The sequence below is a fragment of the Endozoicomonas sp. ALC020 genome (assembly GCF_049275935.1).
Lineage (GTDB): Bacteria > Pseudomonadota > Gammaproteobacteria > Pseudomonadales > Endozoicomonadaceae > Endozoicomonas_A.
The window spans coordinates 6,732,963-6,790,633 of record NZ_CP184830.1 but is presented as its reverse complement, the minus strand read 5'-3'; the positions used below and the strand labels follow the sequence as shown (position 1 = coordinate 6,790,633).

Annotated in this window: 11 protein-coding genes (2 of these 11 cut by a window edge); all 11 read right to left on the bottom strand. The window is 48.0% G+C overall.

The features are described from left to right. Positions 1-4,038, bottom strand: partial view of a hypothetical protein gene (locus ACOJUO_RS25140; RefSeq protein WP_422138539.1) — the 5' portion only. Its footprint begins 1,293 nt before the window's first position; the window shows 4,038 of its 5,331 coding nt (coding positions 1-4,038); the start codon lies at positions 4,036-4,038; the stop codon falls past the left edge of the window. Positions 4,039-4,286: 248 nt separating this feature from the next. After that, a complete protein-coding gene (locus ACOJUO_RS25135; protein WP_422138538.1) occupies positions 4,287-10,895 on the bottom strand; it encodes a hypothetical protein in 6,609 nt (2,202 codons plus the stop codon). 87 nt (positions 10,896-10,982) lie between these two features. Beyond that, complete coding sequence (locus ACOJUO_RS25130) at positions 10,983-16,256, bottom strand: hypothetical protein (RefSeq protein WP_422138537.1); 5,274 nt, start codon at positions 16,254-16,256, stop codon at positions 10,983-10,985. Positions 16,257-16,344: 88 nt separating this feature from the next. After that, a complete protein-coding gene (locus tag ACOJUO_RS25125; protein ID WP_422138536.1) occupies positions 16,345-22,263 on the bottom strand; it encodes a hypothetical protein in 5,919 nt (1,972 codons plus the stop codon). A 96-nt stretch (positions 22,264-22,359) separates the two neighbouring features. Then, positions 22,360-28,575 (bottom strand): hypothetical protein, encoded by a 6,216-nt coding sequence (locus ACOJUO_RS25120; RefSeq protein WP_422138535.1) that lies wholly within the window; start codon positions 28,573-28,575, stop codon positions 22,360-22,362. Between the two features lie 290 nt (positions 28,576-28,865). Continuing rightward, entirely contained in the window at positions 28,866-35,762 is a 6,897-nt protein-coding gene (locus tag ACOJUO_RS25115) for a hypothetical protein (RefSeq protein ID WP_422138534.1), read from the bottom strand. Between the two features lie 71 nt (positions 35,763-35,833). After that, entirely contained in the window at positions 35,834-40,714 is a 4,881-nt protein-coding gene (locus ACOJUO_RS25110; RefSeq protein ID WP_422138533.1) for a hypothetical protein, read from the bottom strand. A gap of 180 nt (positions 40,715-40,894) precedes the next feature. Beyond that, a complete protein-coding gene (locus ACOJUO_RS25105) occupies positions 40,895-41,275 on the bottom strand; it encodes a hypothetical protein (RefSeq protein ID WP_422134608.1) in 381 nt (126 codons plus the stop codon). 121 nt (positions 41,276-41,396) lie between these two features. After that, a complete protein-coding gene (locus ACOJUO_RS25100) occupies positions 41,397-49,871 on the bottom strand; it encodes a hypothetical protein (RefSeq protein ID WP_422138532.1) in 8,475 nt (2,824 codons plus the stop codon). A gap of 324 nt (positions 49,872-50,195) precedes the next feature. Continuing rightward, positions 50,196-55,958, bottom strand: a complete 5,763-nt coding sequence (locus tag ACOJUO_RS25095; protein ID WP_422138531.1) for a hypothetical protein — start codon at positions 55,956-55,958, stop codon at positions 50,196-50,198. Between the two features lie 152 nt (positions 55,959-56,110). Then, a protein-coding gene (locus ACOJUO_RS25090; RefSeq protein WP_422138530.1) for a hypothetical protein crosses the window boundary here: on the bottom strand, positions 56,111-57,671 show its final stretch. Its footprint extends 6,320 nt past the window's final position; 1,561 of the gene's 7,881 nt are visible here — the last part of the coding sequence; the start codon falls outside the window, past its right edge; the stop codon is at positions 56,111-56,113.

The window sequence follows — 57,671 nt, the reverse complement described above, 5'->3', positions numbered from 1 at the left end:
CTCTTTCATAGCTGCCGGGTCGGTCGCAGTCACGGTCACAGGAGTAAAGGCACTCTGCATGAATTCCTCAGCTCCCTTGTCGGACAGCATCCGGACAGCACTCTTGAAGTGAGGCACATTGACACCCTGTTTGTAGCCAAGAAAGTGCTCAAATTCATCCACTGTCTGATAACCGTCGACACCTCTGACGGCCTTCATGTAGTTCCCAAGTTCAGCCTTGCTGATCAGTCCTTCACGCAGCAAAGCGATGATCTTGTTGCCACTGGCAGAATGGCTGGCGAAGTATTCCGGGAAGCTTTTCAGAACGCCTCGCAGATGCTCGACAAAGTCAATGCCTGCTGAGCCCATGCTGCGAATTCTGTTGTCGTATTCTTTTGCCCCTCTTCCTATCCCGTGACTGGCCCAGCAAGTCAGCCGCAGGACTTTATAAGTGACACTCAGAGGCAGATGATTTTCCGGAGGCTCGAAAGGAGGTTCAGGAAAGGTCGTTTTCAGATTTTTGAAAACTTCCACAACCCAACTGGCCTGTGCAAACGTCAGCTTGTCCCCGACCATTGCTCGCAAGCCAATGGGGGCAAATTCGTCGTCAAAATCGATAATTGGAAAGTAGGGTATTTCCTTACCGTTTTCTAATGCTAATTCTGCCAGGCCATTTGCGACTTGCAGAGCCAGTTGTTTGAGAGGGTGCTGTTGCGCGAATATGTGAAGATCGTTGAGAGTTTCTGCCTGTATCGGCGTGTACTGGAAGGGACCGCCATCATCTTCGACGGCTTTTTCGGCAGCCTTCAGGGCTGTTTTCATTTTCTTAATGTCTGCTTTACTGCCTTCATCCTGAGCCTCAGGACTGACCTGTTCCTTAGCCGCCAACAGTTCACTTTCAGCTTCTTTTATTTTTCGCCTGGCTATGGCTACCTCACGGTCAAGAGCGTATCGGGGCTTAGGTTTCGGGAGCAGAGCCATGTACCTGTCAAGCTCATTTTCAATAGCTGTGATACGCTCATTAACGGTAGAGCTGCCCGCCTTGAAAACTTCTTCATCCAGCTGCAGGAGTTTTGCTTCAATCAAACTGTTCTGGTCGCGGATAGTGGCATCTTCTTTGTAATCCTTAATAGCGAGCTGACAGGCCATTTCATTGTTCCTGGCTCTTTTGATACTTTCATCCTGATAGACTTCGTTAAGTTCATCAATTAATTCCCAAATTTTGCCTGTCAGGGCATCCTTCTGTTCAAGCAGGAAGGCATCTTCTTCAAATGCGACATCCAGATCACTGGCCAGTCTGGCAGTGAAGGCCTTGCCCCTTTTGTTGGCAGCATGGCTTTCACAACGGAAGAAGATATTCAGCTCATGCTCTATGGCTGCAAGCAGTTTTTTCTGTTGTTCATTGCTATGTATATCCAGATACCAATCTTCAACTTTATAGGCCAGACTCGCACCGAGCTTCCTGAGTTTGAGAGCCCTCTCGTCCAGCACTGCGCTGTCTTGTTTCCAGAGGGTTTGATCTATCAGATCCAGAGTCTCCTCTGAGGGATCACCGCCCTCAAGTATGCTATGAACCAGAGCCACTCTTGCTGCTCTGCCGTGCCCTTCATTCAATGTGAGGGTCAGTATTGATTCTACAGCTTCCAGCAGCTGGATCTGTTGCTCTGTGGCTAGCTTATTCGGAGCCGGGGCTTCGATTTTATAATGAAGATGTGCAAGGACTCTTCTGAGTTTGATATCCCTCTCGTCACGAGCTTTGCCATTGTACGTCCAAAGGCTAATGTCTATATCATTCAGAATGTCATCTGAGTGATTTTCGGTGTCAAGTTTCCTGAAAACCCTGATGAATCTTGCCATTTTGTCATCGTCTTTGTTGACGTTGAGGTTGAGTGTTTGTTCTGCGAATTCCAGTAGATCCAGGGCTTCTTTCTCTGCCTGATATCTGGCTTTTCTGATAAGTCTGTCCATGTCTTGAGAAATATCACTGCGACGGAGATAGATATCGAACTCTTTTTTATTACAGGGGAAAGCTATCTCTAATTCCAGAGCTTCTTCCACGTCACTCACTGTCTTCAGGACCAGGGCTTCACGCATGGCTTTGGGATGGCCTGTTCCTGCTTGGGCAGCCGCTGTGCCGATTTCATGAATTTTCTGTCTAATGAGTCTGAATTGTTCTTCTGTTGGCTGGTCATCATCCCGGTTATCAATACCAAGATCTTCTGCCAGTTGAGCGTTGTAAGCTTTTCTGGCGTTTTCTCCGGCATCAATAACTTCTTGCTCCAGCTCTGAAATTCGTGCAAGTTCCCGCTGAAGTTTCTGTGACTGGTCTTGCAGTGTTTTCGTCATTGTACGCATCTGGGCAATCTCATCCTCAAACCGTTGTTTGAGTTGAAGGCTATCGGTATAAGCTCTCTCGACTTTGAGCTTTAACTGGTCTCGAACCTCAATGAGTTTGCCTTCTGTTGCCAGATTGAGCTTTAACTGGTCTCGAACCTCAATGAGTTTGCCTTCTGTTGCCAGATGCTTTTCCAGCAGGAGCTCCCTTTCAACCAACTGCCCGGCCATGTCGCTCAGAATTTTGGCCATAAACGGGTCATCGTGAAACATTTTGGTCAGTGGTTCAGCGAGATTGGGTACAAGATTCAGCATACCCTGAACATAAAGCTGTTTAGTCAGAAAATGTCTCAGTACGGGTTTGAAACTGAAGTGTTTTGCCAGCTGAATCTGCTGCCAGGTTGGCGTGATGGCGTACGAAGCGACTCTGATGTGTTCCAGTGTGAGTTCAAATGTATCGCTTCCATACATTTCATCAGGAGTAGCACTGGCCAATGCCTGCATGAGATATTCATAGTATGAAAGCGCATGCATCTCCCGTCTATCTTTGTCTGCCAGTATCGTTGATGGGTATTTGCTGGTGCCAGGGTACCTCACAATAAGCCCCTCCAGCACTGTCATCTGTTTGCTTCGAAGGACGTACTGGTAGCTTTTGACTTTATGTTTCATAACCTTTGTTGTTGCTGCCGCTGCCGCCGCCGGCGTGGGGTTATTAAGCTCAGCTTCTTTCCAGAGGTTATGGAGGCTTTCTACAAAAACGACATCTTGCGGATCCTGCATCTGACCATGAAAAACAATAACCTCTCCAGGAGTTTCTTTAACTTCCAGCCTTGAATAACCCGGAGGCACATGAAAAATCTGTTTGTCATCCTCGACGTGGACAACAAACCCGACGGGTTTGCTGAGTGCCAAGAGTTCATTAAGCGCCTGCTGTTGTAACTCCTCTCCCAGGACATGAACCCGGATATAGGCAGAGGTGGCTGCTGCCAGGAGAACATCATCATTGACAAAGACTGTTTGACCCAGACGTTGCAAGTCAGGGGGCTGGTCGCCTGCAGCGATAAGACGCATGAAGGTACGTCCTTCCACTGCAACTTTTTCTACTTCAACGGTGGCAAGGGGAACATAGTGATCACTTTCGCCGAGCTGTCCTTTCAGGGTATCGACACTGTTCAGCACCTCAGCCAGTTCTCTGGAGCTGGCGATTTTCGTCAGCGGTTCTAATGACAGGCTGCAAGATGATTGACTGCGAACCACCTCAATGGAATCCTGATCGGTCATTCTGCTTCTGACTTCAATGACCAGTTTCTCTTGTTTAAGGTCATGGGTGAACCTGAAGAGTCCCTCATCACCCACTTTCAGGACTTTGGTGTATTTTCGGGCAACACTATTTTTGCCTGTTTCAAACACATCAATAATGGAAACGTCACCATCGGCATCAGCAAGAGCTTCCGAAAAGCCCACAGAATTAAAGTGATGGCTCAGCCTGTCACGAGGCTGAGCAGGGTAGGTGGTCGTGAAGGATTTGGGTACGGGTTGCTGATCATTCCCCAATGTTGGCTGGACGTTGACCTCACTCAGGGTAATCTCCACATGTCCATTACCCGGAATATCGGCAGCTTTTATCTGCAACTTGCGATCGGCTAGTGCCTGAGCACCAATAAGGGTAGAGCTGATTGCAACAGCCACTGCGAGGCTTAATGCATTGGGACGGGCATTTGTCATTCTACTGCCTCAGAGCTGGGTAGAAAGCCTGATTAAGGGGTTTTCTCTTATAAGTACCTAACCAGTTGGTTTCGCATATTCTGGACGGCGGCTTTTTCCATCCTTCTGCGTTCCAACTCTGGTTGCGTAGCTATGGCTACGCGCCCGCCGTTGCGCCTTGAAGGATGAAAAAATCCACTCGCCAGAATATGCGAAACCAACTGGCCAGGTACTTAGTGACTCTTAACTTTTCCATTGTCGCTCATTTGTTATTTGTAGAAGGCTCCCAGAGTGTAGGAGTAAGGAATGCTTTCTGCATGGGAAAACGACCATTTCGGCACATTTTCCCTGAAGTATTTCTCCCAGCTATTCTCAAATAGTTTCATGGTGCGATCACGACGTTCACGAAACTGCAGATAATGTTCGTGTCGAGTCCAGCCATAGATTGTGTTGTTTGCCTTAACACGGCTTGAGTAGTCTTCATCGTTTTCACTGAAACCTTGAGGTGTGGCAATAGTCGTACGTTTTAGATATTCATCTTGCTTTTCACCCGCACCAATCCAGCGATTCATCTTGTCAAGATTACGACCCAGAGGCCCACCCAGCCATTGAGTGAGCAGCTTGTTGTCGTTCATGAAGAAGTCGAAAGTGAGACCCGATGCCAGAGCGAATCCGAAGCTTTGGGCATAGGTAAACCCAGATATAAGGCCATGGGCGTATGCTCCGGCGGTGGCTACCGGACCCAGCACCAGACCGGCTGTGGCCGAGGCCAGCGTTTTCACTTTTTGTGGTGTCGCCCGGTGCAGCAGCGGTACCTGAATCCCTTGCCCGGAACCCATGGATTTCACCATTTCGGGCAGCAGACGGGAAATGCTGCGATACATCTGAGGATTGGCGTTGTACTGTCTGGCAAACAACATGCAGCCGGTTCTCAGCAGAATGACGGAGGAAGCGGCTTTACCCAATGGCATGGCCAGCCCGCCCACTTCAGAAACTTTTTCAATTCCCCTGTGGTAGGCATATTGCCGGGTTCGGTCAGGATCAGGACCAAAGCGTTCCAGCCAGTGCTGGAAAGGTGTGAGCATTCTGTGTAGATAATCACCCCTGTTGGTCAGATCCAGGAGATAGAGAAATGACATGTTGGTGAGGGAAAGCCCGGCAGCCTGTGCGGCGGTATGGGTCGTCAGCAGAGGTTTGTAACTGGAGAAGTACCAGGTGACAGCCTGTGCCAGAAAGGCTGAAGGCTTGACCCAGTATGCATTGAGCTGATACTCAACCACTGCAGCATGAGCCTGCATCAATGTGCCATGGATAGCCCTGATCAGTTCTGATTCAGAGAGTCCGGCAGCGACGGTATAAGGTGTCAGGGTATCCTGAACATTGGTCAGAAAGGCTGCCGTCCTGTGGCCATTGTCAAAGGCAATATCGTCAAGAACGAAGTTGGCAATGACCGCAGCTCCATACTCTTTCATGCCGACAATGGACTCCTTCATAGCTGTCGGGCCAGTTGCAGTCACGGACACTGGTGCAAAGGCACTCTGGATGAATTCCTCAACACCCTTGTCAGACAGCATCCTTACAACAGCTTTGAAATGAGGCACATTGACGCCGTGTTTGTAGCCAAGGAAATGTTCAAATTGATCTACTGTCTGATAACCGTCGACATCTCTGAAGACTTTTATGTAATTCTCAAGTTCAATCTTGCTGACCAGATCTTCACGCAGCAAAGCGATGATCTTGTTACCACTGGCAGAACGGCTAGCGAAGTATTCCGGGAAGCTTTTCAGGTCCCTCGATTCAAGCTCGACGAAGTGCATGGCTGTTTTGCCCATGCTGAGAATTTCGTCGTCGTATTGAAGTGCCCCTTTTTTCATCTCATTCCTGGCCTTGTGCACAAGCCTGAGGATTTTTTTCAGGTTGCTCCGAGGCAGACCTTCTGGAGGCTCGAAAGGGGGTTCCGGGAAGGTCTTTCTGAGTCTCTTGAAAACCTCCACAACCGGACTGGCCTGTTTAAACGTCAGTGTGTCTCCGACCATTGCCTGCATGCGAATCGATGCAAATTCATCGTCAAAATCCAAACCCGGAAGGCAGGAGATTGTGTTACCGCTTTCTACTGCCAATTCTGCCAGACCCAGCGTGACTTCCAGAGCTTGTTTTTTGAGAGAGTGCTGCTGAACGAAGGCGACCATCTCTTCCCTGACTATTGCCTGTCTCGGTGTGTACTGGAAGGGACCTCCGTCATTTTTTACAGCTTGCTCTGCAGCATCCAGGACCAGCTTTATCCTCTCAATGCCTGCTTCCCTGGTTTCAATTTCACCTTCCAGTCGGGTCCGCTCCTGAAGCAGTTGCTGGATCTTGCCGCCATTACCATCATCCCCGCCGAGGCTGGTCTGACACTCTTCCATTACCTCATTGAGAGCCGTGCCCTGTTCATCCGGGCTATGTTGGAGGTCAGCGCGTCTTTCCGTAAACAACAAGTGTTGGCCTTGAAGCCTATTCAGTTTGCGATGAAAACCTGTCAGCTCACTTTCAGCTTCTGCCAATGCTTGTCTGGCCCTGGCCAGCTCACGATCAAGAACGTATCGGGGTTTAGGTCCCAGGCGTGCCAGTAGCTTGTCCAGCTCATTCTCAATGACTGCAATATGCTCACTAACGTCAGGCTGATCCGTATTGAAAACTTCTTCATCAGCAGTAGAGCTTTCGCTCATGCCAATGTTCAGCTTGTGCCTTACAAATTTTAGCACCGCTTTTTGTTGTTCTATGGCTCGCTCATCTACATCTTCGACGTAAAAAGTTAGACGCTCCTGAAGCCTCTCAAGTTTTAATTCCCTACTTTCGTACGTAGGTGAGATATCATGTTTCCAGAGGCAATAGTCTATATCATGCAGCATTTTTTCGGTGACATCATCGCCCTCAAGTTTGCTACGAACCCTGTCAAGTCTTTCTGCGTTGCCATCACCTTCATTGACCTTGATCTTGATTATTTCTTCTACGGTTTGCAACATATGCAGCGCTTCTTCCTCTTCATTCAGCCTCACTTCTGTGATGTATATTTGAATTCTTTCAGAAGTTGCGTGACGAAGGTAATACACGTCGTCCTCTCTATAAATATCGTCCATCCTCTTACAGCGGTAGTGTTTTTGCATCTTGTGATAGAGGTAGAGGTTAAACATCTTCAGGGCTTTTTCCACGGCAGCCAGTCTTTGAAGCACCACAGGCATGGCTTTGGGGTGGCCGGGTGTTCTGATGTCTTCCAGTAATTCTTTCAAATCTGCAAGACGGTCGTTTTGCTGAACGTCAGTGTCTGCTTTCCTGTCTTCAATCTCACCTTCTAGACGGTACTTTTCCTGAATCAGTGGCTGGACCTTGCCGCCAGTATCATCATGACTGCCCATTTGTAACTGTCTGTTTCTCAGGGCATCAACCCGTTGTTCATCAGTGTCGGTGGGTTCTGGCTTCAGATCCGCAGCTTTTTTTGGTCCCAGGGGTGCCATTTGCCTGTCAAGCTCATCCTCGATGGCTTGGATACGCCCACTAACATCAAGCTGGCCTGCTTTGTAAATCTCAGAACCGACCCGTATGAGTTTATCTATAAGTAGACGGACCTGTTCGTCAATAGTGGCATCATTCTGATAGCCCTCAATTTTGAATCGACGGGCTATTTCATTGTTTATTTCTCTTTTGATACTTTCATCTTCATAGGTTCCGCGTACTACAGCCAATAATTCCCAGGCTACGGTTTTCAGAATTTGCTGCTTCTCAGACAGGCTGATATCTTTTTCAAACTCTACCTGCAGATCATTGGCCAGTTCAGTAGTAAAAGCTTTGCTTTTTTCTATAGCGGCAAGGCTTCTACGAGGGTCGATCTCCAGCTCCCATTCTACGTTCGCAAGATAAGATGACTGTAATTCCTTGACTCGCTCTTCCGATACCTCAACCAGAGACCTGAGGCGCGGATGGATCGATTTGAGTCTGAAATCCCTTCCTCTCTGGTCATCCCGGGTTGTGCCGTAATCCCCCCAGAGGATCTTCTCCATCTCATCCAGGTCGTAAGCTGAGATATCATCGCCATCAAGTCTTTTATGAATCCTCTCAAGTCTTGCTGCTTTGCCATCACCTTCATTGCTGTCGATGTTGAATAATTTTTCTGAGGCTTCCAGTACCATCAGCGCGTTTTCCTCCAGGCGTTCTCTGGCTGCTATGATGTATTTCTGAATGCCTTCGGAGATGATCTGGCGATGAAGACAAACGTCGTCCTCCTCATTGAGGCGGTCGTCCTCAAGGACTCTTTCCACTTTTTTCAGTAAGCTGAGTATTTCTGGCCTGGTTTTGGGAGCCAGTGTTCGATCCATTATTTTTTTCAGCCTTGTAAGCTCGTAAAGCGTCATATTTATTGCCAGTTCCATGGCGTCGAGCTCTTCAGCTGTGGTGTTATCATTCAGCTCAACACCAAGAGTAGCTACCAGAACATCTTCATCGCCAGAGTTATAGATGTTGCGATGATCGCTGCTTCTCTGAACTCTCTGAGGCGGCTGTTCCTGCTGAGCATTCATTGTCTCAAGTTGTTGACGCAGACGTGCTTTTTCATCATTCATCGTCTTGATTTTTTGAATCAGGCTTTCATGTTGAACGAAAACATCCGCATCCTTGTCAAAATCCTGAATGTGTAAACGTGCGGCAATGATCCCATGCTGGGATTTGATTTCAGCTTCTTTTGTAGTATCTGTTCTGAAGCTTCGTTGCTGAAAATTTTGTTGGGCGACCTGAGCTTCTTCTTCCGCAGGGTGTTGTTGAATGGCTTGGTCAGGGGCTTCCAGATCAGCTTCGTTGACGGGGTCCTGACTGATCTGTTCAGCTCTGTGCTGGTCCAACACAGCGGATGATTCTGCTTTTTCTTGCAGATGCTTTTGAATGGACTTAAAGCGGTCAAACAGATCGTTTTCATTGACCGGAGTAATACCGAGCTGGTCTTCAATGGTGGTCAGTTTTGCTTTTACGACGTCTATATTTGACTCTTCTCTTGTCCCGGATGACGTTACCACTGCCTGCAGCAGTTCATAAAATTCTTTTACGTTGACTCTGGCTTTTTCTCCTTCTGTTTTGGCAACATCAACCTCTTGTTTCAGCCATATAACTTGACTGACTTCACGCCGAATTATCTGATTCTGATTTTCCAGATGTTTCAGCCGTATTCTGAGCAGTTCAAGCCTGTCGTCAAAACGGTGCTTTTCTCTCAGCTTTTCCTGACCATTATGAACAGCAATAGCCATTGTTTCTTTGACTTGTTCATTTGCGCGAAGTAATTTTTCATTTAGCTCGCCGAGTTTAGCCTCTTTTGCCCGCAGCTTCGCCAGATTGTTGTAAAACTCAAGCAGCTGTCTGGTCATCATATCGCTCATGACTTTGGAAGCAAACTTTTCGTTTCCCTCAGAAGTATCGATCTGCGCCTGGTTGATATTGCTGATAGTGGGTATCACATTATGAATGTTCTGCATAAATTGCGCGTTAATCAGAAGGTTCCTGAATACGGGTTGGAAACCGAAGTTTTTTACCAGTTGATTATGCATCCAGGTCGGCGTGATGACTGACGAAACGATTCTGATGTGTTTCAGGGTGAACTCAACTTCGTCTGTTCCATGTGCTCTATTTGTAATGACAGTGTTCAATGCCTGTTGCAGAGATTCATAATATAAAAGCGCAAACGTCGACATTTTATCTTCAATTGAAATGGTCGTCGGTTGATCCGTGTTAACGCCGGAATCGAGCCGCGCAATAAACTTCTCCAGCAGTTCCATCTGCCTGCTTCGAATGATGTACAGGTAGCTTTTGAAATTATCTTTTTTAACTTGTGTTGTTAATGCCGGGGCGGGGCTCTTAATTTCTAACCAGCGTTTATGGAGGCTCTCTACAAAAGCAATATCATGGGGATTCTGCACCTGACCATAGAAAACAATAATCTCTCCCGGAGCTTCCTTTACTTTCAGCATTGGATAACCCGCAGGCACAGGATAAACCTGTTTGTTATCCTCGACATTGACAACATATCCGACGGGTTTGCTGTATGCCAATAGCTCATTAAGAGCCTGCTGTTGTACATCTTGTCCCAGGATATGAACCTGAATATAGGCAGAGGTGGCTGCTGCCAGGAGAGCCTCATCATTGACAAAGAGTGATTGACCCAGACGTTGCAGTTCAGGGGGCTGTTCGCTTGAAGCGATAAGGCTCATGAAGGTACGTCCATTCACTTCAACTTTTTCTATTTCAATGGTGGCAAGGGCTACATAGTGATCACTTGTTCCGAGGTTTCCTGCTCTGTTACTGGCAGCTTTCAGTACTCCAGCCAGTTGTCGGGGGCTGGCGACTTTCGTTAACGGTTCCAGTGATTGAATGCCAACTAATTGATCACGAACAGCCGCAACTGAATCCTGATCGGTCATTCCGCCTCTGATTTCAATGACCAGTTCCTTTTCTTCAAGGTTATGAGTGAACCTGAAAACACCCTCATCTGCCACCTTCAGGACTTTGGTGTATTTCACAGCAACGTCCTTCTCACCTGTTTCAAACAGCTCAACACTGGAAACGCCACCATCAACACCAGCAAGAGCGTTAGTAAAGCCCCTGGTATGAGCGAAAGAACTCATTTTGACTGTCTGATCAGGGTAGGTGGTTGTAAAGGAATTGGGTACTGGCTGCTGGTCATCGCCTAACGTTGGCTGAACTATGACTTCACTCTGGGTAAATTCCACTTGTCCACTGCAACGAATATCGATAGATTTTGTCTGCAGTTTGCGATCTGTCACAGCCTGTGTGCCAAGGATGGAAGAGCAGATTGCAACGGCCACCGCAAGGCGTAATGCATTCGGGCGAGCATTTGTCATTCTACTACCTCAGAGCTGAGTACTTTTATGACTATGAAAAGCGATGGCCACACCCGGCGGGAAGCAGCTTTTAATTACTTATGGCTGTCAGTGGGTCATGGTTGCAGATTGAAATCCTGATTGAGGGGCATTGCTCTTATCAGGACCGTGAACTTTCTGATTATCGCCCTGTTGCAACTTATAAAAGGCACCCAGAGTGTAGGAGTAAGGAATACTTTTTGCGTGGGAAAACGACCATTTCGGTACATTTTCCCTGAAGTATTTCTCCCAGCCATTCTCAAACAGTTTCATAGTGCGATCCCGGCGTTCACGGAACTGCAGATAATGTTCGTGTCGAGTCCAGCCATACATCGTGTTGTTTGCTTTAACACGGCTTGAGTAGTCTTCATCGTTTTCACTGAAGCGTTGAGGTGTGGCAACAGTTGTACGTTTCACATATTCATCTTGCGTTTCACCCACACCAATCCAGCGATTAATCTTGTCAAGACTGCGACCCAGAGGCCCACCCAACCACTGAGTAAGCAGTTTGTTGTCGTTCATGAAAAAGTCGAAAGTGAGGCTGGATGCCAGAGCGAATCCGAAGGTTTGAGCGTAGGTAAACCCTGATATAAGACCATGAGCGTATGCTCCGACAGTGGCTACCGGACCCAGCACCAGACCGGCTGTGGCCGAGGCCAGAGTTTTCACTTTTTGTGGTGTTACCCTGTGCAGCAGCGGTACCTGAACCCCCTGCCCGGAACCCATGGATTTCACTATTTCGGGCACCAGGCGGGAAATGCTGCGATACATCTGAGGATTGGCGTGGTACTGTCTGGCAAACAACATGGAGCCGGTTCTGAGTAGAATGACTGCAGAAGCGGCCTTGCCCAATGGCATGGTCAGCCCGCCCACTTCAGAGATTTGTTCAATGCCAGTGTGGTAGGTATATTGCCCGGTTCTGTCAGGATCATCACCGCAGTTTTCCAGCCAGTGCCGGAAAGGTGTGAGTATTCTGTGCAGGTAATCACCCCGGTTGGTCAGATCCAGAAGATAGAGAAACGCCATGTTTGACAGGGACAGATCGGCAGCCTGCCAGGCGCTGTGGGTCGCCAGCAGGGGTTTGTAACTGGAGTAGTACCAGGTGACAGCCTGTACCAGGAAGGCTGAAGGTTTGACCCAGTGATCATTGAGCTGCTGCTCAACCGCTGCGATATGAGCCTGCATTAATGTGTTATGGATAGCCTTGATCAGGTCTGATTCAGACAGGCCGACAGCATTGGCATAAGGCGTCAGGGTATCCTGGAGATGGGTCAGGAAGGCTGCCGTCCTGTGGCCATTGTCAAAGGCAATATCGTCAAGAACATAGTTGGCGATGACAGCGGCAGCGTACTCTTTCATGCCGTCAACAGATTCTTTCATGGCTGTCGGGCCAGACGCGGTGACGGTCACAGGCGTAAAGGCACTTTGCATGAATTCCTCAACACCCTTCTCGGACAGCATCCGGACATCGGCTTTGAAGTCAGGCACATTGACCCCGTGTTTGTAGCCAAGAAAGTGTTCAAAGTCAGCCACTGTCTGATGACCATCGACGTCTCTGACGGCCTTCATGTAGTTCTCAAGTTCAACCTTGCTGATCAATCCTTCACGCAGCAGAGTTATGATCTTGTTACCAGTGGCAGAATGGCTGGCGAAGTATTCCGAGAAGCTTTTCAGGTCCTCTGTCTCATACTCGACGAAGTGAATGGCTGTTTTGCCCATGCTGTGAATGGCTTCGTCGTATTGTTGAGCCCCGGTTTGCAGCTCACCCCTGACCCAGTTCACCAGCAGCTGAACTTCTGCCAGGGCAATCATAGGCATTAATTTTATTCGCCCGGGAGACAGGTGCGCGCAGTTCGTCATCAGGCTCTTGAAGACTTTCACTATCCGACTGGCCCGGGCAAACGTCAGGCCGTCTCCGACCATTGCCCTCAGGCGAATCGGTGCAAATTCATTGTCAAAATCGAAATCCACAAGCGAGGGGCTTGCCTTACCGTTTTCCAGGGCTAATTCTGTCAGACCTATTGCAGCTTCCAGAGCTTGTTTATTGACAGAGTGATGTTTCATGTAGTTTTGCATATCGCTCAGAAGTTTTACCTGCTTCGGCGTGTACTGGAAGGGGCCGCCGTCATTTTCGACGGCTTTCTCTGCAGTCTTCAGGACTTCCTTCATTCTTTCAATGTCGACTTTCCTGTTTGCTATCTCAGCTGTCAGTTGGACCCTTTCCCGATTCAGTTGCTGGATCTTGCCGCCAGTTCCATCATGTCCGCCCAGTTGTACCTGTCTGTTTCTCAGGGCATTAATCCGGTCTTCACAGGTCTGAGTAGAGTCAGGTGTAAGCCCCTCAGCTTCTTCAGTGGCATCAAGATCCGCTGCCACTTGTTTGTTACTAATAGCATTCAGTCTTTGATTAGCAGTCTTGAGCTCACTTTCAGCTTTTTGTATTGCCTGTCTGGCCTGAGCCACCTCACGATCAAGAACGTATCGGGGCCTGGGCCCCAGGCGAGCCATTTGCCGGTCAAGCTCATTCTCGATGGCTGCAATACGCTCATTAGCGTCAGGCTGACCGACATTGAAAACTTCTTTATCCAGCTTTTGGAGTTTTTTTCCAATCAGACGGTTCTGGTCGTCGATAGTGGCGTCTTCTTTATAATCCCGGATGTTGAGTTGATGAGCTATTTCATTGTTCCAGGCTCTTCTGGCAGCTTCATCATCATAGAGTGCCGCTACTTTTTCGATTAATTCCTGAATTTTGGTTCTCAGGGTAGCCTTCTGATCAGACAGGTCGTCATCCTGATCAAAGGCGACATCAAGCTCTTTGGCCAGTTTAACAGTGAAAGCCTTGCCTCTTTCTTTAGCCGCATCGTTGTCATCAGGGTAGATGCTCAGCTCGTTCTCTATAGCTCCAAGCAAACCTGTCTGTTGTTTTCTGATTTGCATATCCAGGTACGAATCGTCGATTTTATAGTTGAGAATCGCACGAATCTTGGTGAGTTTGAGACTGCTCTCGTCCAGAATTGTGCTGTCTTCTTTACAGAGGGTTTGATGTATCTGATCCAGGGTATTTTCATAGCTATCATCGCCGTCAAGTGTTGTATAAACCCGGGCAAGTCTTGCTGCTTTGTCATTCTCTTTATAGACCCACCCCCCCCAGGCCCACGAGATGTCACTTATCCCATTCTCTATCTCATCCAGTATCTCATCTGAGAGAAGATCACTGTTAAGTATTATAAAAACTCTGTTGAGTCTTGTTGCTTTGTCATCCTCTTCGCTGACTTTGAGGTTGAGTTCTTTTTCTACGACTTCCAGTATGTCCCGGGCCCTTTTCTCAGCCAGCCGTCTGGTATTTCTGATGTATTCCTGTATGCCTTTAGAAATGTCCTGGCGACGGAGATACACATCGTCGTCTTGATCAGGGTCACCCCGGTGAAGGACTTTTTCTAAGGCACTCAGCTTCTCAAGTACTTCAGGCCAGGCTTTGGGGTGGCCTGGTGTTCTGATGTCTTCCAGTGCTTCTTCCAGTGCCTTGAGCCTGAAGTGTTTGGTATATAACATTGCTTCCAGGGCAGTGTCATCGGGTGTGCCTGGTGGGCTGTATTCGCTCAGCTCAGTGCCAAGGACCGTAGTGAGAGCGCTGGTTTTGACCCTGGTGTAAGAATCCTCAGCAAACTCTTGATCGTGCATTGTCTGAACTTCCTGAAGCAGGCGTTGCTTTTGAGCATTCAATGTATTGATTTCTTCAAGCAGGCTTTCTTGCTGAGCATCAACATCTGCATTGCTATCAAAATTCTGAATGTTTAAATGTGCGGCAATGGTTGCATAGTGGGCTTTGATTTTTGCCTGCAGCTCTGCCTGCGTGTTGTCCAACTCAAGGTCCTTACGGACCATGTTAGCAATGACTTTTTTAACTAAGTTTGTGTCTTCGACAAGGGCAAAGCCCCTCATCAGCAGTTCGTTGAGAATGTCTGTACCTCTTTGAACATTGATAAAAAAATGCCGACTGTTCAGGAGGTCTCTGAGTAGGGGTTTAAAGCTGAAGATTTTTTCGAGTTGAACCAGCATCCAGCCCGGCGTGATGACCGATGTCGTGACTACGATCTGTCCTGCTGTCAATTCGAATTCATCGGTTGCATCCTGACTAACAATGGTTAATACCTGCTGTATAGATTCATAGTATGCAAGTATCGCAAGTTTATCCTGGTCCACTTCAGCATCCTGTTGTACAGCTAAATTGTCAGCAAACTCCTCCAGCAGCGCCATCTGCGTACTTCGAATGACGTACTGGTAGCTTTTGACCTTGTCTTTTTTAACCCGTGCAATCTTGTCATTGTCATTAGCGTCAGATTGTTCAAAGAGGTTATAGAGACATTCCACAAAAGCGACATCGGCCGGATTTTGCTTCTGACCACGGAAAACAATCCTGTCCGCCGTAGCTTCAGTCACCTCCAGTTTCAGATAACCCTCAGGCACAGAGTATACCTGTGTGTTGTCCTCAGCGTGGACAACATAGCCGACGGGCTGCTGGTATGACAGCAAATCCTCCAGAATATCCTGCTGTAAATGTTCCCCAAGAATATGAACCTGGATATAGGCAGAGGTGGCTGCAGCTAAAAGAACCTCATCATTGACAAAGATCGACTGCCCCAGGCGCTGCAGTTCCGGAGGTTGATCGCCTGCAGCGATAAGACGCATGAAGGTGCGCCCGTTCACTTCAAATTCGTCCACATCAATGGTGACCAGGTCAACATAGTGATCAGCCTCGCCAAGGTTGCCTGCTCTTTCGTACGCACCCTTGAGCACTCCGGCCAGGTGTGAGGGGCTGGCGATTTTTGTTAACGGTTCCAATGATGGGAGGTCATCTGATTGAGCACGAACAGCCGTAATTGAATCCTGATGAGTCATTCCCTCCCTTACCTCAATGACCAGTTTCTCTTCTGCAAGGTTATGGGTGAACCTGAAGACCCCTTCATCACCGACCTTCAGGACTTTGGTGTATTTCTGAGCAGCGTTGTTGTTGTCTGTTGTAAACAGGTCAACGCTGGAAACGCCACCGCTGATACCTGAGAGAACATCTGTGAAGCCTTCGGAAGGAACCTTATAGCCCCTTCTGATCTGAGTCTGATCAGGGTAGGTGGTTGTAAAGGATTTGGGTAATGGCTGCTGGTCATGACCTAAAGTTGGCTTAACGATGACCTCGCTCTGGACGAACTCCACCTGTTCATTGCCCGGAATATCGATAGATTTTATCTGCAGCCTGCGATCGGCCAGTGCGTCCGTGACAGAGATGGAAGAGCTGATTGCAGCGGCCACTGTCAGGCTCAAGGCATTGGGGCGGACTCTTGTCATTCTACTACCTCAGAGCAGAGTACTTTATTACCCTGAAAAAGTGATGGCTACGCCGGACAGGGAAGCAGCTTTTAATGACCCATAGCCTTCAGTGGCTCATGGTTACAGATAGAGATTTTGATTGGGGGGCATTGCTCTTATCATGACCCTGAATTTTTGGATCATCGCCCTGTCGCAACTCATAGAAGGCTCCCAGAGTGTAGGAGTAAGGAATACTTTCTGCATGGGAAAACGACCATTTAGGTACATTTTCTCTGAAGTATTTCTCCCAGCCATTCTCGAATAGTTTCATGGTGCGATCCCGGCGTTCACGGAACTGCAGATAGTTTTCGTGTCGAGTCCAGCCATACAGGGCGTTGTTTGCTTTAACTCGTTTTGCGTAGGCTTCATCGTTTTCATTGAAGCGCTGAGGTGAGGCAATAGCCGACCTTTTTATATATTCATCGTCCGTTTCACCCACGCTCAGCCAGCGATTAATCCTGTCAAGACTTCGACCCAGAGGGCCACCCAGCCATTGAGTGAGGATTTTGTTGTCGTTCATAAAAAAGTCGAAAGTGAGACTCGACGCCAGAGCGAATCCGAAGGTCTGGCCATAAGTGAATCCGGATATAAGGCCATAGGCGTATGCTCCGACCGTGGCTACCGGGCCCAGCACCAGTCCCGCTGTGGCAGAGGCCAGAGTTTTCACTTTTTGTGGTGTCACCCTGGGCAGCAGCGGCACCTGAATCCCTGGTTCGGTAATCATGGATTTGATTATTTCGAATGTTTGGGCATGGGTAAACCTGGATAAAAGGCCGTGGGCTTGCATTCCCAAGGTGGCTGCCGGGCCGAGCACCAGGCCGGCTGTTGAGGCCAGAGTTTTCACTGCTTGTGGTGTCACCCTGTGCAGCTGCGGCAACTGAATCCTTTGTCCGGAACTCATGGATTTGACCATTTCTGGCAACAGACGGGAAATGCTGCGATACATTTGCGGGTTAGCGTTGTACTGTCTGGCAAAGAGCATGGAGCCGGTTCTCAGCAGAATGACTGAAGAAGCGGCCTTACCCAATGGCATGGCCAGCCCGCCCACTTCAGAAACTTTTTCAATTCCGCTGTGGTAGGCATATTGCACGGTTCGGTCAGAATCAACACCGACGCGTTCCAGCCAGTGCTGGAAAGGTATGAGCATCCGGTGCAGATAATCACCCCGGTTGGTCAGATCCAGAAGATAGAGGAATGACATGTTCAAGAGAGACTGCTCGGCAGCCTGCACTGTGGTATGGGTCACCAGCAGAGGTTTGAAGCTGGAGTAGTACCAGGTGACGGCCTGTACCAGAAAGGCTGAAGGTTTGCCCCAGTACTTGTTGAGCTGATACTCAACCGCTGCGGCATGAGCCTCCTTCAATGTGCCATGGATAGCCTTGATCAATTCGGTTTCAGAGAGTCCGGCAGCATTGGCATAAGGAGTCAGGGTATCCTGAACATTGGTCAGAAAGGCTGCCGTTCTGCGGCCATTGTCAAAGGCAATATCGTCAAGAACATAGTTGGCGATGACAGCAGCGGCATACTCTTTCATGCCGTCAACAGATTCTTTAATGCCCGTCGGGGCAGTCCTGGTCACGGTCACAGGGGTCAAGACGCTTTGCATGAATTCCTCTGCACCCTTGTCGGACAGCATATGGACAATGCTGTTGAACAGAGGCAAATTGACACGGTGTCTGTAGTAAAGGAAGAATTCAAACTCAGCCACTCTCTGAAAACCTTCGAAACCTCTGCCGGCCTCCATATCAATACTTCTGACGGCCTTTACGTAGTTTTCAAGTTCAACCTTGCTGATCAAACCTTCACGCAGCAGAGTTATGACCTTGTTACAATTGGCGGAATGGGCAGCCAGGTATTGCGAAAAGTCTTTCAGGTCACCTGGTATGTGCTCGACATAGTGAATGGCTCTTTGGCCCATGCCGAGCACTTCGTCGTCGTATTCCTGGGCCCCTTTTCCCAACTGATTCCTGACCACGTAAACAAGTGCGTGGATTTGTTCCACGATATTCAGAGGCCGATCTTCTTCAGACCAGAAAGGGGGGTCCGGGAAGCTCGTCTTCAGGCTCTTGAAGACTTCTACAATCCGACTGGCCTGATTAAAAGACAGATTGTCACCAACCAGCATCCGCAAATGGACGGGTGCCAGTTCATCGTCAAAATCGAAAGTCGAAATCCAGGGGATTTCATTATCGCTCTCCACTGCCAGTTCTGCCAAACCCAGCGCGGCTTCCAGAGCTTGTTGTTTGAGAGCGTTATGCTGCGTGAAGTCGTCTATGGCGGTCCGTACACTTGCCTGTTCCGGCGTGAACTGGAAGGGACCGCCGTCATTTTCGACGGCTGTCTCTGCCGTCTTCAGGGCTTTCTTCATTGACTCAATCTCAGCTTTCCTGGTTTCAATCTGAGCTTCCAGATGGTCTCTTTCCTGAACCAGTTGCCCAATCTTGCCGCCAGTACCATCATTCCCGCCCAGTTTTAGCTGCCTGTTTCTCAGGGCATCAACCCGGTCTTGACAGGTGTCAGTGGAGTCTGGTGTCAGACCCATGGCTTCTTCAGCGGCTTCAAGAAGCGCCTCATGCTCCGGGTCTTGTTTTACATTGGCTACATCTTTACTTTTCCTGTCATGCTCACGCAGGAATTCTGTGACATGATTATAATTTTTCCTTGCCAGAGGCAGTTCACCCTGTGTTCCCTCGGTGATATCGCTTTCGTCCAGACCCTTAATCGCCTGATTGAGGACCCTGTTGTCATCCTCCGAGGTATGCTGGAGGTCAGCACGGTTCCCCGCAAATGCCACAGGTTTGCCACGAAGCATATTCAGTTGCTTATAAAGACCCGTCAGCTCACTTTCATCTTCTTTCAGTGCTCGTCTGACATTGGCTAGCTCACGATCAAGAGCGAATCGGGGTTTTGGACCCAGGCGAGCCATTTGCCTGTCAAGTTCATTTTCGATGTCTGCAATGCGCTCATTAATGTCGGGCTGATCGGCATTGAAAACTTCTTCATCGAGCTGTTGGAGTGTTGTTTCAATCAGACTGTTCTGGTCGTCGATAGTGGCATCTTCTTTATAATCCTCAATGTTGAGTTGATGAGCCACTTCATTGTTTCTGGCTCTTCTGACAGCTTCATCGTCGCAGGCTTCATGTAGCTCATCCATTAATGCCTGAATTTTGCCTCTCAGAGCATCCTTCCGAGCAGGCAGGTTGTCATCCTCTGCAAATGCCACCTTCAGATCACTGGCCAGTTTAGTAGTGAAAGCCTTGCCTCTTTCTTTGGCAGCAAGGTTTTCATGAGGATTGATACTCAGCTTGAACTCTATAGCATCAAGCATACTTGCCTGTTGATCTCTGGCTTGCTTATCCAGGCACGAATCTTTGGTTTTATAGGTAAGAATCGCACTAAGCTTTTTGAGTACGAGCTCCCTCTCGTTGAGAGCTTCGCTGTCTTTTTGCCAGAGGGCTTCATCTATTTCTTCCATCGTGTATTCAGAGGTCAAGTCTTTGTCAAGTACTTCACGAACCCAGGCCAGTCTTGCTGCCAGGTCTTTCTCTTCTTCCCATGGGATGCGGAGTATTGCTTCTACTTCTTTCAGCAGATTGATCTGTTGTTTTCCGGTCGGGTTATCCGGGTCGGAGTCTTCGAATTTATGATGAAGGTAAGCATGCAGCTTGATGCGTATGAGATCATCCCAATCCAGAGCCCTGCTTTCATAGGCCCAGAGGGTGCCATCTAACTCATCCAGTATCTCAGCCAGTGTGTTATCTGAAAGATCAGCGTTGTTAAGTATTTTAAGAATCCGGGTGAGTCTTGTTGTTTTGTTATCCTCTCCATTGAGGTTGATACTGAGTTCTGCTTCTACGTCTTCCAGTATCCTATATGCTACAAACTCTGCATACTCTCTGGCGTCTCTGATGAATGCCCGCATGTTATCAGAAATGTACCAGCGTTGTTGGTACAGGTCTTCGTTCCGATTATTCTGACTTTGCCGCAGAACTTTTAGTACGGCATTCAGAGTCTTAATTACTTCAGGCCTGATTTTGGGGTGGCCGGGTGTTTTGATGTCAGCCAGTTCTTCTTCCAGCTCTGCAAGCCTGAAGAGCCTGGTGTATACCATTTTTTCCAGGACATCGTCTTCTGGTATGCTGCCGTCACCTGGCTCAATACCAAGAACTGCTGCCAGAGCACCTTTTTTGGCCCTGGCGTGAGCATTCTCTGTATTAAGTTCAACATCCACCGTCTGAGGCTTCTGAAAAAGACTTTCCTGTTCACGAATCAGTTGTTTTTTTTGATCATCCAATGCCTTAATTTTCTGAAGCAAATGTTTTTCCTGATTATTGATATCATCATTGCTATCAAAATCCTGAATGTTTAAATATGAGGCAATGGTTGCATAGCGGGCTTTGATCGCAGCTGCGGTTGCGCGATCTGATGATCTGCTTATCCCGGTGAGTCCGGCCTCTTTATGCTGTAGCTTTTCCCGCAGGCTTTCTATCTCAAGCAGCTTCCCGGTAAGGTCAGCAACGACTTTGGAAGTAAAGCTTTTGTCTTTGCTAAAAGTATCGCTAAACGTTTTGGTGACAATGGGTATAACCTGGTGAAGATTCTGAACAAAATGCCGGTTAGTCAGGAGATTTCTAAGTACGGGTTTGAAGCCGAAGTATTCTGCGAGTTGAAGATGGATCCAGGTTGGCGTGATAAACGACGAAGCGAATCTGAGGTGGGGTATTGTCAATTCAAATTCATCTGCTCCGTCCAAAGTAGCAGAGGTCAAAGCCTGCTGAAGATATTCATAGTAGGCAAGCATCGACAGCTTACCATCGTATTCAAACGTCGTTTGTCCGGCATTGTCAGGTCCGTAATTGTGCTGTGCAGCCAGCTCCTCAAGGAGAGCCATCTGCTTGCTCCGAATGATGTACCGGTAGCTTTCGATCCTGTCTTTTTTAACCTGCGCTGTTGCTTCAGGAGGGGGGGCATTGTTATTAAATTCTCTCTTCCAGATGTCAGAGAGAGCTTTCACAAAAGTGACATCGGCCGGGTTCTGCTTCTGACCACGGAAAACAATAGTGTCTCCCGTGGCCTCAGTCACTTCCAGTATTGGATAATTTTCAGGCACAGGATAAGCCTGTGTGTCTTCCTCGACGTGTACAACATAGCCGACGGGTTTGTTGTGTGCTAATAGTTCATTAAGAGCCTGCTGTTGTAAGTTCTCTCCCAGGATATGAACCTGGATATAGGCAGAAGCGGCTGCTGTCAGGAGAACATCGTCGTTGACAAAGAGTGATTGACCCATACTTTGCAGTTCAGGGGGGCGGTCGCTCGAAGCGATAAGACCCATGAAGGTACGCCCATTTACTTCAACTTTTTCTACTTCGATGGTGGCAAGGGCAACATAGTGATCACTGGTGCCGAGGCTTCCTTCTCTGTCGTCGGCACCTTCCAGTAAAAAAGCCAGCTGTATGGGGCTGGCGATTTTCGTTAACGGTTCTAATGATCGGAGACCGCCCAATTGATTACGAACAGCCCTGACTGAATCCTGATCGGTCATTCCGGCTCTGACTTCAATGACCAGCTTCTTTTCTTCAAGGTTATGGGTGAACCTGAAGACTCCTTCATCACCTACCTCCAGGACTTTGGTGTATTTCTGAGCAACATTATTCTCGTCTGTTTCAAACTGATCAACACTATAGACGCCACTACCAATGCCAGAAAGAACTGTTGTTAAGCTTAAGCAGGGATGGACATAGTCTTCACTTTCCTGAGGCTGATAAGGGTAGATGGTGGTAAAAGATTTGGGTATTGGCTGTTCGTCATGACCTATAGTTGGCAGAACAATAACCTCACTCTGGGTAAACTCCACATGACCATTACCCGTAACATCGACAGATTTTGTCAGGAGCCTGCGATCGGCCAGTACCTGTGGACCAACGAGAGACGAGCTGATTGCAACGGCCACTGCAAGGCTTAACGCATTGTGATGAGCATTTGTCATTCTGCTACCTCAGAGGTGAGTACTTTTTATTAGCGCGAAAAATGATTGCCACACCAGGCGAGGGAGCAAGTTACAAACGCTCATTGCTCTCAGTCGCTAATGGATGTCAATTGCCTTGATTTGCTTCAGGCTCTTTGAGGTCTTTGTGGGCTGAGAAGAAAAGGTTGCATCCGGTGCCAACTTCTGATTATCGCCCCGTTGCCATTCGTACAAGGCTCCAAGAGTGTAGAAGTAAGGAAAACTTTCTGCATGGGAGAATGACCATTTAGGCACATATTCCCTGAAGTATTTCTCCCAGCTGTTCTCGAACATCTTCATGGTGCGATCACGGCGTTCACGGAATTGCAGATAATTTTCGTGTCGCGTCCAGCCCAACATATTGTTGCTTGCTTTAACACGAGTTGCGTACTCTTCATCGGATTCACTGAAGCCCTGAGGTGAAACGACAGCGGTCCGTTTCACATATTCATCGTCTGTTTCACCCACGCCCTGCCAGCGATTAATTTTGTCAAGACTACGTCCCAGGGGGCCAGCCAGCCATTGGGTGAGCATCTTGTTGTCGTTCATAAAAAAGTCGTAAGTGAGACTGGTTGCCAGAGCGAATCCGAATGTCTGGGCATAGGTAAATCCAGATACAAGGCCGTGGGCGTATGATCCGACAGTGGCTACCGGACCCAACACCAGACCGGCGATGGCAGAGGCCAGAGTTTTCACTTTTTGTGGTGTTACCCGGTGCAGCAGTGGTACCTGTATCCCTCCGGAATCCATGGATTTCAGCATTTCAGGCACCAGGCGGTTAATGCTGCGATAGCTATGAGGATTGGCGTTGTACTGTCTGGCAAACAGCATGGAGCTGGTTCTCAGCAGAATGACTGAGGAAGCGGCCTTGCCCAATGGCATGGCCAGTCCGCCTACTTCAGAGATTTGTTCAATTCCATTGTGGTAGGCAGATTGGCCGGTCCGGTCAGGATCAATACCGTAGCCTTCTATCCAGTTTTGAAAAGGTGTCAGCATCCGGTGCAGGTAATCTCCCCTGTTGGTCAGATCCAGAAGATAAAGGTACGACATGTTTGAGAGTGACAGCCCGACAGCCTGCCAGGCAGTATTGGCAACCAGTAAGGGTTTATAGCTGGAGTAGTACCATGTGACAACCTGCGCCAGGGAGGCTGAAGGTTTGATCCAGTAATCCTTTAGCTGCTGCTCAACCGCAGCGGCATGAGCCTGCATCAATGTGTCATGGACAACCTTGATCAGGTCTGATTCAGACAGGTCGGCAGCATTGGCATAAGGTGTCAGGGTATCCTGAACATAGGTCAGGAATGCTGCCGTCTTTCGGCCATTTTCAAAAGCAATATCGTCAAGAACATAGTTGGCGATAACAGCTGCAGTGTAATCTGTTACGCCGGCAACTGACTCTTTTATACCTGTCGGGCCCGTTGCAGCCACAACCACAGGAGTAAAGACACTTTGTATAAGTTCTTCAGCATCCTTGTCGGGCAGCATCCGGATAGTCTTCCGGAATTCTCTTGCTTCAACGCCGTGTTTATAACCAAGGAAATGTTCAAATTCAGCCACTGTCTGATAACCATCAACACCTCTGGCGGCTTTGATATAATTCTCTAATTCAATCTTGCTGATCAGTCCTTCACGCAGCAGACTTATCATCTTTTTGCCACTGGCGGTGTCGGTTGAGAAGTACTCCGAGATGCTTTTCTGGTCCTCTGCTGAATGCTCAACGAAGTGAGTAACCGTTGAGCCTAAGGCGTGAATTACGTCGTCGTATTGTTGGGACCCTTTTCCCATCTCATTGGTGACCTTCTGCGTCAGAGTCTGAATTTCTTTCAGGGTATTCAGAAGTTGAAGTTGATTTGCGAACAAAGAATCGTGAGGGTATTCCAACGAGGTTGTCTTCAGACTCTTGAAGACTTCCGCAATACGACGAGCCTGATTCAGATCGTATCCGAACATTGCGTACAAGCGAATCGGTGCAAATTCATCGTACAACATGAAACCCGACAGGCAGGGGATTGGCTTACCTCTTGCTAATGCTGATTGTTCCAGACTCAATGCGGCTTCCAGCGCTTGTTTTTTGAGAGGGTGCTGCCGACTGAATTTGTGGAGAGCTTCCAGAGCTTCTGCCTGACCTGGCGTGTACTGGAAGGGACTGTACCGGAAGGGACAGCCATCATTTTCGGCGGCTTTCTCGTCGGCCTTCAGCGCTTCCTCCATTCCCTCAATATCTGCTTTTCCGGATTCAATCTCACCTGCCTGACGGGCTATTTCGTACTCATATAAGGTTTTACTCTTCTCATCAATGTCACCGTTCATTACCTGATAGAGAGCCGTGTCGTCTTCATTGTCAGGAAGGGTATTGAGTTTGTGATGAACATCTGCCAGCTCACTTTCAGTTTCTTTTACTACTCGTCTGGCTGTGGCTAAGCCATGATCAGGAACGTATTGGGTTTTACCCAGGCAAGCCATTTGCCTGTCAAGTTCATTTTCAATGGCTGCGATACGGTCATAAATTTTAGGCCGACCCACTATGTCAACTTCTTCATCCAGCTCCTGAAGTGTTTTTTCAATAAGACTGATCTGATCCTCCAAAGGGGCATCGTTCTTATAGCCCTCAATGTTAAGTTGCCGAGCCATTTCATTGTTTGCATCTCTGGTGAGCTCTTCAGTGTCATAATGGTCGTTTACTTTTTCCCTTAATGCTTGAATTTTGTTACTCAGAGCATACTTCTGGTCATTCAGACTGGCGCCTTTTTCAAATTCTACTTCCAGATCCAATGCCAGTTCAGCGGCAAAACCCTTGCCTCTTTCTTTCGCAGAAGGGTTTTCACTGGTGTCGATGTTCAGCTCGTCTTCTACAGCTTCAAGCATCTTTCTCTGTTGCTTTGTGACCTGCCAATCGACATCCGGGGTTTCGACATGAAAGGTAATAAATTTTTGAAGTATCTGAATTTTTTTTGCGATTTGGTATCCAAGTGAGCTTTCAATTTTCCAGATAACAGCGTCTATCTCATTCAGCATGGATTCTGAGACATCACCGCTTTTTAGCTTTCTGCGAACCCTCTCAAGCCTCGTTGTTTTGTGATCATCCTGGTTGACTTCGAGTTTGAATATTTCTTCTACTGTTTCCAGTATTTCAAGAGCCTCCTTCTCTGCATTCTTCCCGGCTTCTGCAATGTATGTGTGAATTTCTTCAGAAATGGCGTTACGGCGGTAATAGACATCGTCCTCGCGATCCAGGTGATCCAACTCCAGGGCTTTTTCTATGGCCGCAAGTTTTTCTTTGAAAGCTTCTTCTTCGGGCTGTCCTGTTGCGACAATACCAGGCACCGCTGTCATTCGAGTGTTGTAATCCTGTCTGGCGGCGGCTATGACTTCACGAACTTCTTTTCTCACAATTTGAGCTCGTTCAATCTCAATCTCAAGGCGCAGTATCGAGTTTTCCCGTTTTTTCAGCTCTAATTCGGTCCGAGCGTCCTGCATCCTGATGTGTTCACGAACAGCCCGGCAACGAAATTTCAGGGTCTTTTCACTATCCGGGACCAGACCGAGCTGACGTTCAATGCCACTCAGACTATCCTGGATTTCCTGATCGGTTCGTTCTTCTTTTCTCTCAACTTGAGCTCGTTCAATCTCCTTCTGAAGGCTCCGTATCGATTTTTTCCGTTTTGCCAGCTCTATTTCGGTCTGAGCGTCCTGCATCCTGATGTGTTCACGAACAGCCCGGCAACGAAATTCCAGGGTCTTTTCACTATCCGGGACCAGACCGAGCCGACGTTCAATGTCGCTCAGACTATTCTGGAATTCCCGGTCGGTTCGTTCTTCTTTTTGTTGCAGGTGTTGTTGAATGGACTGAAGGATAACCGGATCGTCTTCATTAACGGAAATAATATCTCGCTTGCCTGTAATGGCCGTCGGTTTTACGTTTGCAGCTTCTTTATCAGGCTGCTCTGTTGCTGCTACCCATTGCTTGAGTTCAGCAATTTTATTTCTGATGAGTCTGGCTTGTTCTTCGACTGGCTGGGCATCATCCCAGTTGTCAATACCAAGCTCTGCTGCCATTTGAGCATTGCGAACCTTTGTGGCACCTGTTCTGGCATCATGGACTTGTTGTGCCAGAGATGGAACTTGTCCTGCTTCCTGCTGAAGTTTCTGTAACCAGTCTTTCTGTAACCAGCTTTTCTGTGCTTCCCGCTGAAGTTTCGCAGTGGTGCTCTGTTGTTTACTTTCAACGATAGCTTGTCTTTTCCGGACTTGTTCATCGGTGACTTCTCTGTTTTGTCGCAGCAGCTGTTGAATGTACTGAAGGTAACCCAGACTGAATTCTTTGACCGAATCAACACCTCGCTCACGTTCAGTGACCGCCGGTTTTGCTTTTACAGTTTTGTCATCAGACTGACCTGTTGCGGTAAATATTGCGACAACCAATCGATTGATTTTACCAATTTCTTTTGCAATGATCCTGAGTTGTTCTTCGTTTGGCTTGGTATCATCCCAGTTATCGATACCAAGTTCTTTTGCCATTTGAGCACTGCGAGCTATTCTGGCTCTTATTCTGGCGCCATGAGTTTTTATTGACTGCTCTGGATTACATTCGACTTCCTGTTCAAGCTTCTGCATCAATTCTTTCTCTTGTGCCCGCTCCTGACGAAGTTGTATAAGCTCCTTGTTAATTTGTTGTTTGAGTTGATCTGCTCTGAGTCTCCCTCTTTCACTGATAGTGTCTTTCTGCGTTTCGAGATTTATCTCTTTTCTAAGATGCCTGAGACTGAGTTCTTTTATTAGCAAGAATACCTGCTTATCATCCATCTCATTCATCTGTCTGGATATGTCGCTTATGGGTTTGGAAGTAAGCTTTTCTATGACCTCAAGAGTATCGTCCTGCAGCTGATTAAGATAACTGTCATCCACTATCTCTTCCTGAATAGTCTGAATAAAGAGTGGGTTAGTCAGAAGATTTCTAAGTGCAGGTTTGAAGCTGAAGCGTTTTTCGAGCCGATTAAGCACCCAGGTCGATGTGAGGACCGGGAAAGCGTCTTCGATCTGTTCTACTGTGAGTTCAAATTCATCTGCTCCATCTGAAGTTGCACTGGTCAATGCCTGCTCAAGATATTCATAGTGTATCAGTGTCCACAGATCCTCTTCGTATTGAAGCGTCGCTTGGCTATCTTCTTCAGTATGTAGCTCTACAGCCAAATTCTCCAGCAGTGCCATCTGCCTGCTTCGGATGGTGTGCTGGTAGCCTTTGACCTTATCTTTTTTGATTTGTGTTTTTGCTGCAGAGGGGGGATTACGGGCCTCTTCCGCCCACATGTTATAGAGCCCCTCCACAAAAGCGACATCGGCCGGGTTTTGCTTCTGACCACGGAAAACAATAACTTCTCCCGGAGTCTCAGTCACTTCCAGTCTTGGGTAGCCTACAGGCACAGGATAAGCTTGTGCATCATCCTCGACGTGGACAACATAGCCAACGGGTTGATGACAGTGCAATAGATCGTTCAGGGCTTCCTGTTGTAAATCTTCCTCCATTACATGAACCTGGGTATAGGCAGAGGTAGCTGCTGCGAAAAGCACTTCATCATTGACAAAGAGCGATTGACCCAGGCGCACTAAATCAGGAGGCTGATCGTTGGCAGCGATAAGACGCATGAAAGTACGCCCTTTCACATTCACTTCATCTACTTCAATAGTGGCAAGGGCAACATAGTTATCCATTTCGCCAAGTTGTCCCGCTCTTTCGTGTGCACCTTTCAGCACTCTGGTCAGTTGTTCGGGGCTGGCAACTTTCGTTAAGGGTTCTAATGACTGGAGGTCGCCTAATTGATTTCGAACTGCTGCAATTGAATCCTGATCGGTCATTCCGTTTCTGACTTCAATGACCAGTGCCTTTTCTGCCAGGTTATGGGTGAACCTGAATATCCCCTCATTACCTATCTTGAGAACTTTGGTGTATTTCTGAGCAACGTCCTTCTCGTCTGTTTCAAAAAGATCAACACTGGAAGCGCCGCCAATGCCAGACAGAGTGTCTGTGAAGCCTTCAGAAGGCAGTTCGTAGTCTGCTCTGACCTGAGTCTGATCAGGGTAGGTGGTTGTGCAGGATTTGGGTATTGGCTGCTGGTCATTGTCCAAAGTTTGCTTAACTATGACTTCGCTCCGGGTATACTCTGTATGTCCTTTGTTCAGAATATCAGCGGATTTTGTCTGCAGTTTGCGCTCGGCCATTGCGTCTGTGGCCATGATGGAAGAGCTGATTGCAACGGCCACTGCAAAGCTTAATGCATTGGGGCGAGTATTTGCCATTCTACTACCTCAGAGCTGAGTACTTTTATCGCCGTGAAAGGTGACGCACACCCGGAGCGGGGAAACCTTTTCTAATCGCTTATGGTCAGTCGCTCATCGCTGTTTCGATAAGCCGTTGAGAGAATCTAGTTCACAGTGGCAAATCTGGTAAGCTGCTTGGTAGAATTGATTGGTTTTTTCAGGGAAGGAATACCTCCATACTTTCTGACAGGGTTTACTCGATAGTTTGATCCGAAACAATCCAGTCTGTATTTCTTTGTGCTGATTTCTTTTGGTTGGCTATGAAGGTGTCATTTCCTGACCTTGAGACCAGCTGATGCTGTTTTCACGGCTGTGGAAGGGGGCTCAGGCGCTGCAGCCCCTGACTCGAAAAGGGCACCCAGGGTATAAGAGTAAGGAATACTATCTGCGTGGGAAAATGACCATTTAGGCACATTTTCCCTGAAGTATTTCTCCCAGCTATTCTCGAACAGCTTCATGGTGCGATCCCGGCGTTCACGAAACTGCAGGTAATTTTCGTGTCGGGTCCAGCCATACATCGTGTCGTCTGCTTTAATACGGTTCGCATAGGCTTCATCGGTTTCGGTCAAGCGTTGAGGCAAAGCAACAGCAGTACGTTTCACATATTCACCGTCCGTTTCACCCATGCCTATCCAGCGACTAATTTTGTCCAGGCTGCGGCCCAGAGGTCCACCCAGCCATTGAGTGAGCATCTTGTTGTCATTCATAAAGAAGTCGAAAGTGAGACTCGACGCCAGAGCGAATCCGAAAGTTTGAGCGTAAGTAAACCCGGATAAAAGGCCATGGGCGTATGATCCGGCTGTGGCTACCGGACCCAATACGAGACCGGCTGTGGCTGAGGCCAGCGTTTTTACTTTTTGTGGCGTCACCCTGTGCAGCAACGGAACCTGAACCCCCTGGCGGGAACCCATGGATTTCACTATTTCGGGCATCAGACGGGAAAGGCTGCGATAGCTCTGTGGGTTGGCATTGTACTGTCTGGCAAACAGCGCAGAGCCGGTTCTTAACAGAATGACCGATGAGGCGGCTTTGCCCAGTGGCATGGCCAGTCCGCCCACTTCAGAGATTTGTTCAATGCCGCTGTGGTAGGCATATTGGCCGGTTCGGTCAAGATCAACAGCGTAGCGTTCCAACCAGTGCTGGAAAGGTGTGAGCATTCTATGCAGGTAATCACCTCTGTTGGTCAGATCCAGAAGATAGAGGAATGACATGTTTGCAAGGGACAGTTTGGCAGCCTGCCAGTGGGTATGAGCGACCAGAAGAGGTTTGTAACTGGAGTAGTACCAGGTGACAGCTTGTACCAGAAAGGCGGAAGGTTTCAGCCAGTAATCCTGTAGCTGCTGCTCAACCATAGCGGCATGAGCCTGCATCAATGTGTCATGGATAGCCCTGATCAGTTCTGATTCGGATAGTCCGGCAACATTGGCATAAGGTGTCAGGGTTTCGTTAATATTGGCCAGAAACGCTGCCGTCCTGCGGCCATTGTCAAAGGCAATATCGTCAAGAACATAGTTGGCGACGACCGCAGCTGAGTACTCTTTCATGCCGGCAACCGACTCTTTCATACCTGCCGGGCCAGTTGCGGTGACGGTCACAGGAGTAAAAGCACTCTTTATGAATTCCTCGGCACCCTTGTCGGACAGCATCCGGACAAGGGCTTTGAGGTCAGGATTGACACCGTTTTTGTAGCCAAGGAAGTGTTCAAATTCAGCCACTGTCTGATAACCATTGACACCTCTGACGGCCTTCATGTAGTTCTCAAGTTCAACCTGGCTGATCAAACCTTCACGCAGCAGAGCTATGATCTTGTTACCACTGGCAGAGTGGGCAGCGAAGTAATCCGAGAAGCTTTTCAGGTCCCCTGGTTGATGCTCGACGAAGTGAATGGCTGTTTTGCCCATGGTGTGAATTTCGTTGTCGTATTGTTGTGCACCGGTTTTCATCCCATCTCTGGCTATGAGCACCAGAAAATGGAGTTCTTCCACGACAGTCATAGGGTCATATTCTTCAGGCCGGAGGGGCGGGAAGTTCGCTTTCAGGTTTTTGAAGATTTCTACAATCCGACTGGCCTGAGCAGACGTCAGTTCGTCTCCAACCATTGCCTGCAGGCGAATCGGTGCAAATTCATCGTCAAAATCGAAATGGGGAAGGCAGGGTATTTCCTTACCGTTTTCTACTGCTGATTGTGCCAGACCCAGTGCCGCTTCAAGAGCTTGTTTCTTGAGAGAGTGCTGCTGCACGAAGTCTTCGATTGCGGCCCGAACCTCCGCCTGTATCGGCGTGTACTGGAAGGGACCATCGTCCATTTCGACGGCTTTCCGGGCTGTCTGCAGGGCTTCCTTCCTTCTCTCAAGGTTTGCTTGTCTGGTTTCAACCTCAGCTTCCAGACGAGCCTGTTCCTGAAGCAGTTGCCGGATCTTGCCGCCAGTCCCATCTTCCCCGCCCAGTAGTAGCTTATGGTTTCTCAGGGCGTTAACCCGTTGTTTATCGGTATCAGCAGGTTCTGGTTTGAGACCCAGGGCATCTTCAGTGGCGTCAAGAATCGATTGGTGATGAATGCCGAGAGCGTCTGCTGCTTCCGATAAAGCTGCTTTTTTATCCATAAGCTCTGAATTCAGCCGAGCTATTTCGTGCTCATGTAAGGTTTTAGTCTTTTCATCGATCTCTCCAGATTCAAGAATCTCCTCTTCTCTGACATACAGATTAATTTGTGCAATGTCCTCTTGGACCACTGCATTGCTCAGTTCCAAACTTTTTCTGTCGTGCTCACGCAGAAATCTTGTGACCAGATTGTACTTTTTCCTGGTTAAAGGCAGTTCACCCTCGACTTTATCGGTTTCGTAACGACCACGAGTGATTGCATAGATTGCAATGCGAGTAAAGTAATCCGATGCTTCCAGTAAATTGAGGTCACTAAACGTCGCGATCCGGAAAGCTTTCGTGGCAGCTCCCATTTCATCAAGAGCTTCTTCCATAGAATCAATGTTCGCGGTGCTGAGAGTTTTTGTGGCAGCTCTCAGTTTCTCAAGGGCTTCATCCTCTGTTACTGCAGAGTTCCGGCGCAGGAAATGTCTGATGTCGTCTAATCGCTCTTCAGGGGTTTGCTCATCATCTGTGGTAAGACCAAACCTGATCTGAATTTTTTTTATTGCCTGATTGAAAACCTTTTCGTGTTCTTCCATGGCAACAGGGGTATTGTCAGTTGTGCGCAAAAATAACGGTTGTTTGTGACGGATAGCATCCAGGTTGTGATTAGTCATCTCCAGCTCACCTTCAGCGTCTTTTACCGCCTGCCTGGCTATGGCTAGCTCACGATCAAGAACGTATCGGGGTTTGGGTCCCAGCCGAGCCATTTGCCTGTCAAGCGCATTCTCAATGGCTGCAATACGCTCAGCAACGTCAGGCTGAGGCACTTTGAAAACTTCTTCATCCAGCTGTTCGAGTTTTGCTTTAATCAGACGGCTTTGGACGTCTAAAGTGGCGTCGTCTTTATAATCTTCAACGTTGAGTTGATGAGCAATTTTATTGTTCCACGCTCTCCTGTGATCTTCATCTTCATAAATTTCGCCTGCTTCTTTAACCCGTAATTCCTGAATTATGTCTCCCAGAGTATGCTGCCGGTCAGAAAGGCTGACATCGTCTTCAAACCTAACCTGCAGATCACTGGCCAGTTTAGCTATGAAAGCTTTGCGCTTTTCCATGGCTGCAGGGTTTTTATGAGGGTCAATATTCATCTCGTGTTCTACAGCTAAAAGATATTCTGCCTGTTTTTCCCTGGCTCGCTGATCCGATTCTTCGACTATCAGGGCAAGACGGGCACGGATTCTGTCGCGTCTGATATCACTCCCCTCTGGGGTCTCCAGAGATGCACTTTCATCTTTCCAGAGGAACTTATCCATCTCATTGAGCAGGTATTCCGAGATATCCTCGCCATCACGCTGTATAGTAACCCTGTCAAGTCTTGTGAGGACCCTGTCAAGTCTTGCTGCTTTGTCGTCCTCTTCATTGATTTCGAGTTTCAGTAATCCTTCCAGGGTTTTCAGTATTTTCAGGGCCTCTTCCTCTGAACGTTGTCTGGCTTGTGTGATGTATTTCTGCATGTGCGTGGAAATGTGCTGGCGACGGAGATACTCATCGTGCTCTCCAGGACAGGTAGCCATCTTCAGAGCTTTTTCCACGTTGGTCAGTTTCACAAATACTACAGGCCCGGTCATGGGGTGGCCCGGTGTTCTGATGTCTTCCAGTTCCTGTTCCAGCTTTGAAAGCTCGAACAGTTTGTCATATACCGTTGATTCCAGTCTGGCGCGGTTATCAGGACCGGGGTTTTCGCTCAGGTCAATACCAAGAACCAATGCCAGAGCTTCTTTTCTGGCCCTGGTGTAAGAATCTTCCATATCGATCTGACGACTCATTGCCTTGAGTTGTTGACGAAGACTTTCTTGATGCGTACTTATTTCCCTGAGCTTTTGAATTAGGCGTCCTTGTTGAACGCCAATGTCTTCATGACTGTCAAAATCCCGGATGTTTAAATAGGTGGCAATGGTTGCATAGATGGATCTGATTTCAGCTTCTTGTTTAGCATCCATTCTGATGTCTTGTTTTTGAAACTGTTTCAGAGCAATCTGAGCTTCATGACTCTTAAGGTGTTGTTGAACGGCCTTGCAACGGGCTTCCAGGTCGTTTTTATTATGTACGACCAGGCCAAATTCTTCTTCATAGTGGGTCAGTTGGTTCAGTCTTATCTGATTAGCCCGTTCCAGCTCTTGATACAGGTACTGTTGAATAGACTGAAAGCGGAAATCCAGATCGTTTTCATTGTATGGAGTGATATCGAGCTTTTTTTCAATGGCCGCCAGCTTTTCTTTTATAGCTTCTACCGGAGGCTGTTCTGTTCCGGCATCCAGGCTGTTGATTTCAAGAAGTTTGTCTCTGATGAGTCTGACCTGTTCTTCCATTGGTCTGGTGTTATCCCAGTTATCAATGCCAAGGTATTCTGCCAGTTGAGCGTTGTGATCCCTTCTGGCTGCATCTACGGATTCAAGAACCTCTTTTTTAAGCATTGGCATTTGAGCGATGTTATACCTAACTCTTCGCACATAGTTTTTGTGTTTTTGCAGCTCCACTTCCCGCTCTTTATTCTGCTGAAGACGATGTTCGCCGATCAGAGTCTCCAGTTTCTTGAGCTGTTGAGAGACTTCCTGGTTATCTTTTTCATCGGAAGCCAGAACGAACTGACGTTCAGTAGTCGCTAGCTTTGCCTGTGCAGTCGCAACCCTGAGCCGTCCTGTTTCGACAACCGCTTTGTTCATTTCATGAATTTTCTGTCGGATGAGTCTGACCTGTTCTTCTGGTGGCCGGGTATCATCCCAGTGATCAATACCCAGATCCTTTGCCAGTTCAGTGTTGTAAGCTTTTCTGGCTTCTTCTCTGGCGTCACGAAATTGTTGTTTTAGCGCCGGAATTCGATCGACTTCCTGTTGCAGTTTCCGTGACTGGTCTTGCAGTCTGAACAGCTCTTTAAGAGCCTTTGAAAGTTCATCCTCAGCCTCTTGTTTGAGTTGAAGTGCTCTGAGTTTTTTTTCCTTTTCGCTGGTGATAGCTTTATTCGATGTGATCTGTAAATGGTTTATAACCCGGATGAGTTCGAATTCTTTTCTCTGCAGCTTGTCCAGTTTGCTATACACCTCAATGAGCTGTGTGATGATGTCGCTCTTGACCTTGGAAGCAAACTGTTCGTTGTCCCCAAGAGCAGCGCCCTGCGCCCCGTTGATACTGCTTAAAATGATTGTCGTTTTCTGAATCTTCTGAATAAACAGCTCGTTAGTCAGAAGATTTCTGATTATGGGTTTGAAGCTGAAGTGTTTTATGAGTTGCTCATGCACCCAGGTTGGTGTGGCGACCGACAAAGCACTCCGGATGTGTCCTATCACGAATTCGAATTCCTCTGCCTGATCCGGAGTGGAGCTGGTCAATGCCTGCTGCAGAGATTCATAATACGCAAGCATAACCATTTTATCCTGGTCAGGTTCAGCATCCTGCTGTTCGGCTAACTCCTGCAATAGTGCCATTTGCCTGCTTTGAATGATGTACTGGTAGCTTTTTAGCTTATCTTTTTTTACCGGTATGGTTAATTCAAGGTTGGGGTAATCGGCGTCACCGCCTGCATAGAGACTATAAAGGCCTTCCACAAAAGCGCTGTCGGCTGGATTCTGTATCTGACCATGAAAAACAATCGTCTCCCCCGGAGCCTGTGTCACTTCCATTCTCGGATAACCATCAGGTACAGGACGGGCTTGTGTATCATCCTCAACGTAGACAACATATCCGATGGGCTTCTGATGTGATAAGAGTTTATTCAGCGCCTCCTGTTTTAAACTCTCTCCCTGGATATGGACCTGAGCATAGGCAGAGGTGGCTGCTGCAAAAAGAGCCTCATCATTGATAAAGAGCGATTGACCCAGACTTTGCAGTTCAGGAGGCTGATCGCTCGCTGCGATAAGACGCATGAAGGTGCGCCCGTTCACTTCAACTTTGTCTACTTTAATGGTGGCAAGGGCAACGTAGTCATCAACTTCGCCGAGGTTGCCTGCTCTTTTATTCGCACCGTTCAGTATTGCAGCCAGTTGTTCGGGACAGGCAACTTTCGTCAACTGTTGTAATGATTGTGATTCAGTGCCTTCAGGCCGGGCGCGAACAGCCCTGATAGAATCCTGATCGGTCATTCCTTTTCTGACTTCAATGACCATTTGCTTTTCTGCAAGGTTATGGGTGAACCTGAAGACTCCCTCATCACCTGCCTTCAGTACTTTTGTGTACCTCTGAGCAACATTACTCTCGTCGGTTTCAAATACATCAACACTGGAAGCGCCACCATCAACATCAGAAAGAATTTCTGTAAAGCCTGCTGAATGAACGCGGTAGCTTGCCCTGTCATGAGCCTCATCAGGGTAGATGGTTGTGAAGGATTTGGGTATTGGCTGCTGGTCATCACCTAAAGTTGGCTGAACGATGACTTCACTATGGGTAAACTCCGCATGTCCACTGTCATGAATATCGAAAGATTTTATCTGCAGCCTGCGGTCGGCCAGTGCCTGTGTACTGATGATGGAAGAACCGATCGCAACGGTCACTGCAAGGCTTAATGCATTGTGGCGGACATTTGTCATTCTACTACCTCAGAGCAGGGTACTTGTATTACCGTGAGAAGTGACTGCAGCACCAGGCGAGGAAGTAGCTTTTATTTAAGGCTGTCTGCTGAAGCTGCAGGTCGAAAACTCGATTGGGGGGCATACCTCTTTTCATGACCGTGAATTGTCTGATCACCACCCTTTTGCCATTTGTAAAAGGCTCCAAGAGTGTAGGAGTATGGAATGCTTTCTGCATGGGAAAACGACCATTTAGGTACATTTTCCTTAAAGTATTTCTCCCAGCCATTCGCAGACATCTTCATGGTGCGATCACGGCGTTCACGGAAATGCAGGTAATTTTCGTGCCGCGTCCAGCCATGCATCATGTCACTTGCTTTAATACGGTTTGCATAGGCTTCATCGTTTTCACTGAAGCGCTGAGGCGTAGCAATGGCCGTACGTTTGAAATATTCATCCTGGGTTTCACCCATGCCCAGCCAGCGATTAATCCTGTCAAGGCTTCGACCCAGAGGTCCACCCAGCCATTGAGTTAGCATCTTGTTGTCGTTCATAAAGAAGTCGAAAGTGAGACTCGATGTCAGGGCGAATCCGAGGGTTTGAGCGTAGGTAAAACCGGATAAAAGACCGTGGGCGTATGTTCCGAAGTTGGCTACCGGACCCAGCACCAGACCGGCTGTGGCAGAGGCCAGAGTTTTTACTTTTTGTGGTGTCACCCTGTGCAGCAGGGGTACCTGAACCCCTTGCCCGGAACCCATGGATTTGACTATTTCGGGTACCAGGCGGGACATGCCGCGATACATCTGCAGGTTGGCGTTGTGCTGTCGGGTAAACAGCATGGAGCCGGTTTTCAGCAAAATGACGGAGGAAGCGGCTTTACCCAATGGCATGGCCAACCCACCCAGTTCAGAGATTTGTTCAATTCCACTGTGGTAGGCATATTGACCGGTTCGGTCAAGATCAACACCATAGTGCCCCAACCAATGCTGGAAAGGTATCAGCATCCTGTGGGTGTAATCACCTCTGTTGGTCAGATCCAGAAGATAGAGGAATGCCATGTTTGAGAGGGACAGTTTGGCAGCCTGAAAGGTGCTAAGGACTACCAGCAGGGGTTTGTAGCTGGAGAAGTACCAGGTGACAGCCTGTACCAGACAGGCTGAAGGTTTGACCCAGTAATCATTGAGCTGCTGCTCAACCGCTGCGGCATGAGCCAGCATCACTGTGTCATGGATAGCCTTGATCAGTTCTGATTCAGAGAGTCCGGCAGCATTGGCGTAAGGTGTCAGGGTATCCTGAACGTTGGCCAGAAACGCAACTGTCCTGCGGCCATTGTCAAAGGCAATATCGTCTAGAGCATAATTGGCGATGACAGCAATTGCGTACTCTTTCATGCCGGCAACAGACTCTTTCATACCCGTCGGGCCAGTCACCGCCACAGCTGCTTTTTTATCTTTCAGGTCTAAATTCAGTCGAGATACTTCGTGCTCATGGAAGGTTTTAGTCTTTTCATCGATCTCTCCAGAATCAGGAATCTCCTTTTTTCTGAGATCCAGATTATTTTGTGCAATATTTTCTTCGACCACTGCCTTGGTCAGTTCCGTACTTTCTCTGTCGTGCTCAGCCAGAAGTTTTGCGACCGGAGTGTACTTTTTCCAGGTTAAAGTCAGCTCGCCCTCGACTTCATTGGTTTTGTCACGGCCATAAGCATCTAAATAGGCTTTAAGTGCAGTAGAGAAAGACGATAAATCGTTGCCATTTTCCACCCAGGTGTCCATAGCTTTTATGACAGCTTCGAGTTTTTCAAGCGCCTGACCGATTTCTACAGTGTCAAATTGCTCTTCAGGGGCAGGGGCATCGCCTGCAGGCAGACCCAATCTGGTCTGAATTTGTTTCCTTGCCTGATCGGGAGCCTTTTCGTCTTCATCCGTAACACTGCCTTTGGCGTTAGCAGGACGCAAAGGTAACACTTGTTCGCGACGAATAGCATCCAGATTATGATTAACACTGGCCAGCCCACTTTCAGCTTCATTGTTAGCATTTGTTCTGGTGCTCTGTTGCTGAAGTTGTTGCTTTTGTTCAGTGATCTGAGCTACCTGCTCATTAAGGTGTTGCTTGATGGCCTGACAACGGATTTCCGGGTCCTTTTCGTTATCCGGGATCAGACCGAGCTGACCTTCAATGTCAGCCAAATGATTCTCAGCTGCCTTTACTCGATCGGCCTGTTCTGCTTTTAGTCGCTCCAAGTGCTGTTGAAGAGACAGATAGCGGGCATCCAGATCGTTTTCATTATCTGGAGTAATATCGTGTTTTCTTTCAATGGCCGCCAGTTTTTCTTTCAAAGCTTCTTTTCGGGGCTGTCCTGTTGCAGCAACCGATGTTGAGGCCATTGATGCCGAGGCAGTCGATGTTGGCGCAATTGATGTTGGTGCAATTGATGTTGGTGCAATTGATGTTGGTGCAATTGATGTTGGTGCAATTGATGTTGCGGCAACCGTTGTTGGGGTAATCAATGTTGTGATAACCGGTTGCTTGATTTCATGAATTTTCTGACTGATGAGTCTGGCTTGTTTTTCTGGTGGCTGGGTATCATCCCAGTTATCAATACCAAGTTCTGCTGCTATTTGAATGTTGTAATCTCGCCTGGCTGCTGCTGTTGCTTCAAGAACTTTTTTTTTCAGGATTGGAATTCGATCGACTTCCTCCTGAAGATTCTGAATCCAGTTATTCCGTTCTGCCAGCTCTTTTTCGATCTCAGCGTCCTGCTCCCAGATGTGTTGCTGAATGGTCTGGCAACGGACTTCCAGATCCCTGCCTTCAACCGGGATAAGGCCGAGCTGACCTTCAATGTAAGCCATATTATTCAGGATTATCCGATCGGTTAATTCTTCCGGGAGCACACCTTGCTGACAATCAATGTAAGCCAGATTATTCTGGATTATCCGATCAGTTAGCTCTCTCTTTCGTTGCAGGTGCTGTTTAATGGACTGAAGGATACCCAGATCCTCTTCATTAACCGAAGTAATATCTCGCTTGCGGCCAATGACCTCCGGTTTTGCTTTTTCAGCTTCTTCATCAGGCTGTCTTGTTACGGTAATCCGTTGCTTGATCTCATCAATTTTATCTATGATGAGTCTGGTTTGTTCTTCGGGTGGCCGGGTATCATCCCAGTCATCAATACCAAGCCCTGCTGCCATTTGAGCGTTGCGAACTTTTGTGGCTTCTGCTGCGACATCATCGGCTTTTTTTTCCAGCTCCGGGATTCGTTTGGCATCCTCCCGAAGTTCATAAACCGTGTTTTTGATCACCTCGAACGTTTGACGAAGCTCTTTAAGCTCAGCCTCAAATTTCTCACTGAGTCGTTCTGGTTTCATTTTTTCCTCACCGTTGGCAGCGGCCATTGCCATTGTGCCGTGGCCTAATGTTTTGGCTGTACCGGCGAGTTGCCCGGCGAGTTCGGCCTCTCCTGCCCGCAGCACTTCCGTCGTGCTTGCCATCTCGAGCATCTGTTGGTTAATGTCACCCATAACTTTGGGGGAAAAGGAGGAAAACTTTTTGCCTTCGCCATCAGCAAAGCGCTTCATCGCTGTGTTAATAGAGGATATAAATTTTTGAATATTGTGATTAAAATTATGGCTAATCAGAAGATTTTTAAGTACGGGTTTGAAGCTGAAGTTTTTTATGAGTTGAAACTGCATCCAGATTGGCGTGATGAGCAATGAAGCGATTCTGATGTGTCCTGTTGTGAACTCAAATTCATCGGTTCCATCGGCAATAGCACTGTTTAATGCCTGTTGAAAAGACTCATAATAGGTAAGCTCTGACAGGTTATCTTCGTTAAGTTTGGCATCGTAGTTTTCAGCCAACTCTGCAGCCAACTCCTCCAGCAGTGCCATCTGCCTGCTTCTAATAATGTACTGGTAGCCTTTGATCTTGTCTTTTTTAACCTCTGCAGTGAGTTCTTTATCTGTATATTCTTCCCAGATGACAAGCTGGCTTTTCACAAAAGCAATATCGGTCGGGTTCTGTTTCTGACCACGAAAAACAATTATCTCCTCCGAGGCCTGATCCACTTCCAGCTTTGGATAACCCTCGGGCACAGGATAAGCCTGTGTGTCATCCTCGACGTGGACAACATAGCCAACAGGTCTATGGTACGACAGTAGTTTGTGGAGAACTCTCCGTTGTAGTTTTTCCCCCAGAACATGAACCTGGGCATAGGCAGAGTTGGCTGCTGCTAAAAGAGCTTCATCATTAACAAAGAGCGATTGCCCCAGGCGCTGCAATTCAGGGAGTTGATCGCCCGCAACCACTGGGCGCATAAAAGTGCGTCCGTTCACTTCAACTTTTTTTACTCTAATGGTGGCAAGGGCAACATAGTCATCCCTTGCACCAAGGTTTCCCGCTCTTAGATGGGCACCTTTCAGTGTTGCGGCCAGCTGTTCGGGGCCGGCGACTTTTGTTAACGGATCTATTGGTTGGATGTCACCTGACTGAGCTCGAACGGCCTCAATTGAGTTCTGATCGGTCATCCCTTTTCTGACTTCAATGACCAGTTTTTTTTCTGCAAGATTATGGGTGAACTTGAAGACTCCTTCATCACCTACCTTCAGGACTCTGGTATATTTCTGAGCAACGTCATTCTCGTCTGTTTCAAACAGATCTACACTGGCAACGCCACCCTCTATGCCAGAAAGTACGTCTGTGAAGCCTTCAGAAGGAACGTCATAGCCCGCTCTGACTTCAGTCTGATCAGGGTAGGTGGTTGTAAAGGATTTAGGTATGGGTTGCTGGTCATCACCTAAAGTTGGCTGAACTATGATCTCACTCTGGATAAACTCCACGTGTCCACTGCCCAGAATATCGACAGATTTTGTCTGCAGCCTGCGATCGGCCAACGCCTGTGTACCAAAGATGGAAGAACCGATTGCAACGGCCACAGCAAGGTGCAATGCATTGGGACGAGCATTTGTCATTCTGTTACCTCAGGACTGATTACTTTAATTACCGTGAAAAGTGTTTGCCACATGTGGCAAGGAAGCGACTTTTAATCGCTCGTGGCTGTCGTTTTCCAGAAAGCGACAATGTGTTTCTACCCTCGTCGGGATAAATGGTGGTTTTTAGTTCTTTTAAAAATCTCCGAGTCAGAGCACGAGCTAATCTGCCTCATCGGGATCATAACCTTCCAACTCTCCCTGATCTTCCATTTCATCAAGATTCGGTTCATAGGGAGCCGGTTCCGGAGTACCGGAGTCATCATCATCAAGCATGAACTGTTCAGTGTCGGGTTGATCATCGTCGTCCTCTAGTCCGCTCAAGTCTGCATGGTTCACAGAGGCAAAGCCCAATGCCAATAGAATGGTCAGGAACGAGGCCCCCGAAATTGCAAAAGCCCGGAGCCTTTTGACAGAAAGCCAGTTTATTGGCTCGGGTTTCCCGGGAGCGAAGGAAGCATAAGCCTTGCAATTAAATGTCTCTTTTTCTGAATTGACCCGGGGGGCATTCATTTGAGCTGTTTTTTCAGGAATGGAATACATTGTTTCGTACCTCTTCATAGGGGTGAATCGGTAGCCCAATCAGAGAGAGAAAGCAGTATGAATTTCTTTATACCGGCTTCTTCTTGATGGCTATGAAGTGAGCATCTGCTGGTTTCTGATATCAGAGTTCGTCGCGGGGATTTTTATCGTCTCCCCGATCTTCATCAAGATTGAACGCAAGACCAGCCATTGCTGGATTTACAGCTGCCGGGGATTTCTCAGGCGCTGCAGTGGGTGTCGCGGTTGTTATCGGCACAGGTTCAGAGCTTTCCCTGAATTCATCCAGTATAATGGGTGGAATAACTTCAGTCTTTGTCACCGGAGAAGTCTTCGTGGACTCGGAAAGAAGCGCTTCCACTGAAGTCATCACCGGTGTTTCACGGGGCACTGGCGTGGCACTGCCGGTGGCTGCTTGTTGCCTGGTTGATTCACCGACCTTTTGCCATTCATAGAAGACACCTAAAGTGTAAGAGTAAGGAACACTTTCTGCATGGGAGAATGACCATTTAGGTACATTTTCCCTGAAGTATTTCTCCCAGCCATTCTCAAACATCTTCATGGTGCGATCCCGGCGTTCACGGAAATGCAGATAATTTTCATGACGCGTCCAGCCAGGCATGCTGTTGCTTGCCTTAACACGGTTTACATAATCCTCACCGGTTTCATTGAAGCGTTGTGGCGTGGCAACAGCCGTGCGTTTCACATATTCAGCGTCCGTTTCACCCACACCTCGCCAGCGATTAATCCTGTCAATACCACGCCCCAGAGGACCACCCAGCCATTGAGTGAGCATCTTGTTGTCGTTCATGAAGAAGTCGAAAGCAAGGCTCGATGCCAGAGCGAACCCAAAGGTTTGAGCATAGGTAAATCCTGATAACAGACCCTGGGCGTATGCTCCGGCAGTGGAAATCGGCCCCAGCACGAGGCCGGCTGTGACAGAGGCCAGACCTTTCACTGCTTGTGGTGTCACCCGGTGCAGCAGCGGCACCTGAACGCCTTGTCCGGAACCCATGGATTTCACTATTTCAGGCATCAGGCGATAAATGCTGCGATACCTATGGGGGTTGGCGTTGTACTGTCTGGCAAAGAGCATGGAGCCGGTTCTGAGCAGAATGGCTGAGGAAGTGGCCTTGCCCAATGGCATTGCCAGCCCGCCTACTTCAGAGAATTTTTCAATTTCTCTGTGGTAGGCATATTGCCCGATTCGGTCAAGATCAACACCGTAGCGTTCCAACCAGTGCTGGAAAGGGGTGAGCATCCTGTGCGTGTAATCACCTCTGTTGGTCAGATCCATAAGATAGAGGAACGAAATACTTGAGAGGGCCAGGTCGGCTGCATGCCAGGCAGTGTAGGTCATCAGTAGAGGTTTGTAGCTGGTGTAGTACCAGGTGACAGCCTGAACCAGATAGGCTGAAGGTTTGAGCCAGTATTCATTTAGCTGCTGTTCAACCGCTGCAGCATGTGCCAGCACCAATGTGCTATTGATAATCTTGATCAGCTCTGATTCAGCCAGGCCAGCTGCATTGGCATAAGGTGTCAGGGTATCCTGAACATTGGCCAGGAATGCGGTCGTTTTGCGGCCGTTTTCAAAGGCAATATCGTCAAGAACATAGTTGGCGATAACTGCAGCGGCGTACTCTTTCATGCCGACAACAGACTCTGTCATACCTGTCGGGCCAGCGGCAGTCACAGCCACATTAGCAAAGGCACTCTGCATGAATTCCTCAGCAACCTCATTGTCCAGCCTTTGGACAACAGCTCTGAAGCGGGGCACATTGACTTTGTGCCTGTAGCCAAGAGCGTGTTCAAATTCATCTGCTGGCAGATAGCCATCGATACCTCTGACAGCTTTCATGTAGTTCTCAAGTTCAACCTTGTTGATCAGACCATCACGCAGCAAAGCTATGATCTTGCCACCACTGGCAGAGTGGGCAGCGAAGTATTCCGAGAAGTCTTTCAAGTCCCTTTGCTGGTGTTCGATGCAGTGAATAACCGCTGAGCCTATGCTACGAATTTCGTCGCCGAATTCTTTTGCTCCAATGTTTCTCTCAATCCATGCCCTGGTCGTGAGTGTTTGGATTTCCCTGAGAACATTTCGAGATCGATCTTCTGAAAGCAGGGGGAGCGGGAAAGCTGTTTCCAGGCTTCTGAACATTTCCACAATCTGACCGGCCTGTTGAATCCTCAGTTTGTTTCCGACTTTTGCCCGCAAGCGAATCGGTGCAAATTCATCGTCAAAATCGAAACCTATAAAGTTGGGGGGGGGCTTACCGCTATAGGCTGCTGCTTCCTGCAGGCCAATGGCGGCCTGAATAGCTTGTTTTTTGAGAGGGTGTTCCTTCGAGAATTTGTGGATAGCGTCCAGAGCCTTTACCTGTCTCGGCGTGTACTGGAAGGGACCGTCCTCTTCTTCGACGGCTTTCTCTGCAGTCTTCAGGATTTCCTTCCTTCTCTCAATTTTTGCCTTCCCGGCTTTAATCTCGCCTTTGAGACGGGCCTGTTCCTGAATCAGTTGCCGGATCCTGCCGCCGGTGCCGTCGTGCCCGCCAAGTTGTACCTGTTTGTGTCTCAGGGCATTAACCCGGTGTTCACTGGTGTCAGTGGCGTCTGGTTTAAGTCCCACCGTTTTTTCCAAGGGGGCAAGAGACGTTTTATGAAAATCCGTCAGGTCCTCTTCTGCTTTTGATACCTCTTTACTTTTCAGTTTCAGGGCCAAATTCAGCCGCGCTATTTCGTTCTTATGTATGGTTTCAGCCATGTCATCAGTGTTTCTACAACGCTTGATCTCCTCTTTTTTAAGGTCCAGCTTCTGTTGTGCATTCCTCTTTTCAAACCACGCATTGGTCACTTTTAAGTTTTTCCTGTCGTGATCAACCAGAAATTGCCTGACCAGAGAGTTCTTTATCCGGGTTGAAGCCAGTTCACCCAATGATCCACCGAATTTACCGGTCCCGTACAAACCAGGAATTTTTTTGTGCAGATCGACAATAAACTCTTCATGCTCTTCCGTAAAACTGAGGACATTTCCTTTTATCTCAATGTTCCTGTTTGTTTTGGCTCTCAGTTCCTTAACGATGTTATCCCGTTGTTCCTGACTGCATCCCCGCAGGTAATGTTTGACGTTCTCCATTCGTTCTTGAGGGGGCTGTGAGTCACCCGAATCCAGACCCAGATGGGTATGGAATTCTTTCATTGCCCGGTTGATAACCGTTTTTTCTTCATCAGAAAGGTGTTGCTGGCTGGCAAGGCTCCACGCAAATACCAGGTGTTTGTCACCAATCTTATGTAGCTTGCGATGAGCTGAGTCCAGGTCATTCTCGGCTAACTTTATTGCCCATCTGGCCCTGGCAACATCACGATCAAGAACGTATCGGGGTTTAGGTCCCAGACGAGCCATTTGCTTGTCAAGCTCATTTTCAATAGTTGCGATACGCTCATTAACGCCAGACTGACCCGCTTTGAAAACTTCTTCATCCAGCTGATCAAGTTTTGCGCCAATTAGACTCTTTTGTTCGTTTATACTGGCGTGATATCCATAGTTCTCAATGTTAAGTCGATCAGCAATTTGATTGTTACTGATTCTTTTGCCGCCTTCATCGTGATAGATTTCGTTTACTTCTTCTCTTAATGCCTGAATTTTGTCTTTTAGAGCATCCTTCTGGTCAGACAGGTTGTCATCCTGTTCAAACTCTAACTGCAGATCACCGGCCAGTTTAGCCGTGAAAGCTTTGCCTCTTTCTATAGCAGCAGGGTTTTTATGAGGGTTGATCGCCAGCTGGTCTTCTATAGCCAAAAGGTATTCTGCCTGCTTTTCTATGGCTCGCTGATCAGACTCTTCGATTGCAAAGGCAAGACGCTCACGAATTGTGAAGAGTTTGAGATTCGTCTCTGGCAGATCCCCCTTCAGTGCCTCCAGGTCATGTCTGTCCAGCTCACACCAGAGGAGCTCGATCATTTCAACCAGCTTGTAATTTGATATATCACCGCCATCAAGCCTTGTACGAACCCTTTCCAGTCTTGCTGCTTTGTCATCACCTTCATTGCTTTGGAGGTCTAATATTTTTTCCAGGAAATACAGTGATATCAGGGCATTTTCCTCTGACCGCTCTTTGGCTTCTGTGATGAACATCCGTATACCTTCAGAAACAGCCAGACGATGGAAGTATACATCGTCCTCTTTACGGTAAATCACCTCCTGCTCCAGGACTCTTTCCACGGCGCGAAGTGTCCCAAATACTTCAGGCATGGCTCTGGGGTGGCCTGGTGTTCTGATGTCTTCCAGCTCTGTTTGCAGTTCTTTTTCCAACTCTGAAAGCCTTAAGAGCCGGTCTTGTAATGTTGACTGCGGTTTGGCACGATTTTCCAGTGCGGTGTCTTTATTCAGGATTGCCTGATCGGTTAGTTTCAGCATATTCTGCAGGTGCGGTTGAAGGAGCCGATAGCGGGCATCCGGATCGTTTTCATCCTCTGGAGTCATAGCTTGCTTTCTTTCAATGGCCGCTGGTTTTTCCTTTAAAGTTTCTTCCCGAGAATGTAGTGCTGCGGCTCCTGTTGCGATAACCGGTGTTGTGGCAAGAGGCGTTGCGCTAACCGGTGTTGGGGCAATTGATGCTGTTGCAAGAGGCGTTGCGCTAAGCGGTGTAGTGGCAATGGATATTGCGCTAACCGATTGCTTGATTTTATGAATTTTATGGCTGATAAGTCTGGTTTTTTTTTCTAGTGCCTGGGTATCATCCCGATCATCGGTACCTGGTTCTGATGCCCGTCGGGTGTTGTCAGTTTTTCCGACCTCTTCGCCGGTATCACCAGTAACCGGTGTTGGGGCAATTGATGTTGCGGTAACCGGTTGCTTGATTTCTTGAATTTTCTCTCTGATGAGCCTGAATTGTTCTTCGATTGGCTGGGTATCATCCCAGCCATCGATACCAAGCACTGCTGCCAGTTGAGCGTTGTATTTTTGAGTTTTTATTGGAACTGCTGCACGAGCTTCTTTTTTCAGAATTGGAATTCGATCGACTTGCTTCTTAATAAGCTGTAACCATGTTTTGCGTCCATCGTGCTCATCTAGAAAGTTCATAAATTGTTGTTCGATCTCAAGTGACTGCTCCTGAATGCGCTGCTGAAGACCCCGGTGACGGGTTTCAAGGTCATCTTCATTGTCCGGAACCAGGCCGAGCTTGCCTTCACAAAAAGAGAGGTTTTCCCGTATTTCCTGATCGGTTAGTCCTTCGTTTTGTGGCAGTAGCTCTCGCTGTTGAACGAACTCAAGGGTATCCAGATCGTCTCCATTGATCGTAGTCATACTGCGTTTGCCGCCAATAGCGGCCGGTTTTGCTGTTGCAGCTGCTTCATCAGGCTTTCCTGTTGCCGCAACCGATGGTTTCATTTCAGCAATTTTTTTTCTAATAAGTCTGGCTTGTTCTTCGGGTGGCTGAGAATCATCCCAGTCATCAATGGCAAGCTCCGCTGCCAGTTGAGCGTTACGAGCTTTTGTGGCATCTGCTCTGGCATCACGAACTTGTTGTTCCAGCTCTTGAATTCGATCGCTTTCATGCTCAAGTTGATTTTGAACAGGCTGTCGAGCGATCTCGGCTGCCTGCTGCTTAAGGTGCTGGTGAATGGCCTGATGTCGGGCTTCAAGATCATCTTTGTTTTCCGGAACCAGACCAAGATAATTCTCAAAGATAGTCAGCTTTTTCCGTACTTCCGATTTGGGTAGTGTTATTTCATTTTGTTGTAGCCGTTGTTGAATGAACAGAAGGGTGTTCGGATTGTATTGATTGACCGAAGCAATACCGCGCCAGCCACCAATGGCGGCTGGTTCTGCTGTTAGAGCTCCTTCATCAGACTGCCCTGCTGCCGCCATCGATGCGTATATTTCACTAAATTTTTTTACTATGAGTCCGAATTGTTTATCGAGTGGCAGGTTATCATCCCAGTCATCAATACCAAGATTTAATGCTGAAAGAGCGTACTTAGCTTTTCTGCCATTTCTACTGAGAGTATGAACCAGCTTTTTCAGCAATGGAACCAGATCGGCTTTCTTCTGAAGTTTCTCTATCCAGTCTTTCTGTTCATTCTGCTCGAAGTGTTCAGGAATGCTCTGCTGACGGGTTTCCAGCTGGTCTTCATTGGCCGAAATAAGACGACGCTTGTTTCCAATGCCCGCCAGTTGTGCTTTGACCGTTTTTTCATCAGTCTGTTCTGTTACGAAGTCCGGTGGTTTGATTTCCTGAATTTTTTTTCTGATGAGTCTGGCTTGTTGTTCGAGTGGCAGAGTATCGTCCCAGTTATCAATACCAAGTTCTGCTGCCGTTTGAGCGTTGCGATCTTTTGTGGCGTCTGCTCTGGCATCATATACTTGTTCTTCCAGTGGCTGGCTATTGTCCCGGTTATCAATACCAGGCTTTGCTGCCTCTTTAGTGTTGTGTTCTTCTACAATGGCTCTGGCAATACCAACATTTTTTTCCAGCTGCTGAATTCGTTTGGCTTCCTGCTGAAGTTTCTCTAACCAGTTTTTCAGTTCTTCCTGCTCTTGTTGATTCTGACCATGTTGTTTTACGGCCTCAAGTCTCTGCTCCTGAAGGTGCTGTAGAATGGCCTGGTAGCGGGCTTGAAGGTCATCTTCATTGTTCGTAACCAGACCGAGTTGAACTTCAAAGATTGCCAGATTTTTTCGGAATTCCTCACTGTTTTTTTTCAGCTGCTGTTGAACGAATTGCAGGGCACTCAGATTGTCCTCATCCACTGAAGCTATATTGGGCTCGCCACCAATGGCCCCCGGTTCTGCTTTTAAAGCTTCTTCGTAAGACTTTGCTGTTGCAGCGAACGGTCTGTAGATTGCGCGAATTTTTTCTTTAATGAGTCGTTCTTCTATTGGCAGGGCACCTGCTCTGGCATTACGAATTTGTTGCTCCAGGCTGAGAACTCCTTTGACCTCCTGCTGAATTTCTCCTGACGGGTTTTGCAGTTCATCCCTCAATTTACGATTTTCTGCAAGCGCATCCTCAACTTGTCGCTTGAGTTGAAGTGCTCTGAGTTGTTTCTCTACACTGGTAGTGGCCTTCAATGTGAGCTTTAACTGGTCTCTAAGCCGGGTGAGTCTCCTTGCTTCTGTTTGCAGCTCTTCCTGCATGCTTTCTATCTTAACCAGCTGTTTGGAAATGCTGCTGGCAAACTTTCCCTCGACCCCGGGAGCACCGTTGTGGGCCTGGTTGATAGCGGTTACCACTTTCTGAATATCCTGAATAAAGAGCTGATTAGCCAGAAGATCTTTAACTATGGGTTTAAAGCCGAAGTGTTTTTCGAGTTGATTCTGCACCCAGGTTGTCGTCACCCCTGACGAAGCCTGTCTGATGTCTTCTATCGTTAATTCAAAGTCATCGGCTTGATCCGGGCTGGCATTGGTCAACGCCTGCTGGAGAGATTCATAGTATGTAAGCGTAATCAGTTCAGCTCTGCCAACTACAGTATCGTACTGTTCAGCCAACTCCTCCAGCAGTTCCATTTGCCTGTTTCGGATGACGTACTGGTAGCTTTTGACCTTATCTTTTTTTACCTTTGCTGTTACTGGAGTGGGGTTGTTAGCGTCATCTTCTCGCCAGAGGTTGTAGAGGCTTTCCACAAAAGCGATGTCGGCCGGATTTTGTTTCTGAGATCGGAAAACAATAACGCCCCCCCGGACCTCTTCCACTTCCAGCTTTGGATAACCGGCTGGCAAACGATAAGACTGTGATTCGTCCTCAAAATGGAGAACGTAGCCGACGGGTTGATGGTATGACAACAGATCATTCAGGGCTTCCTTTTGTAAGTCTTCCCCCAGAACATGAACCTGGGTATAGGCAGAGGTGGCTGCTGCAAAAAGCGCCTCATCATTAACAAAGAGCGATAGACCCAGGCGCTGAAGCTTAGTAGGCTGATCGCCTGCTGCGATAAGTCGCATGAAGGTGCGCCCTTCTACGTCCACCTCGTCTACTTCAATGGTGGCAAGGGCAACGAAGTTATCAACTTCGCCAAGGTTTCCCGATCTTTCATTGGCGCCTTTCAGTATTGCGGTTAACTGTTCTGGGCCTGCAACTTTCGTTAATGGTTCTAATGGTTGGGTGTCGTCTAATTGAGTTCGAACAGCTGCAATTGAATTCTGATCAGTCATTCCTTCTCTGACTTCAATGAGCAGCTCCTTTTCTGCAAGATTATGGGTGAATCTGAAGACTCCTTCATTGCCAACCTTGAGGACTTTTGTGTATTTTTGGGCAATGTCATTCTCGTCTGTTTCAAACAGATCAATATTGGAAACGCCACCCTCGATGCCGGAAAGAACCTCTGTGAAGCCTTCAGAAGGAACGTCGAAGCCTCCTCTGACCTGAGCCTGATCAGGGTAGGTGGTAGTAAAGGAATTGGGGATTGGCTGCAGGTCATCATCTAACGTTGGCTGAACTATAACCTCGCTACGCGTGAATTCCGCATGTCCATTGTCTGGAATATCGATCGATTTCGTTTGTAGCTTGCGTTCGGCGAATGCCTCTGTACCAAAGATGGAAGAACCGATCGCAACGGCCACTGCAAGGCTTAATGCATTGGGGCGAGTCTTTGTCATTCTACTACCTCAAAGTTGAATGCTTTGATTACCGTGAAAATTGACTGCCAAACCGGGCGAGGGGGGTAACTTTCAATCGCTCATGGCAGTTTCGGTAAGCTGTTGAGAGAATTTAGTTCACAGTGGCTAATCCGGTTAGCTGCTGAGCAAATTTAGTTCACAGTGATAAAGGGCAGTGGCAGTATAATTGAGTGATTTTTCAGGGAAGGAATGCATTAATACCTTTTAGCAGAACTTAATCGACAGACGGGTGTCAAAGAAACCAGTACGTATCGCTTTATACTGGTTTCTTTTGGATGGCTATGAAGGGTTCAGCTGAAGGTTTCACGGCTGCAGTTTTTTTCCAGACGCTGCACTACTTTCGGGAGTTGATGTGGCTTGAAGAGCATTTCTCTTATCATAAAAAGTAGCTGTCTTGCTATCGTCCTGTTGCAATGCATAGAAGGCACCCAGAGTGTAAGAGTAAGGAATGCTTTCTGCGTGGGAGAATGACCATCTAGGCACATTTTCCCTGAAGTATTTCTCCCAGCCATTCTCGAATAGCTTCATGGTGCGATCCCGACGCTCACGGAACTGAAGGTAATTTTCGTGTCGTGTCCAGCCATACAGGGTGCCGTTGGCTTTAACACGGTTTGTATAGTCTTTATCGGTTTCACTGACGCGTTGAGGTGAAGCAACAGTCGTACGTTTCACATAGTTATCTTGCGTTTCACCCACGCCCAGCCAGCGATTAATTTTGTCAAGACTACGGCCCAAAGGTCCACCCAGCCATTGAGTGAGCATCCTGTTGTCGTTCATAAAGAAGTCGTAAGTGAGGCTGGACGCCAGCGCGAATCCGAATGTTTGGGCGTAGGTAAACCCGGATAAAAGACCGTGGGCGTATGTTCCGAAGGTGGCTACCGGGCCCAGCAGCAGACCGGTTGTGGTAGAGGCCAGGGTTTTCACTTTTTGTGGTGTCACCCTGTGCAGCAGCGGTATCTGAACTCCCTGTCCGGAGCCCATGGATTGCACTATTTCCGGCACCAGACGGGAAATGCTGCGATACATCTGCGGGTTGGCGTTGTACTGTCGGGCAAACAGCATAGAGCCGGTTTTCAGCAGAATGACCGAGGAAGCGGCTTTACCCCATGGCATGGCCAGCCCGCCCAATTCGGAGATTTGTTCAATGCCACGGTGATAAGCATATTGCCCGGTTCGATCAGGATCAACACCATAAGATTCCAGCCAGTGCTGGAAAGGTATCAGCATCCGATGCAGGTAATCTCCTCTGCTGGTCAGATCCAGAAGATAGAGGAACGACAGGTTCGAGAGGGATAGCTCAGCAGCCTGCCAGGTGGTGTGGGTAGCCAGCAGGGGTTTGTAGCTGGAGAAGTACCAGGTGACAGCCTGTACCAGAAAGGCTGAAGGCTTGACCCAGTAATTCAGTAGCTGTCGTTCAACCGCTGCGGCATGAGCCTGCATTAATGTGCCATGAACAGTTTCGATCAGGTCTGATTCAGATATTCCGGCAGCACGGGCATAAGGTGCCAGGGTATCCTGAACATTGGCCAGGAATGCTGCTGTCCTACGACCATTGTCAAAGGCAATATCATCAAGAACGTAGTTGGCGATGACCGCAGCTGCATACTCTTTCATGCCGACAACAGATTCTTTCATACCCGTCGGGCCAGTGGCTGTGACAGCTACAGGGTCAAAGGCACTTTGCATGAATTCCTCAACAGCCTTGTCGGACAGCATCCGGGCAACCTTCTTGAAGTTGGGTATATGGACGTCGTGTTTGTAGCCGAGGAAGTGTTCAAATTCATCCACAGTCTGATAACCATCGACACCTCTGATGGCCTTCATGTAGTTTCCAAGCTCGATCTTGCTGATCAGTCCTTCCCGCAGCAAAGCAATGATCCTGCCACCACTGACAGAGTGGGCAGCGAAGTATTCCGAAAAGTCTTTCAGGTCCCCTGGTTTATGCTCGACGAAGTGAGTGGCTCTTTTGCCCATGCCGCGTATTCCATCGTCGTATTGTTGAGCCCCGGTTTTTATCTCATTCCTGGCCCTTAGCGCCAGATTCTGGACTTCCTCAATGACATTCTGAGATTGATCTTCTGAATGCCCGAAAGGCAAGCTCGTCTTCAGGCTCTTGAAGACCTCCACCATCCGACTGGCCTGATCAAAGGGCAGGTCGTCTCCGACCATTGCCTGCAGGCGAATCGGTGCAAATTCATCGTTAAAATCAAACGTCGCAAGGCCGGGTATTGTTTTACCGTTTTTGACGGCTGATTCTGCCAGGTCCAGTGCGGCATCCAGAGCCTGTTGCCTGAGAGGGTGCTGCTCTGTGAAGGTGTCCATATCGGTCAGAACTTTTGCCTGTCTAGGTGTGAACTGGAAGGGACCGCCGTCATTTTCGACGGCTTCCTCTGCGGCCCTCAGGACTTCCTTCATTCTCTCAATGTTTGCTTTCCTGACTTCAATCTCTCTTTCCAGACGGGCCTGCTCCTGACTCAGTTGCTGAATCCTGCCGCCAGAACCATCATCACCGCCCAGTTTTACCAGCCTGTTTCTCAGGGCATTAACCCGGTGTTCATTGGTGTCAGTGGCGTCTGGTTCAAGACCCATGGTTTTTTCCATGGGGTCAAGAAACGTTTTATGAAAATCGATCAGGTCCTCTTCTGCTTTTGATACCGCTTCACTTCTCTGCTCCAGGGCTGTGTTCAGGCGGGTTATTTCGTTCTTCTGTTCGGTTTCGGCCTTTTCACCGGTGTTTCCAAAACGCTTGATCTCCTCTTTTTTAAGATCAAGACTCTCTTGTGCGTTCCTCTCTTCAAGCCGTGCATTGGTCAACTCCCTATTTTTCTTGTCGTGAATACGCAGTAGTTGCCTGACCCGAAAGTACTTTTTCCTGGCTGAAGGCAGTTCACCCAATAGTTCATCGAATTCATGGGTTTTGTCTTGATCGTGATTATCTCTTCTGCTCCGAATGACAATAAAGTAATCAGCCTCTTCCGGTAAAATTTCGTCATTTTCTTTTATCTGGATGTTGGTATTTGTTTTGCCTACCCGTTGCTCAACGATTAAATCCTGCTTCTCTTTGCTGTGTCCCGACAGGAAATCTTTGACATCCTCCATTATCTCTTGAGGGTGTTGTTCGTTACCTGCATCCAGCGCCAAGTCGGTCTGAGATTCTTTCATTACCTGATTGATTGCTGTGTCGTATTTATCTGAGATATGTCGGAGGTCAGCACGACTCCCGGCAAATAACACGTTTTTGCCACTAAGCCTGTTCAGTTTTCGATGAACATCTGTTAGCTCTGTTTCAGCTTTTTGTATTGCTTGTCTGGCTCTGGCTAGCTCACGATCAAGAACGTATCGGGGTTTGGGTCCCAGGCAGGCCAATTGCCTGTCAAGCTCTGTATCAATGGCTGTGATATGCTCATTAATGCTGACAATACCTGCTTTGGAAACTTCTTCATTCAGCTGTTGGAGTGTTCTTTTAATTAGAAAGTTCTGGTCGTCAATGCTGGCATCATCTTTATAGGCCGCAATGTTGAGTTGAGAAGCCATTTCATTGTTTCTGCGTCTTCTGACATCTTCATCGCCATTGGCTTCGTTTACTTCTGTTATTAATGCCTGAATTTTGTCTCCAACAACATACTTGCTGTTGTACAGGTAGTCATCGTTTTCAATAGTTAATCCCAGCTCATTGGCCAGCTTGGCAACGAAAGCTTTGCCTCTTTCTATAGCTCCATGGTTTATTTCGGAGGAGATAAGCAGAACGTGCTCTATCATTTCAAGCAGGTCTTTCTGATGATTAAAGACTCGCGCATCCGTGTTTTCGACATGGTAGGTAAGATACCCTTGAATCTTCCTGAGTTTTGATGCCTTTTTTACGCTCGCTGGTATCATCTTTCCTTTTGAGAGAGCATCTTTTATCGTATTCAGCATGTCTTCTGAGACATTATTGCTGTCAAGTTTTGTACGAACCCTTTCAAGCCTTGCCACTTTGTGATCGTCTTTGTTGACTTGGATTTTGAATATTTCTTCTACTGTTTGCAGTATTTTTAGAGCATCTTCCTCTGCCTGCTGTCTGATTTTTATGATGTATGTCTGAATTTCATCAGAAATGGCTTGACGACGGTGATACACGTCATCAACGCTATCGGGGTCATCCATGTACAGGGTTCTTTCCACGGCGGTCAGTTTCCCAAGCACTCCATCTTTATTGCTATCAAAATTCATGGTGTTTAAATGACTGGCAATGGTTGCATGGTGTGCTTTGACTTCTGCTTCTCTTTCAGCGTTAAGGGCTTTTGTGACATCTGTTCTGATAGTACGAACTTGTGTTTCCAGCTCCGGGATTCGTTGAGCATCCAGCAGAAGTTTCAGTTCCATATTTTCCAGGTATTCCAGTTCGACATGAATCTTTACAAGCTCATCCTTAACTTCCCAATAGCGTTGTTGCAGCTCACCCAGCTTTTCCTTGCGACTGGGACTGGCTACTCCGATTCTGGACTTTAAGTAGTCATGAAGTCCTAAGAGGTCACTTTCTTTTGCATACAGCTTGTCCAGTTTTTTAAGCAGCTGTCTGTTCATGTCTCCTATGACTCTGGCAGCAAACTTTTTGTCCTTCTCATGATGACCGGTTTGCACCTGGCTGTCATGGTTGTTAATGGGTATAACATTCTGAATATCCTGGACAAAATGCGGGTTAATCAGAAGATTTCTGAATACGGGTTTGAAATTGAAGTGTTCTATGAGTTGAGAATGCAGCCATTCTGGCGTGATGACCGACGAAGCAACCCTGATGTGTTCCAGGGTGAATTCAAATTCAGGGACCTGAATCGAACGAGCTGGAGCATTACTGGCCAACGCCTGCTGGAGATATTCATAGTGAGCAAGTGCATCTATTGCCAGTTTATCTTCGTTTGTGAGCGTCGTCGGTTGATCTTCGTGAACGACAGCATCGTGCCGCGCAACATACTCCTCAAGTATTGCCATCTGCCTGCTTCGAATGACGTGCTGGTAGTTTTTGACCTTATGTTTTTCAACCTTTGCTAACACTGCAGGGACGGGGTTATTACCCTCAACTTCTTCCCAGAGGTAATAGAGGTTAGAGAGCTTTTCTACAAAGGCTATATCATTCGGACTCAGCCTCTGACCATGGAAAACAATCTCTTTCCCCGAAGCTTCTGCTACTTCAAGTTTTGGATAACCCGCAGGCACAGGATAAAACTTTGTGTCATCGTCGACGTGTACAACGTAACCGACGGGTTTGCTGTGGGCCATGAGTTCATTAAGAGCCTGCTGTTGTAAGTCCTCTCCCAGGACATGAACCTGGATATAGGCAGAGGTGGCTGCTGCCAGAAGAGCCTCCTCATTGATAAAGAGTGATTGACCCAGACGCTGCAGTTCAGGGGGCTGATCCCCCGAAGCGATAAGACGCATGAAAGTACGTCCATCCACTTCAACTTTTTCTACTTCAAGGGTGGCAAGGGCAATAAAGTGATCATTGGCGCCCAGCTTTCCTTTTCTGTCGTAGACAGCTGCCAGTAACTCATCCAGTTGCTGGGGGGCGGCGATTTTCGTCAATGGTTCTAATGGCTTCTCGTCATGAAATGCACGAAAAGCATTAATTGAATCCTCATCGGTCATTCCGGCTCTGACTTCAATGAACAGTTTCGTTTCTTCAAGGTTATGGGTGAACCTGAAGACTTCCTCATCATCTAACTTCAGGACTTTGGTGTATTTTTGAGCAACGCCATTGTCGCCTGTTTGAAACAGGTCAACACTGGAAACTTTGCCACCAACATTAGAAATTCTTTGTGTAAAGCTTGCAGAAGGAAGGTGATAGTAGTGTTCTCTGTCGATAGTATAAGGGTAGGTGGTTGTAAAGGAGTTGGGTATTGGCTGCTGGTCAGGACCTGGAGTTGGTCGAATCATAACGTCACTGTGGGGAAACTCCTCATGTCCACTGGCCTGAATATGGATAGATTTGGTATGCAGCCATCGATTAGCCAGTGCCTGTGTGCCAGTGAAGGACGAGCCGATCACAGCGATTACAGCAAGGCTTAAAGCATTGGGGCAAGCATTTGTCATTCTACTTCCTCGGAGATGAGTACCCGATTAGTGTGGAAAGTGGTTTCTTACAGGTGTTAATCGGTAGCCCAATCAGAAAGAAACCGGTATGTATCCTTTTATGCCGGTTTCTTTTGGGTGGCTATGAAGAGGTCATCCACTGGTTTCTGATATTAAAGTTCGTCGCGGGGATTTTTATTGTCACCCCAATCTTCATCAAGTTCGAAATCCTTAATCACAGCCTCAATATCAAGATTGTCTTCAGGATCAGCCTTGGCTGCCAAGGTGTCATCAGGCGCTAAAGTCCCTGTGGTGGCCGGTGTGGAGGAAGCAGCTGGAGTTGCTTCAGGCTCTGGCAGGGGAGTTGCCTCCACGGTGTCAGAAGCAACCGTTACACCCGCAGTGACCACCAGCGTCGCACTGGTTGGTGATGTTGTAGTGGTCGGCATTATTGGTACTTCAGCGGTTGTGGTTGTAGTTGTGGCTGCAGGAGTTACCAGTGCAGATTCAGTATTTTTCCATGTATCGTCTTTTTCGAGGTCGTCCATTTCAGCAGCTTGATCAGGCTCTTTCACCGAACTGGTCTCTGTGGGCTCAGAAAGCAGCTCTGCATCGGGAGTCATATACCACTCCTCATTACCATCAAGCTGATCGCCCACGGCTCCGGGCAGAAAGCTTGATTGAGAGGAGGGGCTATCGTGGGCAGAAAGTTGCTTATCATCGCGCTTTTGCCCTTCGAAGAAGGTACCCAGAGTGTAAGAGTAGGGCACACTCTCTGAATGGGAGAATGACCATTTGGGCACATTTTCTTTGAAGTATTTCTCCCAGCCATGCTCAAAGAGTTTTATGGTGCGATCACGGCGTTCGCGGAACTGCAGATAATTTTCATGTCTTGTCCAGCCAAGCATCATGTTGCCCGTTTTAACACGATTTGCATACTCCCCGTCGCTTTCACCGGAGCGTTGAGGTGTGGCAATGGCCGTACGTCTCACATATTCATGGTCCGATTCGCCCACGCCTCGCCAGCGATTAATTTTGTCAAGACTTCGGCCCAGGGGGCCACCGAGCCACTGAGTGAGTATTTTATTGTCGTTCATAAAGAAGTCGAAAGTGAGGCTCGACGCCAGGGCAAATCCAAATGTTTGAGCATAGGTAAAACCGGAGATCAGCCCATGGGCGTAGGCTCCAACAGTAGCTACCGGACCTAGCATGAGGCCGGCGGTGGCAGAGGCCAGACTTTTCACTTTTTGTGGTGTCACCCGGCGCAGCAGCGGTACCTGAACCCCTTGCGCGGAACCCATGGATTTCACTATTTCGGGCACCAGACGGGAAATACTGCGATACATATGGGGGTTGGCATTGTGCTGCCGGGCAAACAGCATGGAGCCGGTTTTCAGCAGAATGACGGAGGAAGCAGCTTTACCCAATGGCATGGCCAGCCCGCCCACTTCGGAGACTTGCTCAATTTGATTATGGTAGGCGTATTGGCCGGCTCGTTGAGAATCAACACCATAGCGTTCCAGCCAGTGCTCGAAAGGTGTGATCATTCTGTGTGCGTAATCACCCCTGTTGGTCAGGTCCAGCAGATAGAGGAATGACATGTTTGAGAGTGACAGCCTGGCAGCCTGGCAGGCGGTATGGGCCACCAGTAGTGGTTTGTAGCTTGAGAAGTACCAGGTGACAGCCTGTACCAGGAAGGCTGAAGGTCTGACCCAGTACTCATTGAGCTGTTGC

Coding starts and splice junctions, on each gene's coding strand:
- ACOJUO_RS25135 (WP_422138538.1), bottom strand. CDS start 10,895: ATGACAAATGCTCGCCCGAATGCATTACGCCTTGCGGTGGCCGTTGCA.
- ACOJUO_RS25130 (WP_422138537.1), bottom strand. CDS start 16,256: ATGACAAGAGTCCGCCCCAATGCCTTGAGCCTGACAGTGGCCGCTGCA.
- ACOJUO_RS25125 (WP_422138536.1), bottom strand. CDS start 22,263: ATGACAAATGCTCATCACAATGCGTTAAGCCTTGCAGTGGCCGTTGCA.
- ACOJUO_RS25120 (WP_422138535.1), bottom strand. CDS start 28,575: ATGGCAAATACTCGCCCCAATGCATTAAGCTTTGCAGTGGCCGTTGCA.
- ACOJUO_RS25115 (WP_422138534.1), bottom strand. CDS start 35,762: ATGACAAATGTCCGCCACAATGCATTAAGCCTTGCAGTGACCGTTGCG.
- ACOJUO_RS25110 (WP_422138533.1), bottom strand. CDS start 40,714: ATGACAAATGCTCGTCCCAATGCATTGCACCTTGCTGTGGCCGTTGCA.
- ACOJUO_RS25105 (WP_422134608.1), bottom strand. CDS start 41,275: ATGTATTCCATTCCTGAAAAAACAGCTCAAATGAATGCCCCCCGGGTC.
- ACOJUO_RS25100 (WP_422138532.1), bottom strand. CDS start 49,871: ATGACAAAGACTCGCCCCAATGCATTAAGCCTTGCAGTGGCCGTTGCG.
- ACOJUO_RS25095 (WP_422138531.1), bottom strand. CDS start 55,958: ATGACAAATGCTTGCCCCAATGCTTTAAGCCTTGCTGTAATCGCTGTG.